The organism is Croceitalea sp. W27, from assembly GCF_055693185.1.
Genome location: NZ_CM146327.1, coordinates 3,320,021 through 3,377,691, shown reverse-complemented (window position 1 = coordinate 3,377,691; position 57,671 = coordinate 3,320,021). Strand labels below are relative to the sequence as shown.

Sequence of the window (57,671 nt, the reverse complement as noted above, 5' to 3'; positions counted from 1 at the left end):
TCACGGATCACCTTACCAAAAAAGTAGGTTCTTTTGACAGGTATATATCGAGGTTAGAAAACATTTGCAGTACCCTATTTGCCATCGCTTTTTTAATGATATTTTACTTTATGGCATATATGCTAATAATCGGTTTCTACATTCTAGTCAGTAATTTAGTAGAGCTTACCGATATTTTCAGCAGTGAACAGCAGGTTATTTTTAATGTGTATTGGGCATTCTTCTACTTTTCTTTTGCTTTGCTCATTTTTATAGATTTCATAGGCATGGGCATCTTAAAGAAAGGTAATTTAAGACCAAAAATTTATTATCCCGTTTATCGCTTTTTCAGTATCATAACCCTTTCTTTTTTATATCGCCCTTTGGTCTATAATTTTTTAGATCAAAAAAGAACCAAATGGTTAGCTACTTTTATTTTACCCGCCTATTTACTTATCAGCTTCTTACTAAGTTCTTTCTCAAAGCAGCATTCCAATTACTTAACCACCAGTGGAGACTCAAGTGCCATTTATGCCAATAAAGGCAACTACGAAGATGTTATCGACAATAGCGAAGATTTAATTGATTTTGCCACGATACCCTCAAAAATTATCACCACATCGTACCTACCCCTTAAGATACCTTTTACCACATTTAAAGAGAATGCCGTTTTTGAAAAAGATAGCACTCTAAAGCCTAACAAAGATGAAAGAGGCTACGGCTTTAATGGAAAAAGCATGTCGATTCCAGGATTAACCCTTTCTATAGGCAACAATAAAGACGTAGACCAACAAAAAAAATACTTGAATGTGGTAAATGATATGTACGAAGTACTTATCGATTCAACCATAGTTGAAAAAGAGTTCATTTACACGACAAATTCAAATGGGCGGCTTCAGTTCGAAACTTTTTTGGATATATCGACAATAGGAAAAGGGAAACATCTTTTACATATTGTAGGACCAGCTGGCGATAACGAACTTTTTAAAAAGAAAATTAAAATTGACACCTTGGTAACCATTCCTTTTTGGCATTATAAAGACTAAACTTTAGTACCTTGTTTGTTAAAGTCAACCATTCCAATGAATAACGATTATAAAAGTCCTGCGTTTAGAAAACTGTTGGACTCTCTACAACAACAAAGTTGGGAACTGGAACTTCTAATTTCTGGTTTTGCCATTTTTGGGCTTTTCACAGCTTACGAGCCCTTAAAAATTGAAATGCTAAATGCAGAAAATGAAAGGCAGATCTATAGTTTCGTTGTGCATTTTATCGCACTTATCGCCTGTTCAATTTTGCTTTTCAATCTATTGCTACACGTTATTTTAAGGGGTTTATGGATAGGTGCTTTAGGCTTACGTTATGTTTCGGGCGACATTGAATTCGATAAATTAAAGTATACCGATAAATTCAAAAACTATCTCTCAAAAAAAATAGTATCGTTCGACCGCTATATTGGTAGTCTCGAAAATTATTGTAGTGTACTCTTCGCCATTTCTTTTCTACTGATATTCTACGTGATAGCCTTGGCCTTAGTTATCATTTGTTTTGTGTTGATTGCAAATTTTATTATCGATAATGAAACTCTCCCTAGGTGGATATCGCAAGGAGTTGGCATCTTTTTAATGATTTTTCTTGTTATCGGCATGCTCTTGACCTTTTTTGATTTTATTACACAAGGTTTGCTCAAACGTAACAAATGGGTAGCCAAAGTCTACTTTCCGATATATTGGGTATTTAGTTTTGTGACCTTATCTTTCTTATACAGACCCTTGGTTTACAATTTTCTAGACAACAAGTTCGGCAAGAGGCTAATTCTTCTATTAACGCCCATATATGTATGCATATTAATTCTTGCATCTTTTACTTATGAAAAATCCAATTATTTGGATGCGGATAGAGATTCATCCTCAATTTTTGCAAATAAAGAAAATTATCAAGATTTACTCACGGAGGAAGGAGATTTACCAGGAGAAATAGTAATTCCATCAAAAATAATCAGAACCCCCTATTTACCTGTTTTTATCCCTTTTGAAGAAAATATTGAAGATCGAATTTTTGCATACGACTCCACCATCAAGCCTGAAAAAGACCTAAGGGGTTTATCTTCTGATATTCAAATAACCGGTTCAGGGAACAGTTGGAAAAATAGAAGACAGAGAGATAGTCTTAGAAAACGGTATGTTACCCTTTTTAATGAAATCTATTCCTTTAAAATCGACACCTTAAAATTGGACTCAGATTTCATCGCGACTACAAACACTAAGGGTCAATTAGGTTTTGAGACCAATATAGACATTAGGGAAATCTCTGAAGGAAAACATCTTCTAATACTGCGCCGATTTCGAAAAGTTAAGGATACAACAGAGACCTATATCGAAGCAGAAATACCGTTTTGGCACTTTAAAGAATAATTTATGATATACCCCTGGCATCTTTACCTAATGGCCTTAATGTATGTATTTGGTGGGTTAATGCACTTTATTAAACCAAAGGCCTATATGCGTATTATGCCAAGGTACTTACCAAATCATAAAGCATTGGTTTTCTGGAGTGGAGTTGCTGAAATTGCTTTAGGCATAGGGCTTTGCTTTTCTTCTACAAAAAACATCGCTATTTGGGGTATTGTAGCTATACTAGGCATATTCCTATTCGTACATTTTTACATGTTATCAGGCGAGAAAGCATCTGCCGGCATTCCGAAATGGGTTCTAATCCTTAGAATTCCTTTACAATTCGGGCTAATGTATTGGGCCTATTGGTACTTGCCGTTTTAGGCCAGCCTATTCTCAAAGTATTTTTTTAATACTAACGTATGCAAGCAAACCATTAAACCAGATATTACAATCGCATACGTCATCGTTTTTGATAAACTGAATTGTGAGAAAAAATTAGAAGACCAAATTCCTACCTTATTCAAGTCTTTAAAATATGGATTAGAAATACCTGAAGTTATATATAGGTTTATTCCATATATCAGAAACCCAATAACAAAAATAGCCGCCACAGAAAGCAACCATTTTGGCAACAAAGGTTTATATACCAATCTTTCACTTTTTACAGAAATTGTTTTTTCAAGAACCTTTTTGGTAAAATTCAATGAAGGTGTCTCCAAAGTATCGGATACCATCAACTTATCGATAAGCTTTTCTAATTCTTCTTGGTTATCCATAATTCTTTATTGTTTCAGGGTTCAACCTTTCTTTTAATATCTTTGCCAATCTAGCTCTAGCTCTAAAGAGTTTAACCTTAACATTGTTTTCTGTTAAGTTAAGAATCTTAGAAAGTTCGTTCAAGTTTTTTTCTTCAAAGTAAAATAATGTAAGTAAAGCACTATCACTTGGTGACAGCAAGCCTATACATTGTTTCAACACCTTTGACTTTTCTTCTCTTTCAATATCATCTAAAACTGTACTCAAATCAGATATTTCTACACCCGATATTTCATCGAACGACTTTATTTGTTGCACTTTTTTTATTTTTTTAAGCCTATCCAAACAACTGTTGTAGGCTATTCTATAAATCCAAGTAGAAAATTTAGAATCTCCTTTAAAACTTTTTATAGACTTAAAAACCTTAACAAAGGTGTCTTGAGCCACTTCTTCTGCTTCTTCTGTATTTTTCAACATTCGTAACGCCACCGTAAACACCAAATTCTTATAGTTATCCACTAGTTTTGAAAACTCCTGCGAATTACCATTAATTATTAATTGAACATTTGGCTGGTATTGGTTTTGTTCCATTTAATCCATAAGACGAAAATATTGCTATTAAGGTTACATAAATTTAAAAAAACTTAAATGCGTGTAACCTTTTTTGAAAAACTATCGTCATAAGGGCAAATGAGTTTATTAATCAATTAAAAATCGAAACAATTATGGGATCAGAATTAATCATTATACCAATTTTCTTTGGTGCAATTTTCGGAATAGCCTATCTCTATTTCTCAACACGAAACAAAGAACGACTGGCCTTAATAGAAAAAGGTGCCGATGCAAGTATTTTTGTAAAGGGCCGAGATAGCAGAACAGCACCTATTTGGAAAGTATTGTTGTTAAATCTTGCCTTACTATTAATGGGTATAGGTCTCGGAATATTTTTAGGCTCACTTTTAGAGGCTCTCGGTTTTGATGAAGATGTGGCTTACCCGGCAACCATCTTTTTTATGGCAGGTATTGGTTTATTTGTTGGGTTCACCATGACAAAACGTTTAGAAAAAGAAGACTAACCCGCTAAACATTAACATGAAAAACCATCACAAATGTGATGGTTTTTTTATTTTCATAAGATGAAAGTTATCTCTACAAACATTGGTAAACCGACCAAAGTATTATGGAATGGCGAAACCATAGAAACCGGAATTTATAAGTATCCCGTAAATGAACCTATTTTTTTACAAAAAGAAGATGTGGCAAAAGATGCTGTTATAGACCGAAAACATCATGGTGGAACTTACAAAGCGTGCTACTTGTTTTCGGCCGACAACTATGATTTCTGGAAGAAAAAGTATCCCAATCTTGATTGGGACTGGGGGATGTTCGGAGAAAACTTAACAGTTACAGGATTAGACGAATCCAAAATTAGAATAGGGGATATCTACAAAATTGGCACTGCACTTGTACAAGTAACACAACCTCGTCAACCGTGTTTTAAGCTAGGTATTCGTTTTAAAGACCAAAACATATTAAAACAGTTTATACATCATGAAAAGCCTGGTACTTATGTTAAAGTTTTAGAAGAAGGCACCGTTACCAATGATGACGACCTGAACCTGGTTGAACAATCTGTAAATGCATTGACAGTAAAACAATTTTATCAATTACTATACATGCGAAAAAAGGATAGTGCCTTAGTTGATTTAGCTATTAACAACATAGCCTTACCACCGCATAAACGAGAAAACCTAAAAAGATATACATAAAAAAACCTCAACTTGAGATTGAGGCTTTTTAAACTGAATAAAAATTAACTAAACTATTTTCCTTTAACCACCACACTTTCTTGGAAAGTTTCTTTACTATCAGTAATAACTACAGTGTATTTATCTTCAAAGGCATTTTCAAAATTAAAGGCCTTTTCAACGACCACCGCATTTTTTATTACTTCTTTAAATACCACCCTACCCTCACTATCAATAACTGTAATAATTACTTTTTCTTTATCAAGATTTAGCAGGTTCATAAATAATTTGTCGCCTTTTCTTTTAAAAGTTGGGTCAAAATCAAAATTGATGATGTTCTTTTCAACTTCGTTCTTAGAAATTCCTTTTTTACCGAATTCTTTTTCTGGTCCGTTGGCCATACTTAAAGTTGAACTTAATAATATGGCTGCTGCTACTGAATTTTTTAAGATTGTCTTCATAACATGTTGTTTTTAAGATTTGTAATTAATTTACATGGCAAATTTAAGTCCGTTTAAAGCTTCCAAACTACCACAGGATTTTCCAATTTATGTTCAATTTTAACCCGGACTATGACAACTTGCTGCATTAAAGGTAATATTGTATATATTTCAGTTAATTTTGCATAGATTCAATCTTAAAGACCTTACTAATTTTACTATAAGATTGAAAAAATGAACGTGATGAATCAGAAACCTACTTTTGAAGCTATCGCCCCAGATTTCGGAAAGTCTTTTACTTACCAAAGATTTGATGAGAATAAAATGAATGCCAATGCCGGATGGCACTTTCACCCTGAACTAGAGCTAGTGTACATTAATGGAGGCTCAGGTAAAAGACAAATAGGTAGCCATGTCTCTTATTTTAGAGATGGAGATTTGATCCTAGTGGGGTCAAACCTACCCCATTGTGGTTTTACCGACAAATTAACTGGAAATAAAAGTGAAACAGTGGTGCAAATGAAAATTGATTTTTTAGGGAATAACTTTTTTGATATCCCCGAAATGAAAAAAATTCAGTCCCTTTTAAATATATCTAAAAGCGGGATTGCGTTTCATGGAAAGACCAAAAAAAGGATAGGTGAAAAAATGGAGATTCTAGAGTATCAACCAGACTTTCAACGATTGTTATCTATATTAAACATATTGAATGAATTGGGATCTTCTGATGAATTTCAAGTTTTGAACGCCGAAGGTTTTTCAATGGAGACCGAGGTTAAAGATAATGATAGAATAAACGTCGTGTTCAACCACGTCAAGACCAATTTTAAAGAGGATATATCTTTAGAAGAGATAGCGAATTTGGTTAGCATGACTATACCCTCTTTTTGTCGATATTTTAAAAAAATAACGAATAAGACATTTGTACAATTTGTAAATGAGTATCGTTTGGTACATGCCTCAAAATTGTTGGCCGAACAACCCATTAGTATTACCGAGGTATGTTTTGAAAGCGGTTTCAATAATTTCTCACATTTCAATAAATCGTTTAAGGCTTTTACGGGGCAGAATCCTTCTGAGTATCGAAATCAATTAAAAACCGTTCTGCAATAATGGCTCAATTATTCGATAAAGAAATTAAGTTTGACTTGCCCGATTCAGATATAAGTTACTACCCCAACTTTATTGAAAAAACTATTGCTGATGACTATTTTTATAATTTAAAGAAAACTGTTCCTTGGCAACAAGATGATATCAAAGTTTTTGGAAAAGTCTACCCGCAACCCAGATTAACTGCATTATTTGGCAACAATGGCAAGGCTTACTCCTACTCCAATATTACCATGTACCCAAAGCCTTTCAGCAAGGAGCTACAAGAGTTGAAAAAAAGCATAGAATTAGTGGCCATGACCACCTTCACTACTTGCCTTCTTAATTTATACAGAGATGGTAAAGACAGTAATGGGTGGCATGCCGATGATGAGACCGAACTAGGTGAAAATCCGGTAATTGCATCTATAAGTTTGGGGCAAGAACGCTTTTTTCACCTTAGACATAAAAATAAGAAACAGCTTAAACAGAAAATACTTTTAGAGCATGGAAGCCTGCTATTGATGAAAGGCGAAACCCAGCACTTCTGGCAGCATCAAATACCCAAAACTGCCAAACCGATTAAAGAACGTATTAATCTTACCTTTAGAGTGGTCTATTAATTTGTAGCTTTGTAATGCTATGAAAAAAGAATTTACAGAAAGAGAATTAGACCGCATCATAGAAATGGCATGGGAAGATCGTACCCCGTTTGACGCGATTACCTATCAGTTTGGCATATCTGAACAAGAGACTATCGAAATAATGCGTCGCGAAATGAAACCCAGCAGTTTCAGAATGTGGCGTAAACGTGTGCAGGGCAGAAGCACCAAACATGCAAAGCTACGCACCGATGAAGTCAATCGGTTTAAATGTTCGCGACAAAGAAATATTTCTGGTAATAAGGTTTCAAAGCGTTAATAAACCTTCACTAAGAAAAAACATCGTTGAGCACTTTCGCCAAACGTAAACCTCCTTTTTGTAGTCTTTCAAATAAAAGTGGGTTGTATTTATAGGTATAAGAATATCCTAATTTTTCACCGACACTTACCGAATTGTAAAGTTCAGTTGCATAATCGTGAGATTCACCCAACCAATCTACTATTGTTCCTTGTTGTATAGCTTTTCTTTCATGTTTTGTTATTGCTCCATCTAATTCATCTCCCAGCTCATAGTAACTCATTCCGTATGCTTCCAACATATTGGTATCCCACACTTTGTGCAGGTTTGACCCTCTACCAAACCATTGTACTTGAATATCATTACCGCCACGATCCGCCTCTATACCAGCATGCATAGGCTGATGAAGATCACCTATTAGATGAATTAAAAATTTTAAATAGAACGCTTTATCCTTTTTTGTACTGTTCTTGTTTTTTAGAACAGTAATACAACTATCAATGGCTACCACAAGATCACCATACTCGCTTTTATCCGATTCAAGATAACTTTGCGCCAGTGGATAGTTCACATAGTGCCATGGAGTATATTCAGAAAAACTACGGTCAGACTTAATCTCATCGGCATAGGTAGATGCAAATGCAAGACTATGCCCATCTAATAATTCTTTTATTGCTTTTCTTGCTTTTCTAGTGAGGTGTTTTTCGGCTATATGACCTGTTACCCGGTGGCCGGTACGACCCCAAATATTTGAAAAAGCAAGTGTGGGAATCAAGAACAAAAGAAGAAAAATACCGCGCATGAAATTAATTTTCGCCAAAAGTAACGCTTATTATAAAGGTATATGTTAACCAAAAATTACTTTTTACTACTTAAAACAAACGCATTTTGATTATTCGATTTAATATTATATATTTATGATATCATTTTAATATCATTTCAAATAATCAACTATGACAAACGAAAAAATTGTAACTCCCCTTAATGGTTACTTCATGCTATTTATTTTTTTGCTTTTATTCTTTGGGGGAATAGCCGCAATCATCTCTACTAGTTCACCTTGGTTCGGAATTTTGGTGTTTTTAGGCTTCATTTTAGCTTTCGGACTTGTACTTGTTAACCCAAACAGTTCGAGAGTGTTATTGCTCTTTGGTAAATACGTAGGCACAATTAAAAGAAATGGGCTTTATTGGGTAAATCCGCTTTACTCAAAAAAGAAAATATCCCTTAGGGCCAGCAACTTCGATAGCGAAAGACTTAAAGTCAATGACAAATTAGGTAACCCGGTTATGATAAGCACCATTTTGGTATGGCGTGTTACCAATACTTACAAAGCTGCATTTGAGGTAGATGATTATAAGAATTTTGTAAGAGTACAGACAGATGCCGCCGTTCGAAAATTGGCAAGTATGTATCCGTACGATAATTTTGCAGATGAAGGTATTGAAGAAGATATCACCCTACGGTCTAGTGTAAATGAAGTTAGCGAAGCTTTAGAAAAAGAAGTGCAAGAAAGACTTTCTATGGCAGGTATCGAAGTACTTGAAGCCAGAATAGGGTATCTTGCTTATGCTCAAGAAATTGCCAATGCGATGCTTAAAAGACAACAGGCAACCGCTATTGTTGCTGCAAGACATAAAATTGTTGAAGGCGCTGTGAGTATGGTTGAAATGGCGCTTGAAGAACTCAGCCAAAAGAATATTGTTGATTTGGATGAAGAACGTAAAGCAGCAATGGTAAGTAACCTCATGGTAGTACTATGCTCTGATAAAGATGCTTCCCCCATTGTAAATACTGGAACTTTAAATCATTAGAAAATGCGAATTTATGAAGAAAAACAAAGGTTTAACCAATGGTGGATGCTTGTAATAAACTTCAGCGTAATTGGTATTTTGCTTTATTTTATGTACGAGTGGTACATTGCTGGAAATTCAGTAGACAAAGTATCCTCCTCTGATTACGCAGCCCAAATAGCTGTAATTTTAATGTTAGTGCTAGTAGTAGCTTTACTATTTTTATTAGGTTTAAAAACAACCATTGATGAAAACGGAATTCAATATCAGTTCAGGCCTTTTCATAGAGGTAAGAAAACTATCTCATGGAAAGAAATGGATAAGTGTTATACCCGTAAATACAAGCCTATTCTAGAATATGGCGGTTGGGGAATAAAACCTGTTCCAAAAAGTAATGACATGGCATATAATGTTAAGGGTAATATGGGTATTCAAATTCATCTAAAAAATGGAAAAAAGATACTTATTGGAACTCAAAATCCTGATAATGCTCAAATAGTAATAAATAGATATTTCAATAATGAAGGAATATAAAGTTGAAAAATGGAAAATGGGATTGAACAAAAATGGTGAACGTTTAGAAGCCACCTTAAATGAATTTGCCAAACAAGGGTGGCAAGTCATCCATATTGCTGAAAATTCTGCGACCGTCGTATTTGAAAGAGAAAAGAACAGATGAAAAACGTTTATTTCATATTCATATTACTTCCACTCCTTTTACAAGGCCAGAACATTGTAATCGAAGAAATTGATTTGAAAAATGGGCAAATTTCTATCCCCGGCACCCTCAGTTATCCTAAAACGAAGCAGAAAGTACCGCTACTTATCTTCGTACACGGTTCTGGAAATGTGGATAGAAACGGTAATCAGGGAGGGCTTGCCAAAGCGAACTACATTGCGCAACTATCGGATAGTTTAACCAAAAACGGAATCACCCTTTATAGGTATGATAAGCGGACCTCAAATACAAATAACTTTAAATTTTTAAAAAATATCAGTATTACAGATTTTGTAGACGATGTATCAAAAGTAATCGCTCACTTTAAAAATGATAACCGTTTTAAGTCGATACATTTAATCGGTCATAGCCAAGGCTCTCTAGTGGCAATGTTGGCTGCCGATGACAATATAAAATCGTACATCTCTTTAGCTGGCCCTTCAAACACAATAGATAGTGTTATTAGCAAACAACTAACAGAACAGAATGAAGGTTTAGGTAAAATAGCCAAAGAACATTTTGCCGAACTGGCAAAAACCGATACTATCTTATCAGTGAACCCAATGTTACTATCGATTTTCGCCCCACAGAATCAAAAATTCTTTAAAAGCTGGATGAGTCTTAGTCCTACTTCAGAAATTAAAAAAATTAATAAACCCATCTTAATTATTCAAGGTGAAAAAGACTTACAGATTAACACGGCCGATGCAAATAACTTATTAAATGCTATAACCGAAAATAGTTCTGTTTTAGAGCATGATGCAGAATTAATTTTAATTGACAATATGAACCACGTTTTAAAAGAAATTGAAAAACAAGAAGAAAACTTGAAATCATATACTTCACCTAATTTTCCGCTTTCTAGCGAATTGGTAAATGCAATCACAACTTTTATCTAAAGGAATGAGTAAGAAAAAGGCCTTCGCACTGCGATTAAATGAAGAAATGCTAAAGGCAATTGAAAAATGGGCAGCAGATGAATTTCGCAGCACCAATGGCCAAATAGAGTGGATGCTTATGAAAAGTCTTAAAGAAGCAAAACGCGAACCTAAGAAAAAAGACAATTCCTCAGAATAGTTCTTTTGGCATTTTTTTAACGTAGCTTACTATTAAATTTGTCAGGCTAATTCAAACTCAAATATGGCAAGATATTACGCTGCTATACTCTTACTGATTTTCTTTTTTAAGCTTAATGCACAAGATCAGAGCAAGTCTTTCACAGTAAAACTTATTTCAGAGAACATTAAAATTGACGGAATTCTAGACGAACCTATTTGGGACAGTGCAGAAAGTGCCAAAGACTTCCATCAGTACTTTCCATCCGATTCTGTGATGGCGGAACAGCAGACCACCATTAAGATGCTTTACGACAATACCACCCTTTACATTGCCATTAAAGGAAATGCGGCCGGTAAAGATTTTTTGACAAACTCATTGCAGAGAGACTTTAGAGGCGGTGGAATTGATCAAATAAGTCTTGTTTTTGACACCTTCAATGACGGCACAAATGCCTTTCTTTTTGGCATGAACCCATACGGCGTAAGACGTGAGGCACTAATATCTGGTGGTGGAACCGATCGAGGTGGTTTTACCACTTCTTGGGATGTAAAATGGCGTGGTGAATCTAAAATTTATGATAACTACTTTACTGCTGAAATGGCAATACCCCTTACCTCTTTCAAATTCAAGGAGGGAGAAACCAAATGGCGTTTTAATAGTTATCGTTTAGACATGCAGACCAATGAACGAACCACATGGATTAAAATTCCTCAAAACCAATTTATTTTTGGTCTGGCCTTTATGGGCGATATGATTTTCGAAAAACCTTTGGGAAAATCAAGAACGCCGCTTGCGCTAATCCCGTACGTAAATACTATCTCTTCAAAAGATTTTGAAAACAATGAATCACTAACAAATTTAAAAGTAGGCGGTGATGCGAAAATTGCAGTGGGCAATAGTCTTAATCTTGATTTAACCATTAATCCCGACTTCTCAACTGTAGAGGTAGATAATTTTATTACAAACCTTACGCGATTTGAGGTGGCCTTACCAGAAAGGAGACAATTTTTTGTGGACAACAACGATCTCTTTGGAAATTTTGGTGGCGGCAGGGATGCTAATCCGTTTTTCTCTAGAAGAATTGGCATTGCGAGAGATACAGCTGATAACACCATTGAAAATAGAATTATAGGTGGGCTACGTTTAAGTGGTAAAATAAACAATAACCTTAGGTTAGGTTTTCTGAACATTCAGACCGAAAAAGATGAAGAAAACGAAATACCCTCAAATAATAATATGATGTTCGCACTACAACAAAAGCTCTTTGCTAGATCTAATGTTGGGTTATTTTTCATAAATAGACAAGCCATTAATGCTGCTTCTTTTTTACCTGAAGATGAAGAATACAATCGGGTTATAGGCATAGATTATAATTTGGCCTCTGAAGATAATAGTTGGGTAGGCAAAGCTTATGTTCATAAATCTTTTCAACCAAATGATAACGAAGGAAATTATTCACTCGGGATAAATCTGGGAAAAAACACCCGTTACTTTTCGGCGTTTGTAGATGCAGTTTCAATTGACGAAGAATTTAATTCAGATTTAGGCTTTATAAGACGAAAGGATATTTTTAAACTCACCAATAATTTAGAGGGTAGGTTTTGGCCGGCAAAAGGAAAAGTAAATAGATACCAGGCACAACTTTTCAATACACTTACTTGGAGGCCTGGACTAGATTTTAGAAATACCGATTACAATGTATCTTTAGAAACATCAGCTGAATTTAGAACACTTGAAAGGCTACAAGTCCGTTTCTCAAAACGTTTTGTTTATTTGGCCTCTGAATTTGAACCTACCGGAAAGGAAAATGCCGTTTCGTTACCAGCCGATACTGGCTACCACTTTAGTAACGTAGAACTTGAATTTCAATCAGATAATCGTAAGAATTTTTCTTTTAGCGTTCAACCCAGTTATGGTGGCTTTTTCAATGGAAACAGATACTCTATGGAAACCAGATTTACTTGGAGGTTCATCCCCAAAGTAAATATTGGGTTTAATGCGCAGTATGATCATATAGAATTGCCATCACCATTTTCAAGGGCAGACATTTGGTTGATTAGCCCTAGAGCCAATATAACCTTTAATAAGTCTTTGTTTTGGTCTACACTTGTTCAGTACAGTAATCAAAGAGATAATCTTGGTATAAACTCTAGGCTACAATGGCGATTTGCACCGCTTTCAGATTTGTTTTTGGTGTATAATGACAATTACTTTGTAAACACTTTCGCCCCAAGAGTGCGATCCATCAATTTAAAGTTTACCTACTGGCTCAATATTTAGCTGCCGGATTTTATTATATTTGGAAACATACCAAATTTCTAAAATGAGCCAACTACCGTTTACTGAAGACACTGTAATATTCGGTCTTCTTGCCCTTTGCTTGGGTTTTGTTTTTTACACTTCTTCTATAAAAACCGGTTTTTGGAAAAAATACTATGCTATTGTACCCACGGTTTTGATGTGTTATCTATTGCCTTCGATTCTAGCCAGTTCGGGTATCATTGACGAAAAAAGTTCACAGACCTATTATATCGCCAGTCGTTATCTACTTCCTGCAGCGCTAATTTTAATGACCTTAAGCATAGATTTAAAAGCAATTTTGAATCTTGGCTCCAAGGCCCTAATTATGTTCTTAACCGGTACTGTGGGCATTATAATTGGGGGGCCTTTAGCTATTCTTATTGTATCCATTTTCTCTCCTGAAACCGTTGGAGGAGCAGGTTTTGATGCCGTTTGGAGAGGTTTAGCTACTATTGCTGGTAGTTGGATTGGGGGTGGCGCTAATCAGGCCGCTATGCTAGAGGTCTTTGAATTCAATCAAGAAAAGTACGGAGGTATGGTTTTGGTTGACATTGTCGTTGCTAATCTTTGGATGGCAATCATTTTACTTGGAGTTGGAAAAACAAAAAAAATAGATGCCTGGTTAAAAGCAGATACCTCATCAATTGAAGTATTAAAAACAAAAGTATCTGAACATACAGCTAAGATTGCAAGAGTAACATCTCTACATGATTTGATGATGCTTTTTTTTTATGCTTTTGCCGGGGTAGGACTTGCTCATTTTTTAGGAAATCATTTCGCAGAATTTCTCGAAAACACTTTTGAAGTCATTAGAGATAAAGAAAAGGTCTTATCATCTTTAGGCTCTAAGTTTTTGTGGATGGTTGTTTTTGCAACGGCCATAGGTATTGGTCTATCATTTACTAAAGCTAAAAATTATGAGGGTGCTGGTGCAAGCAAAATTGGTGGTGTTTTTATTTATATCCTTGTGGCGACCATAGGAATGAAAATGGATTTAAGTGCTGTATTTGACAAACCAGGCTATTTAATCATAGGTTTAGTCTGGATTTCAATACATGCGGGTTTGTTAATTCTTGTTGCCAAAATTATAAAAGCACCTTTTTTCTTTCTTGCAGTAGGTAGTCAAGCAAATGTAGGTGGGGCAGCTTCAGCTCCAGTTGTTGCAGCAGAGTTTCACCCTTCACTTACGTCAGTTGGTATACTATTGGCTGTTTTTGGCTATGTTGTAGGTACAGGTGGGGCTTACTTATGCGCGCTTTTAATGGAAGTCGCATCTAAATTTTAACGCAATGCCAAGCACTATTAAATCCAATTCCATCATATGAAAAAGATCTTAAAAAGCATTTTTGCCCTCGTTCTTCTTTTACAAGTCTTTTCTTGTATAGATTTTAGTGATAATATTAAAAAAGAAAAACTTAATGATGATAGCTTTAAAGCCATAACCATAAATGAGGAGTATAAAGTTAAACTTCCTAAATACATGAAAGAAGCCCAAAACTTAAATGATGAGGCATCTCTGCAATATCAGAATATATTTAAAGAAACTTATTTTGTGGTCATTGACGAACCCAAAGAAGAGTTTAAGGAAGTTTTCTTAGATATTGGAGAATATGACGAGTCTCTGCCCCTAATTAAGAATTATAAAAATGCTCAACTAGAATTCTTTAAAGAAAGTTTGACCACATATGAATTTATCAACGAAAGCTCAAAAAAGATAAATGGCAAAGACGCAGAAGTTGTAGCCTTCGATGGTAAAGTACAAGGGGTCATTTACGATATAAGCTACCTCTTCACTTTTGTTGAAGGAGACGATAAGGTCTACATGCTAATGGCATGGACGCTAAAAAACAAAAGAGACAAGTACCACGAAACCTTTGAGTATATCTCAGACTCTTTCACTGTTCTAAATTAATTTTTTAAAATACTTCTAGAAGGAATACTTTTGTCTTCCTTTTAATCAAACACCTTTACTTAATGAGATTAGCTAAATATCTTTTATTACTAAGCGTTTTTGGAATCACGCTGACATCATGTGAAAAGAAAACCGAAAATACAATGACAGTTTCGGGTGTTATTGATGGTCTGAAAAAAGGAACTTTATATTTTCAAAAAGCCAAAGATTCAACATTGGCAACTTTAGACTCTATTGTTATAAAAGGGAACGGAGGGTTTTCATTTTCATATGAAATCGAGAGCCCAGAACTATTTTACCTCTACTTGGATAAAGCTGACAATAACGAAATCAACGATAGAATAACTTTTTTTGGAGAGCCTGGGGATATTGTAATCAATACAGCATGGAACACTTTTGATACCAACTCGGACATCTCTGGTTCTAAGAGCCACATAAAATTTGCGGAATTTCAGGGCATGCTATCGAAATTTAATACCAGAGAATTAGAATTAGCTCAAGAAATGCTGCCAAAGGAAAATTCTTTATCTACAGAACAGTTTGATTCAATTCAAAATCTAAGACAGACGAATCTGTTAAGAAGGTATCAATATGTGCTCAATTTCGGACTAAGCAATCCTAATTCCTATGTCACTCCTTATGTAACTTTGATTGAAGCCTCAGATGCCAATCCTAAGTATTTAGATTCTATTTATAATGCTCTTGATGAAAAAGTAGCGAATTCAAAATACGGCAAAAGACTAGAAACATATTTGAAAGGCTTAAAATAATCTAGGCCTAAAGCTTGTTTAATTTTTCAATTAAATCAGTAGCTTTTTTTTCTAGGTCAGCCCTAATAGCTTTATAATGAGCTTTCGAATTTTCAACATCTTTGGCATGTACTTTATCCATCAATTCGTCGAAAGCACTAATAGCGCCATCAATGAGCTTAGACCCTTTATCGGAGTTTTTGTTTTGCGTAGTAGCCTCCCACTCGTATACGGCTTCAATAATATCTCCTAAAACAAAATTGATATCTTTTTTTAAATCCCTAACACTTGCCATAAAATCGTTTTAATCAAAAATAAGGTTAAATTGTTACTTCTAAAAGCTTAGCTTCTTTTGTGGTAATTTTTAATATATCGCTTGAGGCGGATATTAAAACCGTTTCTCCTTTTTGTATTGAACTACTCCCAAATTCATTTTCAATGGTTGCACGGCCCGAAACACACATGTATATGGAAAAAGAATCACGTGCAGTAATATCAAGATTTAGATCTGAATCTAAATCAATGATATTGGTTTTAAAATAAGGGCAGTCGACCATTTTATTAACCTTATTTTTCTCCCTATCATAAACCACTCTAAAATCGTCTTTTTTAGAGAAATCAATTGCGTCAAGAGCTAAATCGGTATGTAGTTCTCTTAGATTACCATCCTTATCTTTTCTATTAAAATCAAAAACCCGATAGGTAATATCAGAGGTTTGTTGAATTTCAGCTAATAATACCCCAGCACCAATAGCATGAACTTTTCCTGTATTTATAAAAAATGTATCACCCTCTTTAACAGGTTCATAATTCAATAAATCCAATAGTGTATTATTCTCAAGACTACTTTTATACTCCTGTTTTTCAAGGTTCTTATTGAATCCAACGATTAAATTAGCACCAGGGTCAGCATCCATAATGTACCACATCTCAGTTTTTCCAAAAGAATCGTGTCGCTCTTTGGCTAACTCATCATTAGGATGAAGTTGAATGGATAGATCTTTTTTTGCATCAATAAATTTGATAAGTATTGGAAATTCCTTCCCAAAGCGATTAATTACACTTTCACCCAATAACTTTTCAGAATAATCCTCTATTAACTCATTTAGTGAAGTGCCCGATAATTCTCCATTGGCAACTTTTGAAACATCTCCCTTCACCCCCGAAAGTTCCCAACTTTCTCCTGTGGTTTCTGTTTTACTTGGCTTATCGAACAGTTTTTGAAGTTTGTCGCCACCCCAAAGGCGGTCCTTCATTATAGGTTCAAATTTTAACGGATATAAGTTCATTAGAAAATGAATTAGCCAGAATAGGTCACAAAGTTACGTGGAGTTTCGTAAAGTACCACTTCTATGTCTTTATTCTTTTGAATATGTGGCCTTAACTTATTCCAAATAACCACTGCAATATTTTCAGCAGTTGGATTCAGGTTTTTAAAGTCTGGGACATCGAGATTCAAGTTTTTATGATCAAAAGCTTCTTCTACATGCTCTTTTATAAGATCTTTTAGCACTTTCATATCCATGACATAACCCGTTTCTTGGTCTATATCACCCGTTACGCTAACAATTAAATCATAATTATGCCCGTGAAATTTTGGGTTGTTGCACTTACCAAAAACAGCTTGGTTTTTTTCAAAACTCCAGTCTGGCCTATACAACCTATGAGCGGCATTAAAATGCGCTTTTCTACTAACCTTTACCCTCATTCACTATCTGTTTTAGAGATGTAATCATAGAACTTATCAAAAATAATTTTAAACCACTCCGTGTAACTGTCGGGATTATTGGAAATGTCTGATTTTATAGCTTCAGGCTTCATCCATTTCCAATCTTGAACTTCTTCAGGATTTATTTGTGGTTCTTCATTGTAATAACCCATCATAACATGATCTAATTCATGCTCGGTTAATCCATTATCAAAAGGTGCCTTGTAAATGAATGAAAAAAGTTCTTTTAATTCTACTTCAAAGCCCATTTCTTCTTGTAACCTTCTTTTACCTGCTTCTAAATTGGTTTCACCATCTCGCTGATGACTGCAACAGGTATTTGTCCATAAAAGTGGGGAATGGTATTTATCGGCAGCTCTTTGCTGAAGCATAGTCTCGCCTTTGGCATTCATTATAAATACCGAAAATGCCCTATGAAGCACAGCTTTTTCATGAGCTTCCATCTTTGGCATTAATCCAATTGGCTCGTCTTTTTCGTTCACCAATATTACTTGCTCTTCCATCATTCCACAAAAATAAAGCCTTTGTCGGACTACTTATGTAACGATGAATATAAAGTTTTGTGAATATCTACAGTGCTTAGAAGAATCTAGGAGACTTTAAATTACCGATAGCCTTTATAAAATCGTATCGAAGTATAATTTCAAAAGAACCATCATTAAATGCCGTGGCACCTAAGTCGGTTATTTCTCGGTCATAGGCCAACCCAATTAAAAATTCTTCTGAAATTTTAAAACCGACCATACCACTAAAAGCGGCATCCCACCGGTATGCTAAACCCCCAATAAATTTTTCATCGTACATAAAATTTGCAGATAAATCCAGTTGAAGCGGAGCCCCTTGCACAACTTTACTTAAAATTGCCGGCTTGAATTTTAAAAAAGGATTAAGTTCAAAAACATACCCGGTAATAAAATAAAAATTCATCTGCTCCTTAGCTGTTGAAAGTGAAGATTCTTCAAAATGACTTGTTTCTAAAATTCTAGGTACAGATAATCCTGCATAAAATCTATCTGTATGATAGTAAACCCCTGCACCAACATTAGGTGTAAATCGGTTGTCTATATTTTGTTGCAATGTAGGGTCGGTACCTTGACCTGTATCTTGATTTAATTCGGAAAACTGAACATCCAACAGATTTATACTGGGTTTGAGTCCGAAACTTAGTTTCTTATCAAAATCTAAATCGATCGTATAAGAAATATCAAGGTCAATATAAGTTTCAGAAGTAGGACCAATAACATCATTTACAAAAGACAGCCCTAGCCCCAAACCTTTATAACCGATGGGAGTATGGACATTAAAAGTCTGTGTCTCTGGCGCACCTTCGAGGCCCACCCATTGCGCTCGGTATAGACCAGCTATACTCATATGTCCTCTAGACCCAGCATAAGCAGGGTTAATACTTACTGTATTGTACATATACTGTGTATATTGCGCATCTTGTTGCGCATATATGCCAACAGAAACCAGTAGCATAAGAACTAAAAATAGCTTCTTAAAAATCATATTTTTTACAACCAACCTCACAGTTTCATCCATTTATCTGTTTATATATATATAACCTGAGAGCTGTTTAGTTATACCTGCATCATTTTCGTAATCTATAACGTAGAAATACGTACCAACTGGTAATTTATTGTCTTGGTTCACCGTAACTCTTCCTTGTGAAGTTCCGTCAAAAACATTACCACTTGTATTGTATGCTTTGGTGACAAAGACCAAAACTCCCCATCTGTTATAGATTTTTACCGTGTTGTTTGGATAATTTTCAATATTTCTTATTCGTAATATATCATGTATACCATCGCCGTTCGGAGTGATAACATTAAATACTTCGACTTCGTCCTCTTCTTCTTCACCTAAGTCTGGGTCAAGATAATTTGGTATACCATCTGCATCTGCATCATCATTTGCAAAGTCTCCATCCAAATTATCGTCCTCATCAGAAGTAACGATACCATCGTCATCGTCATCCGTATCCCTATAATCCGGTATTCCGTCTTGGTCCGTATCTGGTAAGTCTGTACTCGGATCATCTATCTCATCATTCGGATCGATGTCTATTTGGGTATCACCTTCATAACCATCATCTAGTCCATCATTGTCTTTATCTGAACCTAGCCAAACCACATCTGGTATTCCGTCTTGGTCAAAGTCATGTGCTTCCGTGCTATCAGGAACACCATCATTATCACTATCATCATCAACATAATCTGGAATTCCATCGCCGTCTGTATCGACAGGAATTAGGCCTAAGTTTCCATTATTCTCATAGGCATCATCAATACCATTATCATTCGCATCGACTCCACTTGGTGGAATATATCCTGCAGTAGTTTGTGCTTCAATATTATCAGGAATTCCATCATCATCGCTATCGATATCCAAATAATCTGGTATTCCATCGCCATCCGTATCGGTAGGGTTTGTGGATGGATCGTTATCTCCATCTAAATTCAGGTCTTCAAAACTATCTGCAATACCATCATTATCACTATCCAATTCTGTCGTAGCAACCGGAGTTACAATAACAGTTACTGTTGCAGTATCACAATTACCAAGTGCATCGCAAATTGTATACTCGAAAGTGTCTATACCCTCAAAACCGGCATCTGGCGTGTAGGTCACAAAATCGTCAGATGGGTCATTAGGTGTACCATTATCATTAATTACGACCGTTCCATTAAAAGGATTTGTTGTTGTTAAGGTACCTGTAGTCGGCAAATCATTATCATTTGCCAAAATATCAATGTCAATTGGAGTATCAACTTCAGTAGAAACCGAATCATCAAATGTATCGACAATAGGTAAAACATCTATGGTAACAGTAGCCGTGCTGCACGCTCCACTACTATCGCAAACCGTGTAATCAAAAGAATCCGGACCATTGTAGTCTGCATTTGGCGTATAGGTCACAATATCATCTGAAGGGTCATTAGGTGTGCCATTATCGTTGATTGTTACGGTTCCATTCGCAGGATCTGTAGTCGTCAAAGTACCCGTAGTTGGTAAATCAGAATCATTATCGAAGATTGGGACAACAACCGATTCGTCTTCATTGACTGCAATTGCATCATCAACTAAAGTAGCTGCCTGACTTAAGCAAGCTACTGTAAATCTTGGTAATGGTATAGTATTACCTGCCTTGGTAATTGTAGCCTGATACCTAACAAAACTTGTGGTTGCAGTTACTGTTGGTGTTGTTCCGCTTAATGATGCATCATTCCAACTAACTGTTGCAGACCCGGAAACATTCTGGCTAATATCTAAGGTAACTTCGTTGTCCGGTGAGTTACAATCTGTCAAGATAAAATAGCCTGTTGCATTAGAACCACAAAGCGTGCCATCATACGTCGCAAAATAAACACCAGGTTGCGTTGCTTCGTAAAAAGAATCCGTACTCAAAATTGTTGCTGTATCCGATGCTTCGTACCAACGGAAGTTCGAACGTGTTCCGTCACTATCCGTGGTAGGTGCCTGAAGTAAGAATTGCGCATTGGATAATGTAATTCCAAGCATTGTAAAAACAAGACTAAGAACTAAAAACCTATATGTTTTGAAAAGTTTCAAATGGATTTGGGGTCGTTTTAATTATTTATTTTACAACAAATACTACGTTGATTAGTGCATTGTAATCTGTTGGTGCATTATATATTCTATAGGTCAGAATTCCATTGGCATCTACGCTCATGTTCAAAACATTAGTACCATCTCCAAAAACATCTGGATCTGCAAAAGTCACATGATAGTCAAGCTCTGTAGCCAAATAGGTAGGAATAGTACCTGCACTACTTGCTACCGGAGAGCCAAATTGGGCAATATATTGAGCATGTAAATCTATTGTTCTGTCAGTTAAAGGATCAGGATTTGAAGCATCAACTTCTATCGATGGAGGATAAAATACCCTAGCCTGAGCCACTGGTACTCTTACATTGTTTATCACATATGGATTACCAGAACTTCCATCACCTGTCACGCTAATATCCGTTCCTGCTGTAACTATCGTTTCTGTGCCATCCGCTGTATTAGCTGTTATTTGACCATCGACATAGGCCTTTGTGGCTGCATCGCTGGCAGCGGTTGGTGTACCAAGACCGGTAAGTACCAATCCATTAGCATCGTTACCATCGGTAAGGACTTCCTCTATGTTCTGTAGTTCGTTGGTCGCATCGGTATCGTTGTCGGCCGCGTTGCTTGCCGCTAACTCTGCTAATGCACCTTCTACCTCCGTTGCCGTGAAGTTACCGCCTGCATCCGTGATGTTTACCTCGTTCGCATCCTGTATCTCGTTGGTAGCATCATTGTCATTATCCGCCACCGAAATCGTGCCACCTCCATTGGAAAGCGTAACGTCCGTGCCTGCTTGACTTAATGTCTGTAATTCGTTCGTAGCATCGGTATCGTTGTCGGCCGCATTGCTTGCCGCCAGTTCCGCCAAGGCACCTTCTACTTCTGTTGCAGTGAAGTTACCGCCCGCATCAGTGATAGCTACTTCCGTAGCCGTTTGATTATCCGTATTGTCCAAATAACCGCTTAAATCCACTGTCGTAGCATCGCCACTTAAACTTAAGGTGTTCGTGCTTAAACTTAAATCTTGTATCTCGTTCGTAGCATCCGTATCGTTGTCGGCCGCATTGCTTGCCGCCAGTTCCGCCAAGGCACCCTCTACTTCCGTTGCCGTAAAGTTGCCACCGGCATCCGTAATGTTTACCTCGTTCGCATCCTGTATCTCGTTGGTCGCATCGTTATCGTTGTCAGCTACCGATATCGTGCCACCTCCATTGGAAAGCGTAACGTCCGTGCCCGTTTGGCTTAATGTCTGTATCTCGTTGGTCGGGTCCGCATCCGCATCGTTGGTGTCCAAAGCATCAACGTAAGCCTTAGTGGCAGCGTCCTGTGCATTGGTTGGGTCGGCGATGTTCGTAATCACCAATCCGCCACCATCGTTGCCATCGGCCAATACCTCGCCCAGGTTCTGCAGTTCGTTCGTTGCGGCCGTATCGTTGTCGGCCGCGTTGCTCGCCGCCAGTTCCGCCAAGGCACCTTCTACCTCCGTTGCCGTGAAGTTTCCGCCTGCATCCGTGATGTTTACCTCGTTCGCATCCTGTATCTCATTGGTCGCATCGTTATCATTGTCCGCTACCGATATCGTGCCACCTCCATTGGATAATGTAACGTCCGTACCCGTTTGGCTTAATGTCTGTATCTCGTTCGTAGCATCCGTATCATTGTCGGCCGCATTGCTTGCCGCCAGTTCCGCCAAGGCACCTTCTACCTCTGTTGCGGTGAAGTTACCGCCTGCATCAGTGATGTTTACCTCGTTCGCATCCTGTATCTCATTGGTCGCATCGTTATCATTGTCCGCTACCGATATCGTGCCACCTCCATTGGAAAGTGTAACGTCCGTGCCCGTTTGGCTTAATGTCTGTATCTCGTTGGTCGGGTCAGCATCCGCATCGTCCGTATCCAAGGCATCTACGTAGGCCTTTGTGGCTGCGTCTTGCGCATTGGTCGGGTCGGCGATGTTCGTGATAGCGGCTCCGCCTCCATCATTGCCATCGGCCAATACCTCGCCTAAATTCTGTAATTCGTTCGTAGCATCCGTATCGTTGTCTGCCGCATTGCTCGCCGCCAGTTCCGCCAAGGCACCTTCTACCTCTGTTGCAGTGAAGTTACCGCCTGCATCCGTGATGGCTACCTCGTTCGCATCCTGTATCTCGTTGGTCGCATCGTTATCATTGTCCGCTACCGATATCGTGCCACCTCCATTGGAAAGTGTAACGTCCGTCCCCGTTTGGCTCAATGTCTGTATCTCGTTGGTCGGGTCAGCATCCGCATCGTCCGTATCCAAGGCATCTACGTAGGCCTTTGTGGCTGCGTCTTGCGCATTGGTCGGGTCGGCGATGTTCGTGATAGCGGCTCCGCCTCCATCATTGCCATCGGCCAATACCTCGCCTAAATTCTGTAATTCGTTCGTAGCATCCGTATCGTTGTCTGCCGCATTGCTCGCCGCCAGTTCCGCCAAGGCACCTTCTACCTCTGTTGCAGTGAAGTTACCGCCTGCATCCGTGATGGCTACCTCGTTCGCATCCTGTATCTCGTTGGTCGCATCGTTATCATTGTCCGCTACCGATATCGTGCCACCTCCATTGGAAAGTGTAACGTCCGTCCCCGTTTGGCTCAATGTCTGTATCTCGTTGGTCGGGTCAGCATCCGCATCGTCCGTATCCAAGGCATCGACATAGGCCTTTGTGGCTGCATCTTGCGCATTGGTCGGGTCGGCGATGTTCGTGATAGCGGCTCCGCCTCCATCATTGCCATCGGCCAATACCTCGCCTAAATTCTGTAATTCGTTCGTAGCATCCGTATCGTTGTCTGCCGCATTGCTCGCCGCCAGTTCCGCCAGGGCACCTTCTACTTCCGTTGCCGTGAAGTTGCCACCTGCATCCGTGATGGCTACCTCGTTCGCATCTTGTATCTCATTGGTCGCATCGTTATCATTGTCCGCTACCGATATCGTGCCACCTCCATTGGATAACGTAACGTCCGTGCCCGTTTGGCTTAATATCTGTATCTCGTTCGTAGCATCCGTATCGTTGTCGGCCGCGTTGCTCGCCGCCAGTTCCGCCAAGGCACCTTCTACCTCCGTTGCCGTAAAGTTACCGCCTGAATCAGTGATAGCTACCTGACCGGCGTTCTGGTTGTCAGTGTTGTCCAAATAACCGCTTAAATCCACTGTCGTAGCATCGCCACTTAAACTTAAGGTGTTCGTGCTTAAACTTAAATCCTGTATCTCGTTGGTCGGGTCCGCATCCGCATCGTCCGTATTAAGCGCCGCTAATTCAGCATCTGTAGCAAATGTTGCGTCCAAAGCAGCGTCATTGATATCTATGTCGATCTCATCGTTTGCCGTATCATCGGTAATAGTTATTCTATTAGAACCGGCATTAATATTTTTAAACTCTAAATCAGCTCCTGTCTTTCTAGCAAATGTTCCTACACCTGCTGCCCCTACATTGGATGCTGTGTTTGTTTGTCCAGAGGTTGCCGCGAATGCATCAACATCAGCTTTTAATTCATCTATCGCTCCTTGGGTATCCGTCGAGCTCAAACCTGAGGTAGCATTATCATAACTTACCTCCGAAGCATCCTGTATCTCATTGGTCGCATCGTTATCGTTGTCCGCTACCGATATCGTGCCACCTCCATTGGATAATGTAACGTCCGTGCCCGTTTGGCTTAATGTCTGTAATTCGTTCGTAGCATCGGTATCGTTGTCCGCCGCATTGCTCGCCGCCAGTTCCGCCAAGGCACCCTCTACTTCCGTTGCCGTGAAGTTTCCGCCTGCATCCGTGATGTTCACCTCGTTCGCATCCTGTATCTCATTGGTCGGGTCCGCATCCGCATCATCTATATCCAAGGCATCTACATAAGCTTTTGTGGCTGCGTCTTGCGCATTGGTCGGGTCGGCGATGTTCGTAATCGCCAATCCGCCACCATCGTTGCCATCGGCCAATACCTCGCCTAAATTCTGTAGTTCGTTCGTAGCGTCGGTATCGTTGTCGGCCGCGTTGCTTGCCGCCAGTTCCGCCAAGGCACCTTCTACTTCCGTTGCCGTGAAGTTTCCGCCTGCATCCGTGATGTTTACCTCGTTCGCATCCTGTATCTCATTGGTCGCATCGTTATCGTTGTCCGCTACCGATATCGTGCCACCTCCATTGGAAAGCGTAACGTCCGTACCCGTTTGACTTAATGTCTGTAATTCGTTGGTCGGGTCCGCATCCGCATCGTCCGTATCCAAAGCATCTACGTAGGCCTTTGTGGCCGCGTCTTGCGCATTGGTCGGGTCGGCGATGTTCGTGATAGCGGCTCCGCCTCCATCATTGCCATCGGCCAATACCTCGCCCAGGTTCTGCAGTTCGTTCGTTGCGTCCGTATCGTTGTCGGCCGCGTTGCTTGCCGCCAGTTCAGCCAAGGCACCTTCTACTTCCGTTGCCGTAAAGTTGCCGCCTGCATCCGTGATGTTTACCTCGTTCGCATCTTGTATCTCATTGGTCGCATCGTTATCATTATCAGCTACCGATATCGTGCCTCCTCCATTGGATAAGGTAACGTCCGTGCCCGTTTGGCTTAATGTCTGTATCTCGTTGGTCGGGTCAGCGTCCGCATCGTCCGTATCCAAGGCATCGACATAGGCCTTTGTGGCTGCATCGCTTGCAGCGGTCGGTGTCCCAAGACCGGTAAGTACCAATCCATTGGCATCGTTGCCATCGGTAAGGACTTCCTCTATGTTCTGTAATTCGTTCGTCGCGTCGGTATCGTTGTCTGCCGCGTTGCTTGCCGCCAGTTCCGCCAAGGCACCCTCTACTTCCGTTGCAGTGAAGTTACCGCCCGCATCCGTGATGTTCACCTCGTTCGCATCCTGTATCTCGTTGGTAGCATCCGTATCGTTGTCGGCCGCGTTGCTTGCCGCCAGTTCCGCCAAGGCACCCTCTACCTCCGTTGCCGTGAAGTTTCCGCCCGCATCAGTGATGTTTACCTCGTTTGCATCCTGTATCTCGTTGGTCGCATCGTTATCATTATCAGCTACCGATATCGTGCCTCCTCCATTGGATAAGGTAACGTCCGTGCCTGCTTGACTTAATGTCTGTAGTTCGTTCGTCGCGTCGGTATCGTTGTCGGCCGCATTGCTCGCCGCCAGTTCCGCCAAGGCACCTTCTACCTCTGTTGCAGTGAAGTTACCGCCTGCATCAGTGATAGCTACCTGACCGGCGTTCTGGTTGTCAGTGTTGTCAAGGTATCCGCTCAAATCGACCGGCGTCGCATCGCCACTTAAACTTAAGGTGTTCGTGCTTAAACTTAAATCTTGTATCTCGTTGGTCGGGTCCGCATCCGCATCGTCCGTATCCAAAGCATCCACATAGGCCTTTGTGGCTGCATCTTGCGCATTGGTAGGGTCGGCGATGTTCGTGATAGCGGCTCCGCCTCCATCATTACCATCGGCCAATACCTCGCCTAAATTCTGTAATTCGTTCGTAGCATCCGTATCGTTGTCGGCCGCATTGCTTGCCGCTAACTCGGCCAAGGCACCCTCTACCTCCGTTGCCGTAAAGTTGCCACCGGCATCGGTGATGTTTACCTCGTTTGCATCCTGTATCTCATTGGTCGCATCGTTATCATTGTCCGCTACCGATATCGTGCCACCTCCATTGGATAACGTAACGTCCGTACCCGTTTGGCTTAATGTCTGTATCTCGTTCGTAGCATCCGTATCGTTGTCCGCCGCGTTGCTCGCCGCCAGTTCCGCCAAGGCACCTTCTACTTCCGTTGCCGTAAAGTTGCCACCGGCATCAGTGATGTTTACCTCGTTCGCATCCTGTATCTCATTGGTCGCATCGTTATCATTGTCCGCTACCGATATCGTGCCTCCTCCATTGGATAAGGTAACGTCCGTGCCCGTTTGGCTTAATGTCTGTATCTCGTTGGTCGGGTCAGCGTCCGCATCGTCCGTATCCAAGGCATCTACATAGGCCTTTGTGGCTGCGTCTTGCGCATTGGTCGGGTCCGCGATGTTCGTGATAGCGGCTCCGCCTCCATCATTGCCATCGGCCAATACCTCGCCTAAATTCTGTAATTCGTTCGTAGCATCCGTATCGTTGTCGGCCGCATTGCTCGCCGCTAACTCGGCCAAGGCACCCTCTACTTCCGTTGCCGTGAAGTTTCCGCCTGCATCAGTGATAGCTACTTCCGTAGCCGTTTGATTATCCGTATTGTCCAAATAACCACTTAAATCCACTGTCGTAGCATCGCCGCTAAGGCTCAACGTGTTCGAGCTTAAACTTAAATCCTGTATCTCATTTGTTGGGTCCGCATCCGCATCGTCCGTATCCAAGGCATCTACATAGGCCTTTGTGGCTGCGTCTTGCGCATTGGTAGGGTCCGCGATGTTCGTGATAGCGGCTCCGCCTCCATCATTGCCATCGGCCAATACCTCGCCTAAATTCTGTATCTCGTTCGTAGCATCCGTATCGTTGTCGGCCGCATTGCTCGCCGCTAACTCGGCCAAGGCACCTTCTACCTCCGTTGCGGTGAAGTTTCCGCCCGCATCAGTGATGTTTACCTCGTTCGCATCTTGTATCTCATTGGTCGCATCGTTATCATTATCAGCTACCGATATCGTGCCTCCTCCATTGGATAAGGTAACGTCCGTGCCCGTTTGGCTTAATGTCTGTATCTCGTTGGTAGCATCCGTATCGTTGTCTGCCGCGTTGCTCGCCGCCAGTTCCGCCAAGGCACCTTCTACCTCCGTTGCCGTGAAGTTTCCGCCTGCATCCGTGATGTTTACCTCGTTCGCATCCTGTATCTCATTGGTCGCATCGTTATCATTGTCCGCTACCGATATCGTGCCACCTCCATTGGAAAGTGTAACGTCCGTGCCCGTTTGGCTCAAGGTCTGTATCTCGTTGGTCGGGTCCGCATCCGCGTCGTCCGTATTAAGCGCCGCTAATTCAGCATCTGTAGCAAATGTTGCATCCAAAGCAGCATCATTGATATCTATGTCGATCTCATCGTTTGCCGTATCATCGGTAATAGTTATTCTATTGGAACCGGCATTAATATTTTTAAACTCTAAATCAGCTCCTGTCTTTCTAGCAAATGTTCCTACACCTGCTGCCCCTACATTGGATGCTGTGTTTGTTTGTCCAGAGGTTGCCGCGAATGCATCAACATCAGCTTTTAATTCATCTATCGCTCCTTGGGTATCCGTCGAGCTCAAACCTGAGGTAGCATTATCATAACTTACCTCCGAAGCATCTTGTATCTCATTGGTCGCATCGTTATCGTTGTCCGCTACTGATATCGTGCCACCTCCATTGGATAATGTAACGTCCGTGCCCGTTTGACTTAATGTCTGTAGTTCGTTCGTCGCGTCGGTATCGTTGTCGGCCGCATTGCTCGCCGCCAGTTCCGCCAAGGCACCTTCTACCTCTGTTGCGGTGAAGTTGCCACCTGCATCCGTGATGTTTACCTCGTTCGCATCTTGTATCTCGTTGGTAGCATCATTGTCATTATCAGCTACCGATATCGTGCCACCTCCATTGGAAAGTGTAACGTCCGTACCCGTTTGGCTCAAGGTCTGTATCTCGTTGGTCGGGTCAGCATCCGCATCGTCCGTATCCAAGGCATCGACATAGGCCTTTGTGGCTGCATCTTGCGCATTGGTCGGGTCGGCGATGTTCGTGATAGCGGCTCCGCCTCCATCATTGCCATCGGCCAATACCTCGCCTAAATTCTGTAATTCGTTCGTAGCATCCGTATCGTTGTCGGCCGCATTGCTCGCCGCCAGTTCCGCCAAGGCACCTTCTACTTCCGTTGCGGTGAAGTTTCCGCCTGCATCCGTGATGTTTACCTCGTTCGCATCCTGTATCTCGTTGGTCGCATCGTTATCATTGTCCGCTACCGATATCGTGCCACCTCCATTGGAAAGTGTAACGTCCGTCCCCGTTTGGCTCAATGTCTGTATCTCGTTGGTCGGGTCAGCATCCGCATCGTCCGTATCCAAGGCATCTACGTAGGCCTTTGTGGCTGCGTCTTGCGCATTGGTCGGGTCGGCGATGTTCGTGATAGCGGCTCCGCCTCCATCATTGCCATCGGCCAATACCTCGCCTAAATTCTGTAATTCGTTCGTAGCATCCGTATCGTTGTCGGCCGCGTTGCTTGCCGCCAGCTCTGCCAAGGCACCCTCTACTTCCGTTGCCGTGAAGTTTCCGCCTGCATCCGTGATGTTCACCTCGTTCGCATCCTGTATCTCGTTGGTCGCATCGTTATCGTTGTCAGCTACCGATATCGTTCCACCTCCATTGGATAAGGTAACGTCCGTACCCGTTTGGCTTAATGTCTGTATCTCGTTGGTCGGGTCAGCATCCGCATCGTCCGTATCCAAAGCATCTACATAGGCCTTTGTGGCCGCGTCTTGCGCATTGGTCGGGTCGGCGATGTTCGTGATAGCGGCTCCGCCCCCATCATTGCCATCGGCCAATACCTCGCCTAAATTCTGTATCTCGTTCGTAGCGTCCGTATCGTTGTCGCCCGCATTGCTTGCCGCCAGTTCCGCCAAGGCACCCTCTACTTCCGTTGCCGTGAAGTTTCCGCCCGCATCCGTGATGTTTACCTCGTTCGCATCCTGTATCTCATTGGTCGCATCGTTATCGTTGTCAGCTACCGATATCGTGCCACCTCCATTGGAAAGTGTAACGTCCGTGCCCGCTTGGCTTAATGTCTGTATCTCGTTGGTCGGGTCAGCATCCGCATCGTCCGTATCCAAAGCATCTACATAGGCCTTTGTGGCTGCGTCTGTACCTGCAACAGGAGTACCTAAACCTGTAATTACCGCTCCCCCCGCATCGGCACCTTCTGTAAGTACTTCCGATAAGGTTTGATTGTCCGTATCAACAATAGCTGCAATATCCGCTAACAGTACTGAAAATGTATTTGAATCGCTATCAGTAATTACCAGACTATTGGTGGCAGTATCTATTGCATAAGACGTAATAACGGTATTGGTATCCGCAAGTGTATCACTAAGGCTACTTAAATCAACACTAATAGTGCCTCCTCTTTCCAAATCAAGGGTAAGCTGATTGGTTGTGTCATTAAAAGTGAAACCTGTTAATTGTTGGTTGTCACTTGATGTAAGTTCCCATGAATCACCATCCCAGAAAAATATAATCCCAGAAGTGGTGTTCACATAAATGTCTCCCGTATCTGCTCCGGTGGGAGTACTTACTCCTGGGGCAGAAACATCTGTTCCACTAAGTACTTCACAATTACATTGATCTTGCAGCGTAACCGTAGTTTGCGAAAAGCCAACCGTAGTAATCAGTAGAAAAATCAGAAAAATAAGATTCTGTTTCATGGGTCTATTTTTATTTGACATTGTAATAGCTATAGGTGTTGTTATAAAGAAATGGTCTTTATGATTTGATTGTACGACGAAGCCTCAAGTTTAATGACATCACTATACTTCATAAGTGCACTAATTGTCTTCATCTGTCTTGTCTTTGATAAGTCTTTCAAATCATTCATTTTAAACCATATTCAACTGTATTTCTAATCAAAACAGTCTAATACCCTACAAAATTAACTTTATGTATACCCACAGGAAATAAATGTTGTGTAAGTGATAAATTGTAAAGTCTATGCCTTAAAATATGAGGTTTGCCCTTAATAGGAGTTAATTACCGTTAATCGATTAAAACCTATCATTACTATGCTTACAGGCAATTTAAAGAAGCCCTATATTACCCTAAACAGAATAAATTATCAAAACCAAAAATGGCTGATAAAAATTAAAATTTAAACTGATTTTTTTGAAAAATTTTGACTGCATCAAACCTGAAAAAACTTAATCATCAAAAGTCTTAAAAGATGCTACTATCATCTTAAACTAATTGTATAATTCAATTCTTCTTAACTCTATACGTAATTCTTCGATTGGTAATTACAGTATATGCTTTGATAATACTTATTGGGGAAAATTCTGAAGTTGAACTAGCAAGTGTTGCTGTTGCAGTTAAGCCGGCTCCAAGATCTGACCCGCTCGGCAAAGGAATAGTAAATGAAAATCTATTGGTATTGTCTGTATTGTTATCAGTATCAGTATACGCCGAAACTCCTGTATCCGTATCATCAATACTACCTTCAACAAAGGATCCAATAAAGACCTGTCCTTCACCATAGTCGGTAGAAAGACCTAAGGTATTATCCCCTGCTATAGCAGTACCTTCATTGATATCCGTTAAAAAGAACTCAATGATAGTACCCGATCTAGACCAACCAGAAATAACCATATTACTGCCAGACTTATAAATGCTTGCTATAATAGGAAAATTTATCAAGCCATTTGGGCCAGAATCTGCATCACCGGTATCATTAAGCGTAACTCCGTCCGGTATTACACCTGAAGTAACCAGGTCGATACCTAAAGCAGGCGAAGCTGTGCCATTATTATAAATTGAGTTCTGCGAAATTAGATTGCCCGTATCGCCTGAACCGCCTACTAAAACAATACCCGAGCCGCCATTATCAAAAATTATGTTATTACTGATACTTGAATTACTTCCGCTCAAGCGGACCCCGAAATTCTCAACATTACCGGAGCAATTACCTCCGTCTTGACCTGAACCGGTAATTGAATTTTCAGTGATGACTATATCTCCTGGGCCAGTATTATCAATACCGACACTGGCGGAATTTTCAATTAAATTTTGCCTTATGATAACCCCGCTCGAACCATTTCTGATATCTATTCCACGATCACAAGGGCTATTACCTATAGCGAAAATATGATTGTTTTCAATAATCTTTGAACCTGCTCCTCCATTGACAAATATTCCTGAGGTAACAGTACTAGAAATGTAGTTGCCATCTATAAATAAATCACCTGAGGTTGTACCCAGAATTTCTACACCATAATTAATGTCTCCGGCATTAACACCAGCTGCATTAACACCTAATAAAGAACTACTCACTCGAACGTTGTCACCATCATCAATGCGTACTGCTGCATTATTATTGGCATAAATTGCCAAGTTCTGTATTACGGTATTATCACCTTCAACTTTAAAAACATCTCCTGCATTAATATGCACTTGTATCTCTGGAAGTTCGTAATTTGGTAAAACTGTTCCAGAAACTCCTACCGCTGTTCCTCCAGCACCAATTGTTCCTGTATTTGTATCACCTGAATAGGCAGTTTGAGTTCTACCGTCGATTATCGTGTTAGCTGCAATAATAGAGCTCATGGGGTTTGCATTGGAAATAAAAATATCAAAATAGCTTCCGTTGAAATTGGCATCGGCAGTTCTTCCCTGCGGGTCGGCCGTTGGAGGAATCATAAATATGGACGTATCCTCACCAAGTGCCGGATCAAAAATGCTGTTTGCCTGTATGTTCAACCCTGTTTCATCAAGGCTATTCGAATTAACTATAAATTGCTCTAAAGAGCCTTGTCCGTTTTCATTGGTATTGACAATCGTATTAAAATTAAAACCGAAATCAATATTACCTATACCACCTGATGCAATTACTATTGACGATACTGTTTGCGCGCCGGCAAGTATGCCAGCAGCAGTATCTTCACCGGCTGGGTTGGCACCCCCTACTTCATCTGTAACTTCATCTGTAGTCGTGCCGTTATAAGTTGTTTTAAAAGTTTGAACTGCATAACACGTGGTACATCCTGATCCGCCCCCTCTACTTGAAAGTATTGAAGAATTCACGACCCGTACCGTATAACTACCATCTGCCATACCTCCAAATGAATAATTTCCTGAAGAATCTGTAGTGGTAGTATTTATTAAAGTACTCGTTGCATCATATAGCTCTACGGTGGCGTTTTCCAAACCAATTCCACTCGCATCGGCTAAATTACGACCATTACCCCCGGGATAATTTATATCTTCAAAGACAGTACCCGAAATTAAATTTGAGGGTACTCTCAATAGCACCGCGCTTGATATCACCAAATCTTGACCTACATCAACATTAGCAGTTACCTGTGTATCTGTACTAACAATGTAGGACGAAATGTCATAAGTGTCCAAATCCAGTCCATAAATATTACTGTTATTAACACCAGCTGGACCATCATATATTGTTGAATTATAGGCATTATTTCCTGTTTGGCCACCATCACCGGATAGAATATTGGTTACACCTAATTGATTGGTAATAGAAAGCTCTTCTGGGTTTGTAGAACCTGAGCTAGAACCGTCCAATGTGGCATCACCTTCATAAGACAAAAATGTTGCTTTACTTCCTGCCGGGCTTATTGCATAAAAGTTGTCTAGAGTAAAAGAAGTACCCGCATTTGATGTTATATCAAATCCATAGTATAAATTAATGGTCGCGGCAGGCAGGGACACCTCTTCATAAAAAATCATAAGGGACCATGCTCCCAATACAGTCGCAGAAGCACAATAATTTCCAGCGTCATCAATATTTAAGTCGGTTACGTCATAAATATTACTAGTCGGGTTGGTTATGCCATCCACTATTGAAGTTACATCTGAAATGTATCCAAAAAACTGGACATTGCCACCTAAGGAGGCATTAAAGAAAGATGCCCCATAAATGACATCGGCTTCAACCGATTGTCCTTCAAAGGTCACGAAATTATCTGGGTTATTATTGGAATGCGCCCAATATAAATAAGCTCTTTTTATTACAGCACCTGCAGGAATGGTTGAAGTTACCGAACCAGATGAAGTAGTTGTTATGGCGCAGGCATCAGTAGTATTAGATTGTGTTCTAAAGGTACCGCCAGCCACAGTATAGTCAAAATTTCCGCTTAAATCATCGTACAAAGCCAATGGAACGTCTTGAGGTATTGCTGGATCGGTATCCGTAATTGTGGCAGTACCAAAATTTGCGATGTCTACACCGTTAGTAGCATTGGACAAAACCAAATAAAATTCCTCGGTGTTTTCGCCAAAAGTATTATCTACTAAAGTAACAGCAACTGTTCTATCTTCACCCACGGTACCAGTAAATGAAAGTGTACCCGACATTGCTGAATAGTCAAAAACATCTTCGGCCGAACCGTCGAAAGTTGTGTAATCAACATTAAAAGCACTGGTAGTAGCTCCATTATAAGTGACCGTAAATGTTGCCGCGCCATCTTCCTCAGCAACCGAAATATCATTTACGGTTAGGTAACTTGAGCTACCACTGTATCTAACTTGAGTTGTAGTTCCTCCATTTGTTGTTTGACAGTTGAATTCATTTAATAAAACTCTTACTTGTCCTGTTAATGGAGATATAAATGTTATTTCGGACTGTAAAGCGCCACCAAAGTCGTCATTATAATCGATAAAGTTTCCACTAGTATCATGTATAGTTAATTGCGTGTCCCATCCAGCCAAACCTACTGTCGATACGGTATATAGACCACCTGAGACCACGTTCATGGTAAAATACCTTCCACCACGTAAATTTCCCGTAAACTGATCCGTACTCGTAGGTGTAACAACAGTTCCAGAATTGGTGCCTCCAAATGGGCACTGGCTTAAAACTACTGTTGTAAATAATAACCAAATACCTACAGTTTTATAAAAAGAATTCATCTAAATCTACTTTGTTATGTGGAATGGATGTTATTATCCCCTAAAAAGTAAAATTAGAATTTAACAAACTGCTGACTAACTATTTGTTGCGAGTTAAACCAAAAACAACATAAATACCTTAATAATTGTAGTGTATAAAAAAAGTAGTGTTTATTTTTGGATGCATTTTATCGATAAAAGCTCAAAAACACTAGTTTAAATGCCTGTTGGTAGTTGTTAAGAATCAATCAAATATGATAAACTCAGAACGTCTGTTCAATTGGTGTTTCTCATTTGAGCATCTTACACCGTTTTCGCATTCGTTCATAAGACGTTCTTCACCATATCCTTGGCCATCTAATCTATCCGCTGAAATACCTTTAGCAATCATGTATGCTACAGTAGATTGCGCTCTTTTTTGTGATAACCATAAATTATAAGCATCGTTACCTCTACTATCTGTATGCGCATTTACTTTTATCTTTAAACTAGGGTATTTTTCCATTGCAGCAATAACCTTCTGGATTTCAATCTCTGCATCTGGTCTAATATCGAACTTGTTCAAATCAAAATAAATCGTACTTAATTGTAACAACTTGGCCAAATCGTCTCCAAATCCTCCGGTTACCAGATCTCTCTCTAAATAAAAATCGACAATTCTTGGTTTTCCATAAGACTTTACAAGATATTCTTCGGATGGAACATAACCCTCCATCATTGCCCTAACGAAATTACCTTGGTTACAATCAAGACTTAAGATATATTCTCCTTTGGCATTGGTAATGGTGGATGATACCACATTATTTTCTTCATCGATAATCTTTACAGTAGCCCCTGTTAAAATTTCATTTGAAATTCTATCTCTTACCGTACCAGTTACTTCTTGCAAGCAGTCTAAAGAAATGGGTTCTGTTTCTTTAAAACTATAAATATCATCATCACCCGTTCCGTCAATACGGTTTGAAGCAAAGTACCCCATAGTCTTTTCTTCATCTAGGATGAATGAGAAATCATCATACTTACCATTTATAGGTTTCCCAACATTAACTATAGGCTGATCATATTCATCAAAAGCAATCTTTGTCGCAAAAACATCTAAACCTCCTAATCCTGGGTGGCCATCTGAAGAAAAATAAAGCACATCTGATTGCGTGATAAAAGGAAAGGTTTCCCTCGCTTCGGTATTAATGGTTTTTCCTAAATTGATTGGAGGACCATAGGTGCCATCACCTACAATTTGCACCTTAAAAATATCAGATTCCCCAAAGGTTCCTGGCATATCTGAAGCAAAATATAAGGCCTTTTCATCTGGACTAAGTACGGGATGGGCAACCGAATAGCTATCACTATTAAATGGTAATTCTTCAATATCTGTCCACTCACCTTCTATTAAAGTCGCCTTGTATATTTTTAATCGGATCGTTCCTTTTTCGTCTTTGTACTTTTTACCATCCAAAAAGTTGTTTCTGGTGAAATACATTGTGCTGCCATCTTTGGTAACAACAGATGTTGACTCATGGAGTCTAGTATTTATATCTCCTGAAACCTTTTGAACTACTTCATTATCTTCATTGGCCTCATTGACTTCATAAATGTCCAAAAAGTCCCTGGCATTCCATGTATGACGATATCTTGCTAAGTTACCAGTGTCCCTATCAGAAGAAAATATCAACCCCTCTTTATAAAACGAAGGTGCAAAATCTGAATACTTGGAATTATACTTAAACTGTTGAATATCATATCGTCCTGAGTTTTCCTCGATTTTTTTCATATAATCTTCATCGAAACTCGAATCGATACCACTTTCTTTAGCTAGTCTAGAAAACTTAGCCATCATAGCATCCGCCCCTTCATATTCACCCAGGGTCTTCAATGATTGGGCATATCTAAAGACATAATCTGGGGTAACAACAGAATCATACTTTTCGATCAACTCTTTATAAATCTCTGAAGCTTCCTCATAATTGGCATTAAAATAATATGAGTTGCCTAATCGCTTTAATAAGTCTGGAGAAGAGAACCCTTTTTCCCTTACCTTTTTATAAATATCGATTGCAGGTCTAAAAGAATATTCCTCATACTTTTCATCAGCTTTTTCCAAAAGACGTTCTTGGCCGTAGGTTAAACCAAAACTTGAAATAAATGCTATTGTGAAAAGAAGTACTTTTTTGTACATATAATTAGTTTTTAGAAGAAACGTGGAGAAACCGTTTTTTGGAACTTTTTCAACAATTCTAGTCTAAGAAATATTTCAAAAGAACCATCATTAAATCTTCTTGTTCCTAGTTCTGTAGTCTCTTTATCATAAGCCAATCCCAACATTATTTGGTCATTGATTTGAAATCCAGCTAAAGCGCTTATTGCCGCATCCCAGCGATATGCGGCTCCAAAACTAAAACGTTCATTTACTAAAAAATTAGCAGATACATCAACCTGTAAGGGTGCTCCACCAACTGCTTTTGTCAATAGAGCAGGTTTAAACTTCAAATTCCCATTTAAATCAAAAACATAACCTGTAATAAAGTAAAAATTGATTCGTTCCGCTGCCAAGAAATTAACCTCGTTTGAATCATTGTTGCTATTATCAAAAAATTCAGTTTCCAAAATGTTGGGGGCTGAAAAACCAGCATAGAATTTATCGGTATGATAATAAACACCTAGGCCGAAATTTGGCGTAAACTGGTTGTCTATATTATCTTGCTGTACAACTTCTTCGTCAAAATTTCTAAGTTTTGTAAAATCAAGGCTCAAAAAATTTCCACCTCCTTTAAGTCCAAAAGAAAGTTTTGCATTTTGAGAAACATCCAAAGTATACGAAATTACGCCATCTATATAGGTCTCTTGTACAACTCCATCACCAATATTATCATTTACCACAGAAAGGCCATAACCTAGTCTACTATTACGAATCGGAGAATGTAAATTTATAGTAAAAGTTTCTGGAGCTCCGTCTAGGCCTACCCATTGTGATCTGTAAAGTCCGGCAAAGGTCAATTGCCCTCTAGACCCTGCATATGCGGGATTAACACTTATAGTATTAAACATATACTGGGTATACTGTGCATCTTGTTGAGCGATCAGACCTTGAATTGTAACTGCTATAAAAAGTATTGGCAATAATATGCTCTTCTTAATCATATTCATATTTATATGTTACTTACTGATATAGAAATAATCGCTATCTGTAATTCTTCCTTGATTAGAATCGTACTCAAATATATAAAAATATATACCTGAAGGAAGGAAATCATTTACGCTTAAAGTAGACCTTCCCTTTGATCTTCCGTCAAATACATTATTTATGTTATTGTAACCTTGACCTTCATATACTGCAATACCCCATCTATTGAATATTCTTAGTGTATTATTGCGAGCATTTTCAACGCCTCTAATAAATAAGAAATCATTCTTTCCGTCTCCATTAGGTGTCACCATTTGATTAACTATAATTGCTTCTGGCTCTGGTGTGTTGTCAATTGGATCTAGGTAATCAGGCGTACCATCACCATCTGTATCATCGTTGGTCGGGTCCCCGTCACCGTCCGCATCCTCGTCAGGGGTGTCGATACCGTCACCATCGTCGTCAAAATCCCGATAGTTTACATCTTCGGTACCATCGGTATCCGGTAAATCGTTCGCAGGGTCGTCGATCTCATCGTTGACATCGAAGCCGTCGTTTACATCACTGCCCTCATAGCCGTCGTCCAATCCGTCGCCATCGGTGTCCTCGCCCGTAAAGGTCTGGTCCGGCTCGCCGTCCTCGTTGAAGTCGTTGCCCTCGTTGTTATCGGGTACCGTATCGTTGTCACTGTCCAAATCGATATAATCAGGGACCGTATCCGCATCCGTATCCTCTGGGGTGATGCCTTCGTCGCCCGTACCTTCATAGGCATCGTCAAGTCCATCGTTGTCACTGTCGTCACCACTTGGTGGTATATAGCCTTCCGTGGACTGGCCCTCTACATTGTCTGGGATGCCATCGTCATCCGAATCAATGTCCAAGTGGTCTGGTATGCCGTCTTCGTCAGTATCCAATGGGTCCGTCAATGGATTGTCGTCACCATCAAGGTTAGGGTCTTCATCCGTATCCAATATACCGTCGTTGTCATCGTCGATATCCGTTACATCGGGAACGCCGTCGCCATCGGTATCCGTGCCATCATTGTCAGGATCCAAATAATCGGGCGTACCGTCACCATCTGTATCGTCGTTGGTCGGGTCGCCGTCACCGTCCGCATCCTCATCTGGAGTGTCGATACCGTCGCCATCATCGTCAAGGTCCCTATAGTTTACATCCTCCGTACCATCGGTATCCGGTAAATCGTTCGCAGGGTCGTCGATCTCATCGTTGACATCGAAGCCGTCGTTTACATCACTGCCCTCATAGCCGTCGTCCAATCCGTCGCCATCGGTATCCTCGCCCGTAAAGGTCTGGTCCGGCTCGCCGTCCTCGTTGAAGTCGTTGCCCTCATTGTTATCGGGTACCGTATCGTTGTCACTGTCCAAATCGATATAATCATCCTCTCCATCCTCATCCGTGTCCTCTGGGGTGATGCCTTCGTCACCTGCTCCCTCATAAGCGTCGTCCAAACCGTCATCGTCGCTGTCTTCACCACTTGGTGGTATATAGCCTTCCGTGGGCTGACCTTCTACATTGTCGGGAATACCGTCGTCATCGGAATCGATGTCCAAGTGGTCTGGAATACCATCTTCGTCCGTATCCAATGGGTCCGTCAATGGATTGTCGTCTCCATCAAGGTTCGGGTCCTCCTCCGTATCCAATATACCGTCGTTGTCATCGTCGATATCCGTTACATCGGGAACGCCGTCGCCATCCGTATCCGTGCCATCATTGTCAGGATCCAAGTAATCGGGCGTACCATCACCGTCCGTATCATCGTTGGTCGGGTCGCCGTCACCGTCCGCATCCTCATCTGGGGTGTCGATACCGTCGCCGTCATCGTCAAGGTCACGATAGTTTACATCCTCCGTACCATCGGTATCCGGCAGATCGTTCGCAGGGTCGTCGATCTCATCGTTGACATCGAAGCCGTCGTTTACATCACTGCCCTCATAGCCGTCGTCCAATCCGTCGCCATCGGTATCCTCGCCCGTAAAGGTCTGGTCCGGCTCGCCGTCCTCGTTGAAGTCGTTGCCCTCATTGTTATCGGGTACCGTATCGTTGTCACTGTCACTATCGATATAATCATCCTCTCCATCCTCATCCGTGTCCTCTGGGGTGATGCCTTCGTCACCTGCTCCCTCATAAGCGTCGTCCAAACCGTCATCGTCGCTGTCTTCACCACTTGGTGGTATATAGCCTTCCGTGGGCTGACCTTCTACATTGTCGGGAATACCGTCGTCATCGGAATCGATGTCCAAGTGGTCTGGAATACCATCTTCGTCCGTATCCAATGGGTCCGTCAATGGATTGTCGTCTCCATCAAGGTTCGGGTCCTCCTCCGTATCCAATATACCGTCGTTGTCATCGTCGATATCAGTTACATCGGGAACGCCGTCGCCATCCGTATCCGTGCCATCATTGTCAGGGTCCAAGTAATCGGGCGTGCCGTCACCATCTGTATCATCGTTGGTCGGGTCCCCGTCACCGTCCGCATCCTCGTCAGGGGTGTCGATACCGTCACCATCGTCGTCAAAATCCCGATAGTTTACATCTTCGGTACCATCGGTATCCGGTAAATCGTTCGCAGGGTCGTCGATCTCATCGTTGACATCGAAGCCGTCGTTTACATCACTGCCCTCATAGCCGTCGTCCAATCCGTCGCCATCGGTGTCCTCGCCCGTAAAGGTCTGGTCCGGCTCGCCGTCCTCGTTGAAGTCGTTGCCCTCGTTGTTATCGGGTACCGTATCGTTGTCACTGTCCAAATCGATATAATCAGGGACCGTATCCGCATCCGTATCCTCTGGGGTGATGCCTTCGTCACCTGCTCCCTCATAAGCGTCGTCCAAACCGTCATCGTCGCTGTCTTCACCACTTGGTGGTATATAGCCTTCCGTGGGCTGACCTTCTACATTGTCGGGAATACCGTCGTCATCCGAATCGATGTCCAAGTGGTCTGGTATGCCGTCTTCGTCAGTATCCAATGGGTCCGTCAATGGATTGTCGTCACCATCAAGGTTAGGGTCTTCATCCGTATCCAATATACCGTCGTTGTCATCGTCGATATCCGTTACATCGGGAACGCCGTCGCCATCCGTATCCGTGCCATCATTGTCAGGGTCCAAGTAATCGGGCGTGCCGTCACCATCTGTATCATCATTGGTCGGGTCGCCGTCACCGTCCGCATCCTCGTCAGGGGTGTCGATACCGTCGCCATCGTCGTCAAGGTCCCGATAGTTTACATCTTCGGTACCATCGGTATCCGGCAGATCGTTCGCAGGGTCATCGATCTCATCGTTGACATCGAAGCCGTCGTTTACATCACTGCCCTCATAGCCGTCGTCCAATCCGTCGCCATCGGTATCCTCGCCCGTAAAGGTCTGGTCCGGCTCGCCGTCCTCGTTGAAGTCGTTGCCCTCATTGTTATCGGGTACCGTATCGTTGTCACTGTCCAAATCGATATAATCATCCTCTCCATCCTCATCCGTGTCCTCTGGGGTGATGCCTTCGTCACCTGCTCCCTCATAAGCGTCGTCCAAACCGTCATCGTCGCTGTCTTCACCACTTGGTGGTATATAGCCTTCCGTGGGCTGACCTTCTACATTGTCGGGAATACCGTCGTCATCGGAATCGATGTCCAAGTGGTCTGGAATACCATCTTCGTCCGTATCCAATGGGTCCGTCAATGGATTGTCGTCTCCATCAAGGTTCGGGTCCTCCTCCGTATCCAATATACCGTCGTTGTCATCGTCGATATCAGTTACATCGGGAACGCCGTCGCCATCCGTATCCGTGCCATCATTGTCAGGGTCCAAGTAATCGGGCGTGCCGTCACCATCTGTATCATCGTTGGTCGGGTCCCCGTCACCGTCCGCATCCTCGTCAGGGGTGTCGATACCGTCACCATCGTCGTCAAAATCCCGATAGTTTACATCTTCGGTACCATCGGTATCCGGCAGATCGTTCGCAGGGTCGTCGATCTCATCGTTGACATCGAAGCCGTCGTTTACATCACTGCCCTCATAGCCGTCGTCCAATCCGTCGCCATCGGTATCCTCGCCCGTAAAGGTCTGGTCCGGCTCGCCGTCCTCGTTGAAGTCGTTGCCCTCATTGTTATCGGGTACCGTATCGTTGTCACTGTCCAAATCGATATAATCATCCTCTCCATCCTCATCCGTGTCCTCTGGGGTGATGCCTTCGTCACCTGCTCCCTCATAAGCGTCGTCCAAACCGTCATCGTCGCTGTCTTCACCACTTGGTGGTATATAGCCTTCCGTGGGCTGACCTTCTACATTGTCGGGAATACCGTCGTCATCGGAATCGATGTCCAAGTGGTCTGGAATACCATCTTCGTCCGTATCCAATGGGTCCGTCAATGGATTGTCGTCTCCATCAAGGTTCGGGTCCTCCTCCGTATCCAATATACCGTCGTTGTCATCGTCGATATCAGTTACATCGGGAACGCCGTCGCCATCCGTATCCGTGCCATCATTGTCAGGGTCCAAGTAATCGGGCGTGCCGTCACCATCTGTATCATCATTGGTCGGGTCGCCGTCACCGTCCGCATCCTCGTCAGGGGTGTCGATACCGTCGCCATCGTCGTCAAGGTCCCGATAGTTTACATCTTCGGTACCATCGGTATCCGGCAGATCGTTCGCAGGGTCGTCGATCTCATCGTTGACATCGAAGCCGTCGTTTACATCACTGCCCTCATAGCCGTCGTCCAATCCGTCGCCATCGGTATCCTCGCCCGTAAAGGTCTGGTCCGGCTCGCCGTCCTCGTTGAAGTCGTTGCCCTCATTGTTATCGGGTACCGTATCGTTGTCACTGTCCAAATCGATATAATCATCCTCTCCATCCTCATCCGTGTCCTCTGGGGTGATGCCTTCGTCACCTGCTCCCTCATAAGCGTCGTCCAAACCGTCATCGTCGCTGTCTTCACCACTTGGTGGTATATAGCCTTCCGTGGGCTGACCTTCTACATTGTCGGGAATACCGTCGTCATCCGAATCGATGTCCCTGAAATTAGGATTATCATCACCATCCGAATTAATCGGGGTAAGGCCCTCTCCTGAACCAGGATGCTCTTCGTAGTGATCATCCAATCCATTACCATCGGAATCTATTCCACAAGGTCCTTGAAAATCATCTGAAGGCTGAGCTTCAACATTATCCAAAATTCCATCATTATCAGAATCGATATCCCTAAAATCAGGATGATGATCTCCATCAGTGTCAACAGGTGAAATACCTCCGCAAGCACCCGGACTTTCCTCATAATGATCATCTAATCCATTTCCATCAGAGTCAATTCCACAAGGCGCCTGAAAATTATCAGTACTTTGGGCTTCTACATTATCTAAAATTCCATCATTATCCGAATCAATATCCAAATAATCCTGCACATCGTCTCCATCGGTATCAATCGGGGTCAGTCCATTACAGCTTCCAGGTGTGACTTCATAGGCATCATCCAATCCATTACCATCAATATCCTTTCCAGAAGGAGCTATATAACCATAAGTGGATTGCGCTTCAACGTTATCAATGATTCCATCATTATCGGAATCTACATCAAACTTATTCGGTACACCGTCGCCGTCTGTATCACTACCACCTTCTACTATGTTTAAGATGCCATCACCATCAATATCCATATCTTGATGATCAGGAACACCATCACCATCGGTATCAGTATAAATGACTGTATTTTCTTCAATGAAAGAATAACCAAAAAATGGGGATATTAAGCTGAATACAAAAAATACTAAAACTAGTCTACGGGATAGACTTGTTCCGATTTCAAATGCTTGAAGCGTAATTTTTTTCATAAATGATAGTTTTCTCTTTTCAACTAATCACCATGACATTACGCAGGTTTCTATATGTAAGAATTAAGGGACAATTTTTGACACCGCAAGATATTTAAAAAAATACTCAGACAATGCCAAATGCATAGTTAGTTTTAATCTACTTCATCTCCTACTTTATTCGATAAAACGCAGCTCATTCAACCTAACCTGCAATTATCAATTTACGTTTAAAAAGTACGGATAGATTTTTCTGTTAGTAAATTATTAAGAACCATAGTAATAAGAAACACTCTCTTCAAAGAAGTCACCATTATTTAGAAGCAGTTTCTTTATCAAATAAAAAATCATCGGTACAAGTCATTATAAATCAATAATTTTGCGCAAATTTTTTAGATGAGTTTTGAAAAAGAAATAGCGCGTCGCAGAACATTTGGAATTATTTCCCACCCAGATGCAGGTAAAACTACATTGACCGAAAAACTTTTATTATTCGGAGGTGCAATTCAAGAGGCCGGTGCAGTAAAAAATAATAAAATAAAGAAAACGGCTACCAGTGATTTCATGGAAATCGAGAGACAACGTGGAATTTCAGTAGCGACCTCTGTTCTTGCGTTTATTTATAATGATAAGAAAATCAATATTTTAGACACTCCAGGGCACAAAGATTTTGCTGAGGATACTTTTAGAACCTTAACTGCGGTAGATAGCGTTATTGTTGTGATTGATGTTGCTAAAGGTGTTGAAGAACAAACTGAAAAACTCGTAGAAGTATGCCGAATGCGTAACATACCCATGCTTGTTTTTATAAATAAACTGGATAGAGAAGGAAAAGATGCTTTTGACTTATTGGACGAAGTAGAACAGAAGTTAGGGCTAACCGTGACTCCATTAAGTTTTCCAATAGGAATGGGCTATGATTTTAAAGGGATTTATAATATCTATGAAAAAAATATAAATCTTTTTAGCGGAAACAGTAAATCAAATATTGAAGACACTATAGCCTTCGACAACATAGATAGTCCAGAACTTGAAAAGATTATTGGTGAAAACGCCGCTTCTGATTTAAGGGACAACCTTGAACTTGTAAATGGGGTTTACCCCGAATTTGACAAAGAAGCATATCTCAATGGAAAACAGCAGCCCGTATTCTTTGGTTCGGCACTAAATAATTTTGGTGTTCGCGAATTATTAGATTGTTTCGTACAAATAGCTCCTCCACCCAGACCTAAAAAAGCCGAAGAGCGCATTGTAGACGCTCATGAAAAAGACTTTTCTGGTTTTGTTTTTAAGATCCATGCTAATATGGACCCTAAACATAGGGATAGACTAGCATTCATTAAGATAGTTTCTGGAACCTTTGAACGAAACAAACCTTATTTACATGTTAGACACGGGAAAAATCTAAAATTCTCTAGTCCAAACGCATTTTTTGCTGAGAAAAAAGAGATTGTGGATATCTCTTACCCAGGAGATATAGTTGGCTTACATGATACGGGAAATTTTAAAATTGGCGATACCTTGACCAATGGCGAAGAATTGAACTACAAGGGTATTCCGAGTTTTTCGCCCGAACATTTTCGGTATATCAACAATGCAGACCCACTAAAATCCAAACAGCTCTATAAAGGTATAGACCAGCTAATGGATGAAGGTGTAGCTCAATTATTCACACTTGAACTAAATGGTAGAAAAGTTATCGGAACAGTGGGAGCCCTTCAATATGAAGTAATTCAATACCGTCTAGAGCATGAATACGGGGCTAAGTGTACTTATGAAAACTTTCCTGTACACAAAGCATGCTGGGTAGCGCCAGAAAGCGACAATGATGAATTTAAGGAGTTCAAAAGGGTAAAACAAAAATTTCTAGCTATCGATAAAAGAGGGCAACTGGTGTTCTTGGCAGACTCACAGTTTTCATTACAAATGACGCAACAGAAATACCCAACGGTAAAGCTACATTTTACTTCTGAATTTGATATTTAAACTCCATATCTAATTAAGAATATTTGACTCTTTTTTTTGTATTTTACTGGTTATTAACCAATAAACATACATTTTATGACCACTGAAGTAATTAAAAAACCACCCACATGGTTTTGGGTGGTAAGTGTTATTGCCCTTTTATGGAACTTAATGGGAGTAGGTTCTTATCTAATGGATGCTTATGTAAGTATTGAACAATTGGAGGCCATGAGCCAAGAAATGCGTGAACTTTATGAAGGTCGCCCTGCCTGGGTAACAGCATGCTTCGCAATTGCAGTGTTTGGCGGAACATTTGCCTCAATTGCCCTTTTGTTAAGAAAAAAATGGGCAAGGCCAGTTTTTATTATTTCACTGATTACAGCAACTGCCCAATTTATACATTGGCTTTTTATGACCAATTCAGTGGAAGTTTATGGAACAGAAGCCTATATAATGCCTATTCTAGTTATTGCGTTTGGTGTTTATCTCGTTCTTTTCGCAAAAAAAGGAATTGCAAATGGTTGGCTTAAATAAACCAATAATTTGAAAGTAATTAAAAAAAGCCCTGACTAATAATCAGGGCTTTTTTTTATGCTTCTCCAGTAGGTCCAAAGTTTAATGGAATTGGAGGTTGTTCATAGTCTTTTATTGTTCCATGCGCTTTTTCAAAGCGCTGTACATTATCATTTAATGCTTTTAAAAACTTCTTAGCATGCTGCGGTGTTAATACAATTCTGCTCTTTACCTTAGCCTTTGGAGCTCCCGGCATCATACTAATAAAGTCTACAACAAATTCTGAAACAGAGTGATTAATAATAGCCAAATTTGAATAGATACCTTCTGCGGTCTTTTCATCCAATTCTATATTAATCTGTTTTTGGTTTTGATTCTTATCTGCCATAAGCTTAGGTATTAAAAAAGAAAACCCTGACGGTTGGGCCAGGGTTTCTATTATTTAGAATTTAAACTCCTCTTTTCGAGCCATAATTTCATCGTACTCCTCTTTGGAACCAACAATGATATTTTCATAATCACGCATACCTGTACCTGCAGGAATCTTATGCCCTACAATTACATTCTCCTTCAATCCTTCTAGAGTATCTACTTTACCGCTTACAGCAGCTTCGTTCAATACTTTAGTGGTTTCTTGGAAGGATGCAGCAGAAATAAACGATTTCGTCTGTAACGATGCCCTTGTAATACCTTGAAGTATTGGTGTTGCAGTAGCTGCAACGGCATCTCTAGCAGAAACCAAAGTTCTATCCGCTCTTTTCAGCAATGAATTCTCATCTCTTAATTCTCGGGCAGTAATTATTTGACCCGCTTTTAGGTTCTCTGAATCACCTGCATCCTCAACAACTTTCTTACCAAAAATCTCATCATTTTCAACGATAAAATCTTTTTTATGAATTAATTGATTCTCTAAGAAAATTGTATCGCCGGCATCTTGAATACGTACTTTACGCATCATCTGTCTCACAACTACTTCAAAGTGCTTATCATTAATTTTCACACCTTGTAGTCGGTATACCTCTTGAACTTCGTTCACTAAATATTGCTGTACAGCTGATGGGCCTTTAATTGCCAAAATGTCCTCAGGGGTAATAGAACCATCAGAAAGTGGCATTCCTGCACGAACGTAGTCATTCTCTTGAACTAAAATCTGGTTAGAAAGTTTAACTAAGTATTTCTTGATTTCCCCAAGTTTTGACTCAATAATAATCTCTCTATTACCTCTTTTGATTTTACCAAAAGAAACTACACCGTCAATTTCAGAAACAACTGCTGGGTTAGATGGGTTACGCGCTTCAAACAATTCGGTAACTCTTGGTAGACCACCCGTAATATCACCAGCCTTAGCAGACTTACGCGGAATCTTAACCAAAGTTTTTCCTTCTTGAATCTTTTCACCATCATCTACCATGATATGCGAACCAACCGGAAGGTTATAAGAACGTAATGTTTCTCCTTTGGCATCTTGAATTAATAAAGTTGGAATCAACTTTTTATTTCTAGATTCAGAGATAACTTTCTCTTGGAAACCTGTTTGTTCATCGATTTCAACCTGATAAGTAACACCTTGCTCAATATTCTCGTATGCAATTTTTCCAGTAAACTCAGAAACGATTACACCGTTATATGGATCCCATGAACAAATTACATCTCCTTTTTTGATTTTAGCGCCATTCTTGATAGCTAGCATAGAACCATAAGGAATATTATTTGTACTTAAAGTAATACCTGTTTTTGCATCTACTACTTTAATCTCTGATGTTCTTGATATTACAATTGTTGATTTTCCTCCTTCACCATTATCTCCTTCTACAGTTCTTAAATCTTCAATTTCAGCAACACCGTCGAACTTGGCTTCCAACTTATTATCCTCAGAAATGTTACCTGCAATACCACCAACGTGGAAAGTACGCAGTGTTAACTGTGTACCAGGTTCTCCAATAGATTGTGCCGCAACAACACCAACTGCTTCACCTCTTTGTACCATTTTATTGGTAGCTAAGTTTCTTCCGTAGCATTGCGCACAAATACCTTTTGGAGCCTCACATGTTAATGGTGAACGCACTTCAATCTTTTCAATAGGAGATGCTTCTATTTTGGCAGCATCAGATTCATTAATGATTTGACCTGAAGTCAATAACTCTTCTTGAGTAATCGGATCATATACATCATGTAAAGAAACACGACCAAGAATACGTTCTCCTAGAGTTTCAACAACCTCCTCATTTTTCTTTAAGGCTTTAACCTCAATACCTCTTAATGTTTCACAATCTTCGATATTGATAATCACATCTTGCGAAACATCAACCAAACGACGTGTCAAGTAACCCGCGTCAGCAGTTTTTAAAGCTGTATCCGCAAGACCTTTACGAGCACCGTGAGTTGAAATGAAGTATTCTAAAATAGATAAGCCTTCTTTAAAGTTAGAAAGAATAGGGTTTTCAATAATCTCACCTCCACCGGCAGTAGATTTCTTAGGCTTGGCCATCAAACCACGCATACCTGTCAACTGGCGAATTTGCTCCTTTGAACCCCTTGCACCAGAATCAAGCATCATATATACCGAATTGAATCCTTGGTTATCTTCCCTAATACGCTTCATTGCTAACTCTGTCAACATTGCATTAGTAGAAGTCCAAACATCAATTACTTGATTGTAACGTTCGTTATTGGTAATAAGACCCATGTTATAATTGGCCATAATACCATCGACTTGACCGTTGGCATCTTCAATCATTTCAATTTTTTCTTTAGGAATAATAATATCCCCTAAACTGAATGATAATCCACCTTTGAAGGCAAATTGATATCCCATGGTCTTAATCTTATCCAAAAACTCAGCAGTTCGAGGAACATCTGTGACCGCTAAAATATCACCAATGATATTTCTCAACGCTTTTTTATTCAATACTTGATTGATAAAACCTGCTTCTACAGGAACGTGAGTGTTAAATAATACTCTACCTACGGTGGTCTCAATAATCTGATTTACCAACTCTCCTTCTTCATTAAAGTCCTTTGCACGAACCTTGATTCCGGCATTCAAATCAACTTTATTTTCATTGAAGGCTATTTCAACTTCCTCTGCTGAATAAAAAGTTAATCCTTCTCCTTTTATTGGCAATTCTTTTGTTGATTTACGATGTTTGGTCATATAATAAAGACCAAGTACCACATCTTGAGAAGGTACCGTAATAGGTGAACCATTTGCTGGATTTAAGATATTTTGAGAAGCCAACATTAAAAGTTGCGCCTCTAAAATAGCCTCAGGACCTAACGGTAAATGTACCGCCATCTGATCCCCATCAAAATCCGCATTAAATGCAGTACACGCCAATGGATGTAAACGAATTGCCTTTCCTTCGATAAGTTTAGGCTGAAACGCTTGAATTCCTAATCTGTGTAATGTTGGGGCCCTGTTTAACAGCACAGGATGTCCTTTCAATACATTTTCAAGAATATCCCAAACTACAGGTTCTTTCTTGTCTATTATTTTTTTAGCAGACTTTACTGTTTTAACAATACCTCTTTCAATCAGTTTTCTAATTACGAAAGGTTTGTATAATTCAGCCGCCATGTCTTTAGGAAGACCGCATTCGTATAAGTTCAATTCAGGACCTACAACAATTACAGAACGTGCTGAATAATCGACACGTTTACCTAATAAATTTTGACGGAAACGACCTTGCTTACCTTTCAAAGAATCTGAAAGGGATTTCAATGGTCTATTTGATTCTGTCTTAACGGCAGATGCTTTTCTTGTGTTATCAAATAAAGAATCAACAGACTCTTGAAGCATCCTTTTCTCGTTACGAAGAATAACTTCTGGAGCTTTGATTTCCATCAATCGCTTTAAACGATTGTTTCTGATAATTACTCTACGATATAAATCATTTAAATCTGAAGTCGCAAAACGACCACCATCTAGAGGAACTAATGGACGTAATTCTGGTGGAATCACCGGAACTACTTTCATAATCATCCATTCTGGATTGTTTTCGCGATTATCTTGAGATTCACGCAAAGCTTCAACAACTTGAAGTCTTTTTAAGGCTTCTGTTTTACGTTGTTTAGAAGTTTCTGTATTTGCTTTATGTCTTAATTCGTAAGAAAGCTGCTCTAAATCAATTCTACCTAACAAATCAATTAGACATTCAGCACCCATTTTTGCGATAAACTTATTTGGGTCAGAATCTTCTAAATACTGATTTTCAGCAGGAATTGTTTCTAAAATATTCAGATACTCCTCTTCGGTTAAGAAATCCATTTTATTGATTTCTTCTCCCTCTGGTCCTTTCGCAATACCTGGTTGAATTACTACGTAACGCTCGTAGTAAATAATCATGTCCAATTTCTTGGATGGAAGACCAAGTAAGTATCCTATTTTATTTGGAAGCGAACGGAAATACCAAATATGCGCAACAGGTACAACCAAATTAATGTGCCCTACTCTATCACGACGTACTTTTTTCTCTGTTACTTCTACACCACAACGGTCACATACAATACCGCGGTAACGAATACGCTTGTATTTTCCACAGGCACATTCATAATCCTTAACAGGACCAAAAATACGCTCACAGAACAACCCGTCACGTTCTGGCTTGTGTGTTCTATAGTTAATGGTTTCCGGCTTTAAAACTTCACCTCTTGACTCTGCCAAAATTGATTCTGGAGATGCCAATCCGATTGAAATTTTATTAAACCTCTTTGGTGCGTTATTATCTTTTATTCTAGCCATAATGCTATAAAGATGAAATTGTTAAAAAATGTTCTCTTTTAATAGTTTCTCAACTATACTATTATTCTTCCAATCTAATATCCAAACCTAAACCTTTAAGTTCGTGCATTAGTACGTTGAAAGATTCTGGCAATCCAGGTTCTGGCATAGTTTCACCTTTTACGATTGATTCGTAAGTTTTAGCTCTACCAATTACGTCATCTGATTTTACGGTCAAGATTTCACGAAGCGTAGCTGAAGCGCCATACGCCTCAAGTGCCCAAACTTCCATTTCTCCAAAACGTTGACCACCAAATTGCGCTTTACCACCAAGTGGCTGCTGTGTAATCAATGAATATGGTCCGATAGAACGTGCGTGCATCTTGTCATCTACCATATGACCCAACTTCAACATGTAGATAATACCTACTGTTGCAGCCTGATCAAATCGCTCACCAGTTCCGCCATCGTAAAGATGTGTATGGCCAAATCTTGGCACACCTGCTTCATCGGTCAATGCATTAATTTGATCTAAGGTAGCACCGTCAAAAATCGGAGTGCCGTACTTACGACCCAATTTTTCGCCGGCCCAACCAAGAACCGTTTCATAAATCTGCCCAATGTTCATACGAGATGGTACACCTAGCGGATTCAATACAATATCAACCGGTGTTCCGTCTTCTAAGAAAGGCATATCTTCTTGGCGAACGATACGTGCAACGATACCTTTGTTACCGTGACGCCCTGCCATTTTATCACCAACCTTAAGCTTACGCTTTTTAGCAATGTAAACTTTAGCCAATTTCATAATTCCAGCAGGTAATTCATCACCTACCGAAATCGTGAACTTATCTCTTCTAAGATTACCTTGAAGGTCATTCAACTTAATCTTATAGTTGTGAAGTAAATCGGCAACTTGAGTATTGGTTTTATCATCGGTAGTCCAGCTTCCTCCTATTAAGTGGGCAAAGTCATCTACCGAATTCAACATCTTAATGGTATACTTCTTACCTTTTGGTAAAACTTCCTCACCCAAGTCGTTCATAACGCCCTGCGAAGTTTTTCCGTTAATTAAAGTAAAAAGCTTCTCTACTAAAACGTCTTTAAGCTGTTCAAATTTTACTTCATAATCCATCTCTAGTTTAGAGATAGCCTCTTTATCTTCTGAACGCTTTCTTTTATCTTTTATCGAGCGAGAAAATAACTTCTTGTCTATTACCACACCTCTTAAAGATGGTGAAGCTTTTAATGAAGCATCTTTTACATCACCAGCTTTATCACCAAAGATTGCACGAAGCAATTTTTCTTCAGGAGTTGGGTCAGATTCTCCTTTCGGAGTGATCTTTCCTATTAAAATATCTCCAGGTTTAACTTCTGCACCAATACGAATCATTCCGTTTTCATCCAAGTCTTTTGTAGCCTCTTCAGAAACATTAGGAATATCATTCGTCAATTCTTCAGCACCTAATTTGGTATCACGTACCTCAAGAGCATATTCATCAATGTGAATCGAGGTGAAAATATCTTCTCTCACAACCTTTTCAGAAATTACGATTGCATCCTCAAAGTTATACCCCTTCCAAGGCATAAAGGCAACTTTCATATTTCTACCTAAAGCAAGTTCTCCTTTTTCAGTAGCATAACCTTCACAAAGTACTTGGCCTTTCTTAACCTTATCCCCTTTCTTAACAATCGGCTTCAAGTTAATACTTGTACCTTGATTGGTTTTACGGAATTTTATTAGGTTGTATGATTTATAATCTTCTTCAAAGCTTACTAACTTCTCGTCTTCAGTTCTAAGATATTTAACTGTAATCTTTTGAGCATCAACATAATCAATTATTCCATCTTCTTCTGCATTGATCAATACTCTAGAATCAGTTGCAACCTGACGTTCTAAGCCCGTACCTACAATCGGAGATTGTGGTCTCAATAATGGAACTGCCTGGCGCATCATGTTTGACCCCATCAATGCCCTGTTCGCATCATCATGTTCCAAGAAAGGAATTAATGAAGCTGAAATAGAAGCTATTTGATTCGGAGCAACATCTGTGTAATTAACTTCAGAAGGATCCACAACTGGGAAATCTCCTTCTTCACGTGCAATTACTTTTTCGACGTTGATAGTTCCGTCTTCTTTAAGTGGAATATTAGCTTGAGAAATTTTCATTCCCTCTTCTTCCTCGGCACTTAAATAAGCAAAATTCTTAGTATCGACCTTTCCATTCTCCACCTTACGGTAAGGAGTTTCTAAAAAGCCCATTGGATTAACCTTGGCGAATACCGATAAAGACGATATTAAACCAATATTTGGTCCTTCAGGAGTTTCAATAGGACATAGTCTACCGTAGTGCGTATAGTGAACGTCACGAACCTCAAAACCAGCTCTTTCACGAGAAAGACCACCTGGCCCTAATGCTGATAATCTTCTTTTATGAGTAATCTCTGCCAATGGATTGGTTTGATCCATAAACTGAGAAAGTTGGTTAGTACCAAAGAAAGAATTAATTACAGAAGACAGGGTCTTTGCATTAATTAAATCTATTGGGGTAAATACCTCATTATCACGAACGTTCATTCTTTCACGAATGGTTCTTGCCATACGCGCTAGACCAACACCAAACTGAGAAGATAATTGCTCACCTACAGTTCTAACACGACGGTTTGATAAGTGATCGATATCATCAATCTCTGCTTTTGAATTGATTAACTCAATAAGGTATTTTATGATGGTGATGATATCTTCTTTGGTCAAGACTTGCTTGTCCATTCCAATATCAAGACCTAATTTTTTATTCATTCTGTAACGACCTACCTCACCAAGGTTATAACGTTGATCAGAGAAGAACAATTTATCAATAATACCTCTTGCCGTTTCTTCATCTGGCGGCTCAGCGTTACGTAATTGACGGTAAATATGTTCTACAGCTTCCTTTTCAGAGTTTGTAGGGTCTTTTTGAAGTGTATTATGAATAATGGCATAATCAGACTGCGTATTATTCTCTTTATGCAATAAAATAGTTTTAACATCTGCATCAACTATTTCATCAATATGCTCTTTTTCAAGAATGGTATCACGATCTAAAACAATCTCGTTTCTCTCAATGGATACAACTTCACCTGTATCTTCATCAACAAAATCTTCATGCCAAGTGTTCAAGACTCTTGCCGCTAGTTTGCGACCAAGTACCTTTTTTAAACCAGCTTTAGAAACTTTCACCTCTTCTGAAAGATCAAAAATTTCTAAAATATCCTTATCCCTCTCAAAACCAATTGCACGGAATAATGTTGTTACTGGTAATTTTTTCTTTCTATCAATGTATGCGTACATAACGCTATTGATGTCAGTTGCGAATTCTATCCAAGAACCTTTGAACGGAATTACCCTTGCAGAATACAATTTAGTACCATTTGCATGGAATGATTGACCAAAGAATACACCAGGAGATCTATGCAACTGTGATACCACCACACGTTCTGCGCCATTGATAACAAAAGTACCACTTGGCGTCATATATGGAATAGTACCTAAATACACATCTTGAACTATAGTTTCAAAGTCTTCATGCTCTGGATCTGTACAGTATAATTTTAAACGTGCCTTTAAAGGTACGCTGTAGGTAAGACCCCTCTCGATACACTCTTGTATCGAATATCGTGGAGGATCTATGAAGTAGTCTAAAAACTCAAGTACGAACTGGTTTCTAGTATCTGTGATTGGAAAGTTTTCCATGAAGGTATTGTACAAACCTTCGTTGCCTCTTTCGTCAGATTTCGTTTCAAGTTGAAAAAAGTCTTGAAACGACTTGATCTGAATGTCCAAGAAATCCGGGTATTCCGGTATGTTCTTAGCGGATGCAAAATTTACTCTTTCAGTCTGATTTGTGAACATCTATGGACAAATTTTGATAGTGAATTCTCTTTTGGGTAACATGTGCCATCACATGCTGCTATAAAAACAGGCTAAGGTCTGACCGTTTTTACGGAAAGACCTTAACCATATTATCTATGTAAAAGCTACTATTTAAGCTCAACTTCTGCTCCTGCTTCTTCCAAAGATTTTTTGATACCTTCTGCTTCGTCTTTAGAAACAGCTTCTTTAACCGCTTTTGGTGCGCTATCAACAATATCTTTAGCATCTTTCAAGCCAAGACCTGTTAATTCTTTTACCAATTTAACTACTGCTAATTTAGAAGCACCGGCCGCTTTAAGGATAACATCAAATTCTGTTTGCTCCTCAGCTGCTTCTCCACCACCGGCGGCAGCGCCACCAGCAGCAACTGCTACAGCAGCAGCTGCAGGCTCGATACCATACTCTTCTTTTAAAATATCAGCCAATTCGTTTACCTCTTTTACGGTAAGGTTGACCAACTGTTCTGCAAAATCTTTTAAATCTGCCATTTTTCTATCGTTTAAATAAAATTTTTAAAATATAATTGTTTTAGTGCGTGCGAATTATCGTTCAGATAAAGTTTTAATGATACCAGCTAATTTACCGCCACCAGATTTAAGACCAGAAATAACATTCTTGGCCGGTGATTGCAATAGACCGATAATATCTCCGATAACTTCTTCTTTGGACTTAATGTTCACCAAAGAATCTAAGTTTTCATCACCGATATAAACCGCCTCTTCAATAAAGGCACCTTTTAATAAAGGCTTATCTGATTTTTTTCTGAAGTTTTTGATAAGTTTTGCAGGAGCATTTCCTGTCTCAGATAGCATTAAAGAGGTATTACCTTTTAATACTTCCGGAAGTTCCCCAAACTCCTTATCAGAAGCTTCCATTGCTTTTGCAAGCAAAGTATTTTTAACAACTGCTAGTTTAATATTAGCCTTGAAACATGCTCTTCTTAAATTAGAAGTAGTCACGGCATCTAACCCAGAAATATCAGCAAGATATATGTTAGGGTTATCGGCTAACTGTGCAGTCAAATCTTCAATTACGGTTGCTTTTTCTTCTCTTGTCATTGTTATAATTTTAGACTACCCAGTAATTAAACTGCTTTAGGATCTAGTTGAACACTAGGACTCATAGTACTAGACATGTAAACACTTTTCATGTAAACACCTTTAGCTGCCGCAGGTTTCAATTTCATCAAAGTATCCAACAACTCTTTTGCATTACCTGCAATTTTGTCTGCCGAAAAAGATGATTTACCTATTGCTGCATGTACGATTCCTGTTTTATCAACTTTAAAATCAATTTTACCAGCTTTTACATCAGATACCGCCTTCGCAACATCCATAGTAACTGTTCCGGTTTTTGGATTAGGCATTAAACCTCTGGGACCTAGAACCCTTCCTAAAGGACCTAATTTACCCATAACGCTTGGCATTGTGATGATAACATCAACATCTGTCCAACCTCCTTTTATTTTATCCAAATATTCATCTAACCCAATATAATCAGCACCAGCTTCCTTAGCTTCTGCTTCTTTATCTGGGGTCACCAATGCCAAAACCTTAACATCTTTACCGGTTCCGTGAGGTAGTGTAACTACACCACGAACCATTTGATTTGCTTTTCTTGGATCTACACCCAAACGAACCGCTAAATCTATTGACGCATCAAATTTTACGTTGGTTATCTCTTTTACCAAAGCAGAGGCTTCATCAACAGAATACAATTTGTTTCTGTCAATTTTAGCGTGTGCTTCTTTTTGCTTTTTAGTCAATCTTGCCATTCGAAATTGCTTTTAGATTTTAAAAAGGTCTTTTACCTGCAACCTTTAATCCCATTGATCTAGCAGTACCAGCAACCATACTCATTGCCGACTCCACTGTAAAAGCATTCAAATCGACCATTTTGTCTTCAGCGATTTGCTTTACTTGATCCCAGGAAACAGATCCATTTTTAACTCTGTTAGGTTCGCCCGATCCTTTTTTAATCTTTGCTGCTTCCAACAATTGAACTGCCGCTGGTGGTGTTTTTACGACAAACTCGAAAGATTTGTCTTTGTATACCGTGATAACAACAGGCAATACTTTGCCCGGTTTGTCCTGTGTACGCGCATTAAATTGCTTACAGAACTCCATGATGTTAACGCCGGCAGCACCTAAGGCGGGTCCAACCGGTGGCGACGGATTCGCAGCACCTCCCCTAACTTGTAATTTAACTACCTTATCTACTTCTTTTGCCATTGTTTTTAATTAAGTTGAAAATGTGCTATTGGAAGCAACACAATTTTCGATATATGTAACAGCTCTTTTGTCTTAAGATGTTAGACACAAGATGTCAGATTTTAGACTAATTGTTAAAAATAAACTACTAAAAATCTTATATCTTAAATCTAATGTCTCCTATCTGATTATACTTTTTCTACTTGCATATAGCTTAACTCTAATGGTGTTTTTCTTCCGAAAATCTTCACCATCACCTCAAGCTTACGCTTTTCTTCATTGATTTTTTCAACAGTTCCATTGAAGCCATTGAAAGGTCCATCAATAACCTTAACCGTTTCACCAATTATAAAAGGTATTGCAACACTATCGGTATTAACAGCTAACTCATCAACTTTGCCCAGCATTCTATTTACTTCAGCCTTACGCAATGGTACAGGATCACCACCTTTTGTTTCTCCTAAAAACCCGATTACGTTGGTTATCGAACGGATAATATGCACCATTTCACCTCCTAAATTGGCCTTTATCATAATATAGCCAGGGAAATAGGTCCGCTCTTTGTTGATCTTTTTTCCATTACGGATTTGTACAACTTTTTCAGTAGGTACAAGAACATCCTCAAGGTAATCACCGAAACCATGTCTTTCAACCTCGCTTTCAATGTACCCTTTGATTTTATTCTCTTGGCCGCTTACAGCTCTAACTACATACCACTTTTTCTCCAATACCTCCGACATGC

At 40.1% G+C, this 57,671-nt stretch carries 42 protein-coding genes (1 of these 42 cut by a window edge); 19 read left to right on the top strand and 23 right to left on the bottom strand.

From position 1 onward, the window contains the following. The 3 genes in view from ACZ1GR_RS15250 to ACZ1GR_RS15240 are tightly spaced (at most 36 nt apart) and all read left to right on the top strand, a layout consistent with a single transcriptional unit that may run on beyond the window. Window positions 1-1,025, top strand: partial view of a hypothetical protein gene (locus ACZ1GR_RS15250; protein WP_472609743.1) — the 3' portion only. Its footprint begins 328 nt before the window's first position; the window shows 1,025 of its 1,353 coding nt (coding positions 329-1,353); its start codon lies off the left edge, out of view; its stop codon occupies window positions 1,023-1,025. Window positions 1,026-1,061: 36 nt separating this feature from the next. After that, a complete protein-coding gene (locus ACZ1GR_RS15245) occupies window positions 1,062-2,393 on the top strand; it encodes a hypothetical protein (RefSeq protein WP_472609742.1) in 1,332 nt (443 codons plus the stop codon). 3 nt (window positions 2,394-2,396) lie between these two features. Further along, a complete protein-coding gene (locus ACZ1GR_RS15240; RefSeq protein ID WP_472609741.1) occupies window positions 2,397-2,756 on the top strand; it encodes a DoxX family protein in 360 nt (119 codons plus the stop codon). Here the strand turns inward: ACZ1GR_RS15240 and ACZ1GR_RS15235 are convergent. Both ACZ1GR_RS15235 and ACZ1GR_RS15230 read right to left on the bottom strand, forming a co-directional pair. After that, a complete protein-coding gene (locus ACZ1GR_RS15235; protein ID WP_472609740.1) occupies window positions 2,753-3,151 on the bottom strand; it encodes a hypothetical protein in 399 nt (132 codons plus the stop codon). The two genes, ACZ1GR_RS15240 and ACZ1GR_RS15235, sit on opposite strands and share 4 nt — an antisense overlap. Beyond that, window positions 3,144-3,722, bottom strand: a complete 579-nt coding sequence (locus tag ACZ1GR_RS15230; RefSeq protein WP_472609739.1) for an RNA polymerase sigma factor — start codon at window positions 3,720-3,722, stop codon at window positions 3,144-3,146. The genes ACZ1GR_RS15235 and ACZ1GR_RS15230 overlap by 8 nt, the downstream gene beginning before the upstream one ends. A 134-nt stretch (window positions 3,723-3,856) precedes the next feature. Here ACZ1GR_RS15230 and ACZ1GR_RS15225 point away from each other — a divergent pair, with 134 nt between their 5' ends. Together ACZ1GR_RS15225 and ACZ1GR_RS15220 are read left to right on the top strand one after the other, a co-directional pair. Further along, window positions 3,857-4,207: a DUF6249 domain-containing protein gene (locus ACZ1GR_RS15225; RefSeq protein ID WP_472609738.1), complete on the top strand. Its 351-nt coding sequence runs from the start codon at window positions 3,857-3,859 to the stop codon at window positions 4,205-4,207. A gap of 60 nt (window positions 4,208-4,267) precedes the next feature. Beyond that, the gene (locus tag ACZ1GR_RS15220) at window positions 4,268-4,900 is read left to right on the top strand and encodes an MOSC domain-containing protein (RefSeq protein ID WP_472609737.1); all 633 of its coding nucleotides are present in this window, start codon (window positions 4,268-4,270) and stop codon (window positions 4,898-4,900) included. A gap of 53 nt (window positions 4,901-4,953) precedes the next feature. On the opposite strand, the gene ACZ1GR_RS15215 is transcribed toward ACZ1GR_RS15220, so the two are convergent. Next, window positions 4,954-5,340, bottom strand: a complete 387-nt coding sequence (locus tag ACZ1GR_RS15215) for a hypothetical protein (RefSeq protein ID WP_377764715.1) — start codon at window positions 5,338-5,340, stop codon at window positions 4,954-4,956. Window positions 5,341-5,562: 222 nt separating this feature from the next. Between ACZ1GR_RS15215 and ACZ1GR_RS15210 the strand changes: the two genes are divergently transcribed. The 3 genes from ACZ1GR_RS15210 to ACZ1GR_RS15200 are packed head-to-tail and all read left to right on the top strand — an operon-like array spanning window position 5,563 to window position 7,329. Beyond that, on the top strand, window positions 5,563-6,432 hold the full coding sequence (locus tag ACZ1GR_RS15210) for an AraC family transcriptional regulator (RefSeq protein WP_472609736.1): 870 nt from the start codon (window positions 5,563-5,565) through the stop codon (window positions 6,430-6,432). After that, window positions 6,432-7,031, top strand: a complete 600-nt coding sequence (locus tag ACZ1GR_RS15205; RefSeq protein WP_472609735.1) for an alpha-ketoglutarate-dependent dioxygenase AlkB family protein — start codon at window positions 6,432-6,434, stop codon at window positions 7,029-7,031. The genes ACZ1GR_RS15210 and ACZ1GR_RS15205 overlap by 1 nt, the downstream gene beginning before the upstream one ends. A 19-nt stretch (window positions 7,032-7,050) precedes the next feature. After that, entirely contained in the window at window positions 7,051-7,329 is a 279-nt protein-coding gene (locus ACZ1GR_RS15200; RefSeq protein ID WP_472609734.1) for a TIGR03643 family protein, read from the top strand. Between the two features lie 10 nt (window positions 7,330-7,339). On the opposite strand, the gene ACZ1GR_RS15195 is transcribed toward ACZ1GR_RS15200, so the two are convergent. Beyond that, on the bottom strand, window positions 7,340-8,110 hold the full coding sequence (locus tag ACZ1GR_RS15195; RefSeq protein ID WP_472609733.1) for a S1/P1 nuclease: 771 nt from the start codon (window positions 8,108-8,110) through the stop codon (window positions 7,340-7,342). Between the two features lie 151 nt (window positions 8,111-8,261). Here ACZ1GR_RS15195 and ACZ1GR_RS15190 point away from each other — a divergent pair, with 151 nt between their 5' ends. The 9 genes from ACZ1GR_RS15190 to ACZ1GR_RS15150 all read left to right on the top strand — a co-directional run bounded on the left by ACZ1GR_RS15190 (window position 8,262) and on the right by ACZ1GR_RS15150 (window position 15,861). Further along, window positions 8,262-9,122: an SPFH domain-containing protein gene (locus tag ACZ1GR_RS15190; RefSeq protein ID WP_377764710.1), complete on the top strand. Its 861-nt coding sequence runs from the start codon at window positions 8,262-8,264 to the stop codon at window positions 9,120-9,122. A gap of 3 nt (window positions 9,123-9,125) precedes the next feature. Next, a complete protein-coding gene (locus ACZ1GR_RS15185) occupies window positions 9,126-9,635 on the top strand; it encodes a hypothetical protein (RefSeq protein ID WP_472609732.1) in 510 nt (169 codons plus the stop codon). Then, on the top strand, window positions 9,622-9,780 hold the full coding sequence (locus tag ACZ1GR_RS15180; protein WP_472609731.1) for a DUF4177 domain-containing protein: 159 nt from the start codon (window positions 9,622-9,624) through the stop codon (window positions 9,778-9,780). Before ACZ1GR_RS15185 ends, ACZ1GR_RS15180 begins: the two co-directional genes overlap by 14 nt. Further along, window positions 9,777-10,718 (top strand): alpha/beta hydrolase family protein, encoded by a 942-nt coding sequence (locus tag ACZ1GR_RS15175; RefSeq protein WP_472609730.1) that lies wholly within the window; start codon window positions 9,777-9,779, stop codon window positions 10,716-10,718. The genes ACZ1GR_RS15180 and ACZ1GR_RS15175 overlap by 4 nt, the downstream gene beginning before the upstream one ends. Window positions 10,719-10,722: 4 nt before the next feature. Continuing rightward, complete coding sequence (locus tag ACZ1GR_RS15170; protein WP_472609729.1) at window positions 10,723-10,896, top strand: type II toxin-antitoxin system antitoxin; 174 nt, start codon at window positions 10,723-10,725, stop codon at window positions 10,894-10,896. Window positions 10,897-10,959: 63 nt separating this feature from the next. After that, window positions 10,960-13,158 carry a DUF5916 domain-containing protein gene (locus ACZ1GR_RS15165; RefSeq protein WP_472609728.1) on the top strand — a complete coding sequence of 733 codons (2,199 nt, stop codon included), beginning with the start codon at window positions 10,960-10,962 and terminating at the stop codon, window positions 13,156-13,158. Between the two features lie 43 nt (window positions 13,159-13,201). Beyond that, window positions 13,202-14,464, top strand: a complete 1,263-nt coding sequence (locus ACZ1GR_RS15160) for a DUF819 family protein (protein ID WP_472609727.1) — start codon at window positions 13,202-13,204, stop codon at window positions 14,462-14,464. 36 nt (window positions 14,465-14,500) lie between these two features. Next, window positions 14,501-15,091 carry a hypothetical protein gene (locus ACZ1GR_RS15155; protein WP_472609726.1) on the top strand — a complete coding sequence of 197 codons (591 nt, stop codon included), beginning with the start codon at window positions 14,501-14,503 and terminating at the stop codon, window positions 15,089-15,091. A 62-nt stretch (window positions 15,092-15,153) separates the two neighbouring features. Beyond that, window positions 15,154-15,861 carry a DUF4369 domain-containing protein gene (locus ACZ1GR_RS15150; RefSeq protein ID WP_472609725.1) on the top strand — a complete coding sequence of 236 codons (708 nt, stop codon included), beginning with the start codon at window positions 15,154-15,156 and terminating at the stop codon, window positions 15,859-15,861. Between the two features lie 7 nt (window positions 15,862-15,868). On the opposite strand, the gene ACZ1GR_RS15145 is transcribed toward ACZ1GR_RS15150, so the two are convergent. From ACZ1GR_RS15145 to ACZ1GR_RS15095, 11 genes are all read right to left on the bottom strand, one after another. Next, window positions 15,869-16,135, bottom strand: a complete 267-nt coding sequence (locus tag ACZ1GR_RS15145) for a hypothetical protein (protein WP_377764701.1) — start codon at window positions 16,133-16,135, stop codon at window positions 15,869-15,871. Between the two features lie 25 nt (window positions 16,136-16,160). After that, a complete protein-coding gene (locus ACZ1GR_RS15140; RefSeq protein WP_472609724.1) occupies window positions 16,161-17,129 on the bottom strand; it encodes a type I phosphomannose isomerase catalytic subunit in 969 nt (322 codons plus the stop codon). Window positions 17,130-17,140: 11 nt separating this feature from the next. Next, window positions 17,141-17,548, bottom strand: coding sequence for a 6-pyruvoyl trahydropterin synthase family protein (locus tag ACZ1GR_RS15135; protein WP_472609723.1), 408 nt, complete (start codon window positions 17,546-17,548; stop codon window positions 17,141-17,143). Next, a complete protein-coding gene (idi, locus tag ACZ1GR_RS15130; protein WP_472609722.1) occupies window positions 17,545-18,075 on the bottom strand; it encodes an isopentenyl-diphosphate Delta-isomerase in 531 nt (176 codons plus the stop codon). Before idi ends, ACZ1GR_RS15135 begins: the two co-directional genes overlap by 4 nt. Before the next feature lie 73 nt (window positions 18,076-18,148). Beyond that, entirely contained in the window at window positions 18,149-19,078 is a 930-nt protein-coding gene (locus ACZ1GR_RS15125; RefSeq protein WP_472609721.1) for a PorP/SprF family type IX secretion system membrane protein, read from the bottom strand. 33 nt (window positions 19,079-19,111) lie between these two features. Next, complete coding sequence (locus ACZ1GR_RS15120) at window positions 19,112-21,091, bottom strand: Ig-like domain-containing protein (RefSeq protein ID WP_472609720.1); 1,980 nt, start codon at window positions 21,089-21,091, stop codon at window positions 19,112-19,114. A gap of 76 nt (window positions 21,092-21,167) precedes the next feature. Beyond that, a complete protein-coding gene (locus ACZ1GR_RS15115) occupies window positions 21,168-30,488 on the bottom strand; it encodes a beta strand repeat-containing protein (RefSeq protein WP_472609719.1) in 9,321 nt (3,106 codons plus the stop codon). 544 nt (window positions 30,489-31,032) lie between these two features. Continuing rightward, complete coding sequence (locus tag ACZ1GR_RS15110; RefSeq protein WP_472609718.1) at window positions 31,033-34,698, bottom strand: beta strand repeat-containing protein; 3,666 nt, start codon at window positions 34,696-34,698, stop codon at window positions 31,033-31,035. A 223-nt stretch (window positions 34,699-34,921) separates the two neighbouring features. After that, window positions 34,922-36,853, bottom strand: coding sequence for an OmpA family protein (locus tag ACZ1GR_RS15105; protein ID WP_472609717.1), 1,932 nt, complete (start codon window positions 36,851-36,853; stop codon window positions 34,922-34,924). Between the two features lie 11 nt (window positions 36,854-36,864). Continuing rightward, a complete protein-coding gene (locus ACZ1GR_RS15100; protein ID WP_472609716.1) occupies window positions 36,865-37,815 on the bottom strand; it encodes a PorP/SprF family type IX secretion system membrane protein in 951 nt (316 codons plus the stop codon). A gap of 15 nt (window positions 37,816-37,830) precedes the next feature. Then, on the bottom strand, window positions 37,831-43,629 hold the full coding sequence (locus ACZ1GR_RS15095; protein ID WP_472609715.1) for a gliding motility-associated C-terminal domain-containing protein: 5,799 nt from the start codon (window positions 43,627-43,629) through the stop codon (window positions 37,831-37,833). A 375-nt stretch (window positions 43,630-44,004) separates the two neighbouring features. On the opposite strand from ACZ1GR_RS15095, the gene ACZ1GR_RS15090 reads away from it, so the two are divergent. Both ACZ1GR_RS15090 and ACZ1GR_RS15085 read left to right on the top strand, forming a co-directional pair. After that, window positions 44,005-45,594 carry a peptide chain release factor 3 gene (locus ACZ1GR_RS15090; protein ID WP_377764872.1) on the top strand — a complete coding sequence of 530 codons (1,590 nt, stop codon included), beginning with the start codon at window positions 44,005-44,007 and terminating at the stop codon, window positions 45,592-45,594. 75 nt (window positions 45,595-45,669) lie between these two features. Beyond that, window positions 45,670-46,107, top strand: coding sequence for a hypothetical protein (locus ACZ1GR_RS15085; RefSeq protein ID WP_472609714.1), 438 nt, complete (start codon window positions 45,670-45,672; stop codon window positions 46,105-46,107). A gap of 55 nt (window positions 46,108-46,162) precedes the next feature. Here ACZ1GR_RS15085 and ACZ1GR_RS15080 read toward each other — a convergent pair whose 3' ends face one another. The 8 genes from ACZ1GR_RS15080 to nusG all read right to left on the bottom strand — a co-directional run bounded on the left by ACZ1GR_RS15080 (window position 46,163) and on the right by nusG (window position 57,669). Further along, window positions 46,163-46,474, bottom strand: a complete 312-nt coding sequence (locus ACZ1GR_RS15080; RefSeq protein WP_472609713.1) for a DUF3467 domain-containing protein — start codon at window positions 46,472-46,474, stop codon at window positions 46,163-46,165. A 54-nt stretch (window positions 46,475-46,528) separates the two neighbouring features. Then, window positions 46,529-50,827 (bottom strand): DNA-directed RNA polymerase subunit beta', encoded by a 4,299-nt coding sequence (rpoC, locus tag ACZ1GR_RS15075; protein WP_472609712.1) that lies wholly within the window; start codon window positions 50,825-50,827, stop codon window positions 46,529-46,531. 61 nt (window positions 50,828-50,888) lie between these two features. Further along, window positions 50,889-54,698, bottom strand: coding sequence for a DNA-directed RNA polymerase subunit beta (gene rpoB, locus ACZ1GR_RS15070; RefSeq protein WP_472609711.1), 3,810 nt, complete (start codon window positions 54,696-54,698; stop codon window positions 50,889-50,891). A gap of 128 nt (window positions 54,699-54,826) precedes the next feature. Further along, entirely contained in the window at window positions 54,827-55,207 is a 381-nt protein-coding gene (gene rplL, locus ACZ1GR_RS15065; protein WP_377764867.1) for a 50S ribosomal protein L7/L12, read from the bottom strand. A gap of 54 nt (window positions 55,208-55,261) precedes the next feature. Continuing rightward, on the bottom strand, window positions 55,262-55,777 hold the full coding sequence (rplJ, locus tag ACZ1GR_RS15060) for a 50S ribosomal protein L10 (RefSeq protein WP_377764866.1): 516 nt from the start codon (window positions 55,775-55,777) through the stop codon (window positions 55,262-55,264). 26 nt (window positions 55,778-55,803) lie between these two features. Beyond that, window positions 55,804-56,493 carry a 50S ribosomal protein L1 gene (gene rplA / locus ACZ1GR_RS15055; protein WP_377764865.1) on the bottom strand — a complete coding sequence of 230 codons (690 nt, stop codon included), beginning with the start codon at window positions 56,491-56,493 and terminating at the stop codon, window positions 55,804-55,806. 19 nt (window positions 56,494-56,512) lie between these two features. Further along, complete coding sequence (gene rplK / locus ACZ1GR_RS15050; protein ID WP_377764864.1) at window positions 56,513-56,950, bottom strand: 50S ribosomal protein L11; 438 nt, start codon at window positions 56,948-56,950, stop codon at window positions 56,513-56,515. 167 nt (window positions 56,951-57,117) lie between these two features. Continuing rightward, the gene (gene nusG / locus ACZ1GR_RS15045; protein WP_377764863.1) at window positions 57,118-57,669 is read right to left on the bottom strand and encodes a transcription termination/antitermination protein NusG; all 552 of its coding nucleotides are present in this window, start codon (window positions 57,667-57,669) and stop codon (window positions 57,118-57,120) included. Between the last annotated feature and the right edge of the window lie 2 nt (window positions 57,670-57,671).

Excerpts from the sequence above, each read along its gene's own strand:
- ACZ1GR_RS15220 (WP_472609737.1), top strand. The coding sequence starts at position 4,268 with ATGAAAGTTATCTCTACAAACATTGGTAAACCGACCAAAGTATTATGG.
- rplA (WP_377764865.1), bottom strand. The coding sequence starts at position 56,493 with ATGGCAAGATTGACTAAAAAGCAAAAAGAAGCACACGCTAAAATTGAC.
- ACZ1GR_RS15205 (WP_472609735.1), top strand. The coding sequence starts at position 6,432 with ATGGCTCAATTATTCGATAAAGAAATTAAGTTTGACTTGCCCGATTCA.
- ACZ1GR_RS15165 (WP_472609728.1), top strand. The coding sequence starts at position 10,960 with ATGGCAAGATATTACGCTGCTATACTCTTACTGATTTTCTTTTTTAAG.
- ACZ1GR_RS15140 (WP_472609724.1), bottom strand. The coding sequence starts at position 17,129 with ATGAACTTATATCCGTTAAAATTTGAACCTATAATGAAGGACCGCCTT.
- ACZ1GR_RS15235 (WP_472609740.1), bottom strand. The coding sequence starts at position 3,151 with ATGGATAACCAAGAAGAATTAGAAAAGCTTATCGATAAGTTGATGGTA.
- rplK (WP_377764864.1), bottom strand. The coding sequence starts at position 56,950 with ATGGCAAAAGAAGTAGATAAGGTAGTTAAATTACAAGTTAGGGGAGGT.
- ACZ1GR_RS15215 (WP_377764715.1), bottom strand. The coding sequence starts at position 5,340 with ATGAAGACAATCTTAAAAAATTCAGTAGCAGCAGCCATATTATTAAGT.
- ACZ1GR_RS15160 (WP_472609727.1), top strand. The coding sequence starts at position 13,202 with ATGAGCCAACTACCGTTTACTGAAGACACTGTAATATTCGGTCTTCTT.
- ACZ1GR_RS15190 (WP_377764710.1), top strand. The coding sequence starts at position 8,262 with ATGACAAACGAAAAAATTGTAACTCCCCTTAATGGTTACTTCATGCTA.
- ACZ1GR_RS15115 (WP_472609719.1), bottom strand. The coding sequence starts at position 30,488 with ATGAAACAGAATCTTATTTTTCTGATTTTTCTACTGATTACTACGGTT.
- idi (WP_472609722.1), bottom strand. The coding sequence starts at position 18,075 with ATGATGGAAGAGCAAGTAATATTGGTGAACGAAAAAGACGAGCCAATT.
- rplL (WP_377764867.1), bottom strand. The coding sequence starts at position 55,207 with ATGGCAGATTTAAAAGATTTTGCAGAACAGTTGGTCAACCTTACCGTA.
- rplJ (WP_377764866.1), bottom strand. The coding sequence starts at position 55,777 with ATGACAAGAGAAGAAAAAGCAACCGTAATTGAAGATTTGACTGCACAG.
- ACZ1GR_RS15240 (WP_472609741.1), top strand. The coding sequence starts at position 2,397 with ATGATATACCCCTGGCATCTTTACCTAATGGCCTTAATGTATGTATTT.
- ACZ1GR_RS15155 (WP_472609726.1), top strand. The coding sequence starts at position 14,501 with ATGAAAAAGATCTTAAAAAGCATTTTTGCCCTCGTTCTTCTTTTACAA.
- ACZ1GR_RS15105 (WP_472609717.1), bottom strand. The coding sequence starts at position 36,853 with ATGTACAAAAAAGTACTTCTTTTCACAATAGCATTTATTTCAAGTTTT.
- ACZ1GR_RS15195 (WP_472609733.1), bottom strand. The coding sequence starts at position 8,110 with ATGCGCGGTATTTTTCTTCTTTTGTTCTTGATTCCCACACTTGCTTTT.
- ACZ1GR_RS15125 (WP_472609721.1), bottom strand. The coding sequence starts at position 19,078 with ATGATTTTTAAGAAGCTATTTTTAGTTCTTATGCTACTGGTTTCTGTT.
- ACZ1GR_RS15170 (WP_472609729.1), top strand. The coding sequence starts at position 10,723 with ATGAGTAAGAAAAAGGCCTTCGCACTGCGATTAAATGAAGAAATGCTA.
- ACZ1GR_RS15230 (WP_472609739.1), bottom strand. The coding sequence starts at position 3,722 with ATGGAACAAAACCAATACCAGCCAAATGTTCAATTAATAATTAATGGT.
- ACZ1GR_RS15175 (WP_472609730.1), top strand. The coding sequence starts at position 9,777 with ATGAAAAACGTTTATTTCATATTCATATTACTTCCACTCCTTTTACAA.
- ACZ1GR_RS15185 (WP_472609732.1), top strand. The coding sequence starts at position 9,126 with ATGCGAATTTATGAAGAAAAACAAAGGTTTAACCAATGGTGGATGCTT.
- ACZ1GR_RS15245 (WP_472609742.1), top strand. The coding sequence starts at position 1,062 with ATGAATAACGATTATAAAAGTCCTGCGTTTAGAAAACTGTTGGACTCT.
- ACZ1GR_RS15200 (WP_472609734.1), top strand. The coding sequence starts at position 7,051 with ATGAAAAAAGAATTTACAGAAAGAGAATTAGACCGCATCATAGAAATG.
- ACZ1GR_RS15080 (WP_472609713.1), bottom strand. The coding sequence starts at position 46,474 with ATGGCAGATAAGAATCAAAACCAAAAACAGATTAATATAGAATTGGAT.
- ACZ1GR_RS15085 (WP_472609714.1), top strand. The coding sequence starts at position 45,670 with ATGACCACTGAAGTAATTAAAAAACCACCCACATGGTTTTGGGTGGTA.
- nusG (WP_377764863.1), bottom strand. The coding sequence starts at position 57,669 with ATGTCGGAGGTATTGGAGAAAAAGTGGTATGTAGTTAGAGCTGTAAGC.
- ACZ1GR_RS15100 (WP_472609716.1), bottom strand. The coding sequence starts at position 37,815 with ATGATTAAGAAGAGCATATTATTGCCAATACTTTTTATAGCAGTTACA.
- ACZ1GR_RS15145 (WP_377764701.1), bottom strand. The coding sequence starts at position 16,135 with ATGGCAAGTGTTAGGGATTTAAAAAAAGATATCAATTTTGTTTTAGGA.
- rpoB (WP_472609711.1), bottom strand. The coding sequence starts at position 54,698 with ATGTTCACAAATCAGACTGAAAGAGTAAATTTTGCATCCGCTAAGAAC.
- ACZ1GR_RS15225 (WP_472609738.1), top strand. The coding sequence starts at position 3,857 with ATGGGATCAGAATTAATCATTATACCAATTTTCTTTGGTGCAATTTTC.
- ACZ1GR_RS15110 (WP_472609718.1), bottom strand. The coding sequence starts at position 34,698 with ATGAATTCTTTTTATAAAACTGTAGGTATTTGGTTATTATTTACAACA.
- ACZ1GR_RS15095 (WP_472609715.1), bottom strand. The coding sequence starts at position 43,629 with ATGAAAAAAATTACGCTTCAAGCATTTGAAATCGGAACAAGTCTATCC.
- ACZ1GR_RS15210 (WP_472609736.1), top strand. The coding sequence starts at position 5,563 with ATGAATCAGAAACCTACTTTTGAAGCTATCGCCCCAGATTTCGGAAAG.
- rpoC (WP_472609712.1), bottom strand. The coding sequence starts at position 50,827 with ATGGCTAGAATAAAAGATAATAACGCACCAAAGAGGTTTAATAAAATT.
- ACZ1GR_RS15180 (WP_472609731.1), top strand. The coding sequence starts at position 9,622 with ATGAAGGAATATAAAGTTGAAAAATGGAAAATGGGATTGAACAAAAAT.
- ACZ1GR_RS15090 (WP_377764872.1), top strand. The coding sequence starts at position 44,005 with ATGAGTTTTGAAAAAGAAATAGCGCGTCGCAGAACATTTGGAATTATT.
- ACZ1GR_RS15120 (WP_472609720.1), bottom strand. The coding sequence starts at position 21,091 with ATGCTTGGAATTACATTATCCAATGCGCAATTCTTACTTCAGGCACCT.
- ACZ1GR_RS15150 (WP_472609725.1), top strand. The coding sequence starts at position 15,154 with ATGAGATTAGCTAAATATCTTTTATTACTAAGCGTTTTTGGAATCACG.
- ACZ1GR_RS15135 (WP_472609723.1), bottom strand. The coding sequence starts at position 17,548 with ATGAGGGTAAAGGTTAGTAGAAAAGCGCATTTTAATGCCGCTCATAGG.